Annotated in this window: 55 protein-coding genes (1 of these 55 running past the window's edge); 28 read left to right on the top strand and 27 right to left on the bottom strand. The window is 64.9% G+C overall.

All coding sequences use genetic code 11. The features are described from left to right. The 4 genes from LQV39_RS21805 to LQV39_RS21790 form a co-directional block, all read left to right on the top strand. A protein-coding gene (locus LQV39_RS21805; RefSeq protein WP_230029229.1) for a serine/threonine-protein kinase crosses the window boundary here: on the top strand, positions 1 to 128 show its 3' end. The gene continues 835 nt to the left of window position 1, outside the view; only the last 128 of its 963 coding nucleotides appear in the window; its start codon lies off the left edge, out of view; it ends in the stop codon at positions 126 to 128. A 7-nt stretch (positions 129 to 135) separates the two neighbouring features. After that, entirely contained in the window at positions 136 to 1,062 is a 927-nt protein-coding gene (locus LQV39_RS21800) for a PP2C family serine/threonine-protein phosphatase (protein ID WP_230029227.1), read from the top strand. Positions 1,063 to 1,075: 13 nt separating this feature from the next. Continuing rightward, a complete protein-coding gene (gene rph / locus LQV39_RS21795) occupies positions 1,076 to 1,810 on the top strand; it encodes a ribonuclease PH (RefSeq protein ID WP_230029225.1) in 735 nt (244 codons plus the stop codon). Between the two features lie 121 nt (positions 1,811 to 1,931). After that, positions 1,932 to 3,002, top strand: a complete 1,071-nt coding sequence (locus LQV39_RS21790; protein WP_230029223.1) for a glycoside hydrolase family 43 protein — start codon at positions 1,932 to 1,934, stop codon at positions 3,000 to 3,002. Here LQV39_RS21790 and LQV39_RS21785 read toward each other — a convergent pair. After that, positions 2,999 to 3,442: a nuclear transport factor 2 family protein gene (locus tag LQV39_RS21785; RefSeq protein WP_230029221.1), complete on the bottom strand. Its 444-nt coding sequence runs from the start codon at positions 3,440 to 3,442 to the stop codon at positions 2,999 to 3,001. The genes LQV39_RS21790 and LQV39_RS21785 overlap by 4 nt on opposite strands. Positions 3,443 to 3,652: 210 nt before the next feature. On the opposite strand from LQV39_RS21785, the gene LQV39_RS21780 reads away from it, so the two are divergent. From LQV39_RS21780 to hemW, 4 genes are read left to right on the top strand one after another with little or no spacing between them, the layout of a single operon-like run. Next, on the top strand, positions 3,653 to 4,402 hold the full coding sequence (locus tag LQV39_RS21780) for an alpha/beta fold hydrolase (protein ID WP_290368620.1): 750 nt from the start codon (positions 3,653 to 3,655) through the stop codon (positions 4,400 to 4,402). A gap of 6 nt (positions 4,403 to 4,408) precedes the next feature. Continuing rightward, entirely contained in the window at positions 4,409 to 5,956 is a 1,548-nt protein-coding gene (locus tag LQV39_RS21775; RefSeq protein ID WP_230029217.1) for an ATP-binding protein, read from the top strand. A 38-nt stretch (positions 5,957 to 5,994) separates the two neighbouring features. Then, complete coding sequence (gene rdgB, locus LQV39_RS21770) at positions 5,995 to 6,585, top strand: RdgB/HAM1 family non-canonical purine NTP pyrophosphatase (protein WP_230029216.1); 591 nt, start codon at positions 5,995 to 5,997, stop codon at positions 6,583 to 6,585. Further along, entirely contained in the window at positions 6,582 to 7,826 is a 1,245-nt protein-coding gene (gene hemW, locus LQV39_RS21765; protein WP_230029214.1) for a radical SAM family heme chaperone HemW, read from the top strand. Before rdgB ends, hemW begins: the two co-directional genes overlap by 4 nt. Here the strand turns inward: hemW and LQV39_RS21760 are convergent. The 5 genes from LQV39_RS21760 to LQV39_RS21740 form a co-directional block, all read right to left on the bottom strand. Continuing rightward, positions 7,762 to 9,369, bottom strand: coding sequence for a methyl-accepting chemotaxis protein (locus LQV39_RS21760; protein ID WP_290368619.1), 1,608 nt, complete (start codon positions 9,367 to 9,369; stop codon positions 7,762 to 7,764). The genes hemW and LQV39_RS21760 overlap by 65 nt on opposite strands. A gap of 131 nt (positions 9,370 to 9,500) precedes the next feature. Further along, on the bottom strand, positions 9,501 to 10,415 hold the full coding sequence (locus LQV39_RS21755; RefSeq protein ID WP_230029212.1) for a M28 family peptidase: 915 nt from the start codon (positions 10,413 to 10,415) through the stop codon (positions 9,501 to 9,503). A gap of 105 nt (positions 10,416 to 10,520) precedes the next feature. Further along, positions 10,521 to 11,948, bottom strand: a complete 1,428-nt coding sequence (locus tag LQV39_RS21750) for an efflux transporter outer membrane subunit (RefSeq protein ID WP_230029210.1) — start codon at positions 11,946 to 11,948, stop codon at positions 10,521 to 10,523. Further along, positions 11,945 to 15,106, bottom strand: a complete 3,162-nt coding sequence (locus LQV39_RS21745; RefSeq protein WP_230029203.1) for an efflux RND transporter permease subunit — start codon at positions 15,104 to 15,106, stop codon at positions 11,945 to 11,947. The genes LQV39_RS21750 and LQV39_RS21745 overlap by 4 nt, the downstream gene beginning before the upstream one ends. Before the next feature lie 18 nt (positions 15,107 to 15,124). Next, the gene (locus LQV39_RS21740; RefSeq protein WP_230029196.1) at positions 15,125 to 16,342 is read right to left on the bottom strand and encodes an efflux RND transporter periplasmic adaptor subunit; all 1,218 of its coding nucleotides are present in this window, start codon (positions 16,340 to 16,342) and stop codon (positions 15,125 to 15,127) included. Between the two features lie 257 nt (positions 16,343 to 16,599). On the opposite strand from LQV39_RS21740, the gene LQV39_RS21735 reads away from it, so the two are divergent. Both LQV39_RS21735 and LQV39_RS21730 read left to right on the top strand, forming a co-directional pair. After that, entirely contained in the window at positions 16,600 to 17,124 is a 525-nt protein-coding gene (locus LQV39_RS21735; protein ID WP_374199456.1) for a TetR family transcriptional regulator, read from the top strand. After that, positions 17,121 to 17,564, top strand: a complete 444-nt coding sequence (locus LQV39_RS21730) for a hypothetical protein (RefSeq protein ID WP_230029182.1) — start codon at positions 17,121 to 17,123, stop codon at positions 17,562 to 17,564. Before LQV39_RS21735 ends, LQV39_RS21730 begins: the two co-directional genes overlap by 4 nt. A gap of 58 nt (positions 17,565 to 17,622) precedes the next feature. Here the strand turns inward: LQV39_RS21730 and LQV39_RS21725 are convergent, their stop codons facing one another. Next, positions 17,623 to 18,519, bottom strand: a complete 897-nt coding sequence (locus LQV39_RS21725; RefSeq protein WP_230029175.1) for a LysR family transcriptional regulator — start codon at positions 18,517 to 18,519, stop codon at positions 17,623 to 17,625. Positions 18,520 to 18,583: 64 nt separating this feature from the next. Here LQV39_RS21725 and LQV39_RS21720 point away from each other — a divergent pair, with 64 nt between their 5' ends. Continuing rightward, positions 18,584 to 19,777 carry a YbfB/YjiJ family MFS transporter gene (locus LQV39_RS21720; RefSeq protein WP_230029168.1) on the top strand — a complete coding sequence of 398 codons (1,194 nt, stop codon included), beginning with the start codon at positions 18,584 to 18,586 and terminating at the stop codon, positions 19,775 to 19,777. A gap of 19 nt (positions 19,778 to 19,796) precedes the next feature. Further along, positions 19,797 to 20,393, top strand: coding sequence for a carboxymuconolactone decarboxylase family protein (locus LQV39_RS21715; protein ID WP_230029161.1), 597 nt, complete (start codon positions 19,797 to 19,799; stop codon positions 20,391 to 20,393). A gap of 177 nt (positions 20,394 to 20,570) precedes the next feature. Here the strand turns inward: LQV39_RS21715 and tal are convergent, their stop codons facing one another. Then, positions 20,571 to 21,500 (bottom strand): transaldolase, encoded by a 930-nt coding sequence (gene tal / locus LQV39_RS21710; RefSeq protein WP_230029148.1) that lies wholly within the window; start codon positions 21,498 to 21,500, stop codon positions 20,571 to 20,573. A 151-nt stretch (positions 21,501 to 21,651) separates the two neighbouring features. Beyond that, positions 21,652 to 22,149, bottom strand: a complete 498-nt coding sequence (locus LQV39_RS21705) for a GAF domain-containing protein (protein WP_230029141.1) — start codon at positions 22,147 to 22,149, stop codon at positions 21,652 to 21,654. A 113-nt stretch (positions 22,150 to 22,262) separates the two neighbouring features. On the opposite strand from LQV39_RS21705, the gene LQV39_RS21700 reads away from it, so the two are divergent. Together LQV39_RS21700 and LQV39_RS21695 are read left to right on the top strand one after the other, a co-directional pair. Next, on the top strand, positions 22,263 to 22,691 hold the full coding sequence (locus tag LQV39_RS21700; protein ID WP_230029135.1) for a hypothetical protein: 429 nt from the start codon (positions 22,263 to 22,265) through the stop codon (positions 22,689 to 22,691). Between the two features lie 88 nt (positions 22,692 to 22,779). Beyond that, positions 22,780 to 23,355, top strand: coding sequence for a porin family protein (locus LQV39_RS21695; RefSeq protein ID WP_230029130.1), 576 nt, complete (start codon positions 22,780 to 22,782; stop codon positions 23,353 to 23,355). Between the two features lie 9 nt (positions 23,356 to 23,364). On the opposite strand, the gene LQV39_RS21690 is transcribed toward LQV39_RS21695, so the two are convergent. From LQV39_RS21690 to zwf, 4 genes are read right to left on the bottom strand one after another with little or no spacing between them, the layout of a single operon-like run. Continuing rightward, complete coding sequence (locus LQV39_RS21690) at positions 23,365 to 24,066, bottom strand: YjjG family noncanonical pyrimidine nucleotidase (RefSeq protein WP_230029123.1); 702 nt, start codon at positions 24,064 to 24,066, stop codon at positions 23,365 to 23,367. 27 nt (positions 24,067 to 24,093) lie between these two features. Then, positions 24,094 to 24,717, bottom strand: a complete 624-nt coding sequence (locus tag LQV39_RS21685) for a glutathione S-transferase family protein (RefSeq protein ID WP_230029117.1) — start codon at positions 24,715 to 24,717, stop codon at positions 24,094 to 24,096. Positions 24,718 to 24,726: 9 nt separating this feature from the next. Then, entirely contained in the window at positions 24,727 to 25,581 is an 855-nt protein-coding gene (locus LQV39_RS21680; RefSeq protein ID WP_230029111.1) for an SIS domain-containing protein, read from the bottom strand. Positions 25,582 to 25,594: 13 nt separating this feature from the next. Beyond that, positions 25,595 to 27,064: a glucose-6-phosphate dehydrogenase gene (gene zwf, locus LQV39_RS21675; protein WP_230029104.1), complete on the bottom strand. Its 1,470-nt coding sequence runs from the start codon at positions 27,062 to 27,064 to the stop codon at positions 25,595 to 25,597. A gap of 286 nt (positions 27,065 to 27,350) precedes the next feature. Here zwf and LQV39_RS21670 point away from each other — a divergent pair, with 286 nt between their 5' ends. From LQV39_RS21670 to LQV39_RS21660, 3 genes are read left to right on the top strand one after another with little or no spacing between them, the layout of a single operon-like run. Next, positions 27,351 to 27,842 (top strand): type VI secretion system tube protein Hcp, encoded by a 492-nt coding sequence (locus tag LQV39_RS21670; RefSeq protein ID WP_230029097.1) that lies wholly within the window; start codon positions 27,351 to 27,353, stop codon positions 27,840 to 27,842. A gap of 11 nt (positions 27,843 to 27,853) precedes the next feature. Further along, positions 27,854 to 28,372, top strand: coding sequence for a penicillin-insensitive murein endopeptidase (locus tag LQV39_RS21665; RefSeq protein ID WP_230029091.1), 519 nt, complete (start codon positions 27,854 to 27,856; stop codon positions 28,370 to 28,372). Next, positions 28,369 to 28,752 carry a hypothetical protein gene (locus LQV39_RS21660; protein ID WP_230029084.1) on the top strand — a complete coding sequence of 128 codons (384 nt, stop codon included), beginning with the start codon at positions 28,369 to 28,371 and terminating at the stop codon, positions 28,750 to 28,752. The genes LQV39_RS21665 and LQV39_RS21660 overlap by 4 nt, the downstream gene beginning before the upstream one ends. Positions 28,753 to 29,354: 602 nt before the next feature. On the opposite strand, the gene LQV39_RS21655 is transcribed toward LQV39_RS21660, so the two are convergent. Together LQV39_RS21655 and pgi are read right to left on the bottom strand one after the other, a co-directional pair. Beyond that, positions 29,355 to 30,251 (bottom strand): SMP-30/gluconolactonase/LRE family protein, encoded by an 897-nt coding sequence (locus tag LQV39_RS21655; protein ID WP_230029078.1) that lies wholly within the window; start codon positions 30,249 to 30,251, stop codon positions 29,355 to 29,357. Between the two features lie 19 nt (positions 30,252 to 30,270). Beyond that, complete coding sequence (gene pgi, locus LQV39_RS21650; protein WP_230029073.1) at positions 30,271 to 31,911, bottom strand: glucose-6-phosphate isomerase; 1,641 nt, start codon at positions 31,909 to 31,911, stop codon at positions 30,271 to 30,273. A 253-nt stretch (positions 31,912 to 32,164) separates the two neighbouring features. On the opposite strand from pgi, the gene edd reads away from it, so the two are divergent. The 4 genes from edd (at position 32,165) to LQV39_RS21630 (ending at position 35,913) form a co-directional block, all read left to right on the top strand. Then, a complete protein-coding gene (gene edd, locus LQV39_RS21645) occupies positions 32,165 to 34,081 on the top strand; it encodes a phosphogluconate dehydratase (RefSeq protein WP_230029351.1) in 1,917 nt (638 codons plus the stop codon). Between the two features lie 28 nt (positions 34,082 to 34,109). Continuing rightward, the gene (eda, locus tag LQV39_RS21640; RefSeq protein WP_230029349.1) at positions 34,110 to 34,733 is read left to right on the top strand and encodes a bifunctional 4-hydroxy-2-oxoglutarate aldolase/2-dehydro-3-deoxy-phosphogluconate aldolase; all 624 of its coding nucleotides are present in this window, start codon (positions 34,110 to 34,112) and stop codon (positions 34,731 to 34,733) included. Positions 34,734 to 34,753: 20 nt separating this feature from the next. Next, positions 34,754 to 35,320 (top strand): Rhs element Vgr protein, encoded by a 567-nt coding sequence (locus LQV39_RS21635; protein WP_230029067.1) that lies wholly within the window; start codon positions 34,754 to 34,756, stop codon positions 35,318 to 35,320. Between the two features lie 98 nt (positions 35,321 to 35,418). Next, positions 35,419 to 35,913 (top strand): hypothetical protein, encoded by a 495-nt coding sequence (locus tag LQV39_RS21630; RefSeq protein WP_230029060.1) that lies wholly within the window; start codon positions 35,419 to 35,421, stop codon positions 35,911 to 35,913. Between the two features lie 21 nt (positions 35,914 to 35,934). On the opposite strand, the gene LQV39_RS21625 is transcribed toward LQV39_RS21630, so the two are convergent. Genes LQV39_RS21625 through LQV39_RS21615 form a run of 3 tightly spaced genes read right to left on the bottom strand, consistent with a single transcriptional unit; the run spans position 35,935 to position 37,217 of the window. Then, entirely contained in the window at positions 35,935 to 36,321 is a 387-nt protein-coding gene (locus LQV39_RS21625) for a VOC family protein (RefSeq protein WP_230029053.1), read from the bottom strand. Continuing rightward, positions 36,318 to 36,716, bottom strand: coding sequence for a GFA family protein (locus LQV39_RS21620; protein WP_230029047.1), 399 nt, complete (start codon positions 36,714 to 36,716; stop codon positions 36,318 to 36,320). Before LQV39_RS21620 ends, LQV39_RS21625 begins: the two co-directional genes overlap by 4 nt. Before the next feature lie 21 nt (positions 36,717 to 36,737). Next, complete coding sequence (locus tag LQV39_RS21615; protein ID WP_230029041.1) at positions 36,738 to 37,217, bottom strand: VOC family protein; 480 nt, start codon at positions 37,215 to 37,217, stop codon at positions 36,738 to 36,740. Positions 37,218 to 37,440: 223 nt separating this feature from the next. On the opposite strand from LQV39_RS21615, the gene LQV39_RS21610 reads away from it, so the two are divergent. The 4 genes from LQV39_RS21610 to LQV39_RS21595 all read left to right on the top strand — a co-directional run bounded on the left by LQV39_RS21610 (position 37,441) and on the right by LQV39_RS21595 (position 40,546). Beyond that, positions 37,441 to 38,091, top strand: a complete 651-nt coding sequence (locus LQV39_RS21610; RefSeq protein ID WP_230029035.1) for an autoinducer binding domain-containing protein — start codon at positions 37,441 to 37,443, stop codon at positions 38,089 to 38,091. A gap of 60 nt (positions 38,092 to 38,151) precedes the next feature. Further along, positions 38,152 to 38,829 carry a ribose-5-phosphate isomerase RpiA gene (gene rpiA, locus LQV39_RS21605; RefSeq protein ID WP_230029028.1) on the top strand — a complete coding sequence of 226 codons (678 nt, stop codon included), beginning with the start codon at positions 38,152 to 38,154 and terminating at the stop codon, positions 38,827 to 38,829. A 13-nt stretch (positions 38,830 to 38,842) separates the two neighbouring features. After that, entirely contained in the window at positions 38,843 to 39,184 is a 342-nt protein-coding gene (locus LQV39_RS21600) for a hypothetical protein (RefSeq protein WP_230029022.1), read from the top strand. Positions 39,185 to 39,358: 174 nt separating this feature from the next. Continuing rightward, positions 39,359 to 40,546 carry a glycosyltransferase family 9 protein gene (locus LQV39_RS21595; RefSeq protein WP_307727864.1) on the top strand — a complete coding sequence of 396 codons (1,188 nt, stop codon included), beginning with the start codon at positions 39,359 to 39,361 and terminating at the stop codon, positions 40,544 to 40,546. Positions 40,547 to 40,559: 13 nt separating this feature from the next. Here LQV39_RS21595 and LQV39_RS21590 read toward each other — a convergent pair whose 3' ends face one another. The 4 genes from LQV39_RS21590 to argA all read right to left on the bottom strand — a co-directional run bounded on the left by LQV39_RS21590 (position 40,560) and on the right by argA (position 45,587). Beyond that, positions 40,560 to 41,942 carry a T6SS immunity protein Tli4 family protein gene (locus LQV39_RS21590; protein ID WP_230029016.1) on the bottom strand — a complete coding sequence of 461 codons (1,383 nt, stop codon included), beginning with the start codon at positions 41,940 to 41,942 and terminating at the stop codon, positions 40,560 to 40,562. Beyond that, positions 41,935 to 43,632, bottom strand: a complete 1,698-nt coding sequence (locus tag LQV39_RS21585) for a triacylglycerol lipase (protein ID WP_230029010.1) — start codon at positions 43,630 to 43,632, stop codon at positions 41,935 to 41,937. Before LQV39_RS21585 ends, LQV39_RS21590 begins: the two co-directional genes overlap by 8 nt. A gap of 324 nt (positions 43,633 to 43,956) precedes the next feature. Then, positions 43,957 to 44,229, bottom strand: a complete 273-nt coding sequence (locus LQV39_RS21580) for an oxidative damage protection protein (protein ID WP_230029003.1) — start codon at positions 44,227 to 44,229, stop codon at positions 43,957 to 43,959. A gap of 35 nt (positions 44,230 to 44,264) precedes the next feature. Continuing rightward, on the bottom strand, positions 44,265 to 45,587 hold the full coding sequence (gene argA, locus LQV39_RS21575; protein WP_374199455.1) for an amino-acid N-acetyltransferase: 1,323 nt from the start codon (positions 45,585 to 45,587) through the stop codon (positions 44,265 to 44,267). Between the two features lie 46 nt (positions 45,588 to 45,633). On the opposite strand from argA, the gene hrpA reads away from it, so the two are divergent. Continuing rightward, a complete protein-coding gene (gene hrpA / locus LQV39_RS21570) occupies positions 45,634 to 49,794 on the top strand; it encodes an ATP-dependent RNA helicase HrpA (RefSeq protein ID WP_230028989.1) in 4,161 nt (1,386 codons plus the stop codon). Between the two features lie 2 nt (positions 49,795 to 49,796). Further along, complete coding sequence (locus LQV39_RS21565; protein ID WP_230028975.1) at positions 49,797 to 50,612, top strand: alpha/beta hydrolase; 816 nt, start codon at positions 49,797 to 49,799, stop codon at positions 50,610 to 50,612. Here the strand turns inward: LQV39_RS21565 and LQV39_RS21560 are convergent. Continuing rightward, positions 50,599 to 51,687 carry a tartrate dehydrogenase gene (locus LQV39_RS21560; RefSeq protein WP_230028968.1) on the bottom strand — a complete coding sequence of 363 codons (1,089 nt, stop codon included), beginning with the start codon at positions 51,685 to 51,687 and terminating at the stop codon, positions 50,599 to 50,601. The two genes, LQV39_RS21565 and LQV39_RS21560, sit on opposite strands and share 14 nt — an antisense overlap. A gap of 67 nt (positions 51,688 to 51,754) precedes the next feature. On the opposite strand from LQV39_RS21560, the gene LQV39_RS21555 reads away from it, so the two are divergent. Next, positions 51,755 to 52,645: a LysR substrate-binding domain-containing protein gene (locus LQV39_RS21555; protein ID WP_230028962.1), complete on the top strand. Its 891-nt coding sequence runs from the start codon at positions 51,755 to 51,757 to the stop codon at positions 52,643 to 52,645. Here the strand turns inward: LQV39_RS21555 and LQV39_RS21550 are convergent. The 4 genes from LQV39_RS21550 to LQV39_RS21535 all read right to left on the bottom strand — a co-directional run bounded on the left by LQV39_RS21550 (position 52,633) and on the right by LQV39_RS21535 (position 55,398). Further along, the gene (locus LQV39_RS21550) at positions 52,633 to 53,148 is read right to left on the bottom strand and encodes a DUF6622 family protein (protein ID WP_230028955.1); all 516 of its coding nucleotides are present in this window, start codon (positions 53,146 to 53,148) and stop codon (positions 52,633 to 52,635) included. The genes LQV39_RS21555 and LQV39_RS21550 overlap by 13 nt on opposite strands. A 138-nt stretch (positions 53,149 to 53,286) precedes the next feature. Further along, entirely contained in the window at positions 53,287 to 54,135 is an 849-nt protein-coding gene (locus LQV39_RS21545; RefSeq protein ID WP_230028949.1) for a helix-turn-helix domain-containing protein, read from the bottom strand. Positions 54,136 to 54,149: 14 nt separating this feature from the next. Further along, positions 54,150 to 55,016, bottom strand: a complete 867-nt coding sequence (locus LQV39_RS21540; protein ID WP_230028943.1) for an alpha/beta fold hydrolase — start codon at positions 55,014 to 55,016, stop codon at positions 54,150 to 54,152. A 10-nt stretch (positions 55,017 to 55,026) separates the two neighbouring features. Further along, positions 55,027 to 55,398: a nuclear transport factor 2 family protein gene (locus LQV39_RS21535; RefSeq protein WP_230028937.1), complete on the bottom strand. Its 372-nt coding sequence runs from the start codon at positions 55,396 to 55,398 to the stop codon at positions 55,027 to 55,029. Between the last annotated feature and the right edge of the window lie 227 nt (positions 55,399 to 55,625).

Here is a 55,625-nt window from a genome sequence, read left to right as displayed (position 1 = left end):
GGCCGCAGAGCGTATTCGCGGTGCAGAAGGTGCTGCAAGCGGGACCCCCCGCAGCGCCGGCGCCGGCTGAAGAATCCCCCGCATCCGGCTGGCGCAGCCTGGTCAGCCGCATCAATCCCTTCGCTTAGGAACGCCATGCAGTTTTCCGTCTACCAGCAAAGCCATATCGGCGGCCGCAAGGTCAACCAGGACCGCATGGGCTACAGCTACACGCGCGAAGCCCTGCTGCTGGTGCTCGCCGACGGCATGGGCGGCCACCAGCGCGGCGAGGTCGCGGCCAGCATCGCCCTGCAGACCATGTCGACCCTGTTCCGCAGCCAGGCCACGCCGTATGTAAAGAAGCCTGAGCGCTTCCTCGAGGACGCCTTCGAGCAGGCGCACGAAGCGATCCAGCGCTACGCCCGCGAGCACGGCATGCCGGACAACCCGCGCACCACCATCGTCGCCTGCCTGGTCCAGCACAACTGCGCGGTCTGGGCACACTGCGGCGACTCGCGCCTGTACTGGCTGCGGCGCGGCCAGATCCTGGCGCGCACGCGCGACCATTCGCACATCGAGCACCTGATCGCCAAGGGCCTGGCCGACCCCAGCGAACGCGGCACCCACCCCGACCGGAATAAACTCTATAGCTGCCTGGGCGCGTCGACGCCACCGAAGGTCGAGCTGTCGCGCCAGTCCAGCCTTGAGCCGGGCGACGTGCTGCTGCTCTGCTCCGACGGCTTGTGGGGCATCCTGCCGGATACCGAGATCGTGCACCAGCTCTCTACCCACACCATCGTGCAGGCGGTGCCGGACATGATCGGCATGGCCACCGCGATTGCCGGCCCGCGCGGCGACAACACCACGGCCCTCGCCATCCAGTGGCAGGGCGCGCACGACGCCCCATCCAGCGGCGACGAGGGCATGGTCTCGACCCTGATGCTGCCGGAGGGCGAAGTCACGACCCGCCTGGCCGAGGAGCCGGCAGCAAGCCCGGTGGACGACTTCGGCGACGAGGACATCGAAAAGGCGATCGCCGAGATCCGCGACGCGATCGAGAAATCATCCCAGCTACTCAAATAACAAAGGATCCATCATGACTTTCACCACGCGACCGAGCAACCGCGCCGTCGACCAGCTGCGCGCCATCCGCATTACCCGCCAGTACACCAGGCACGCCGAGGGCTCGGTGCTGATCGAATGCGGCGACACCAAGGTGATCTGCACCGCCAGCATCGAAGAGAAGGTGCCCGGCTTCCTGAAGGGCAAAGGGCAGGGCTGGATGACGGCCGAATACGGCATGCTGCCGCGCTCGACGCACACGCGCATGGACCGTGAGGCCGCGCGCGGCAAGCAGTCCGGCCGCACCCAGGAGATCCAGCGCCTGATCGGCCGCTCGCTGCGCGCCGCGTTCGACCTCGAGGCATTTGGCGAGCGCACCCTGCACCTGGACTGCGACGTGATCCAGGCCGACGGCGGCACCCGCACCGCCTCGATCACCGGCGCGATGGTCGCCGCCTACGACGCCTTCAATGCGCTGGTGGGCCGCGGCATGATCGCCTCGGTGCCGGTCAAGCAGTTCGTGGCGGCCGTCTCGGTGGGCGTCTACAAGGGCATGCCGGTGCTCGACCTCGACTACATCGAAGATTCGGACTGCGACACCGACATGAACGTGGTGATGACCGACCTCGGCCACTTTGTCGAAGTACAGGGCACGGCCGAAGGCGCGGCCTTCTCGCGCGCCGGCATGAACCGCCTGCTGGACCTGGCCGACAAAGGCATCCGCGAACTGGTGACCCTGCAGAAGCAGGCGCTGGGCCTGGCCGGCTAAGGGCGAGAACGGGCTGCGTTTACGCGGATCCACGAAACAGCCGGGGGCGCGCGGCGTTTTCGGCGCACCTGTCTTTTTCGTCGGCGATAATGGGTTTTTCGGAGACGCATTGAGAAGAGCGATGAAAAAAAATCCACGCCTCGTCACGCACGCCCTGGTCTCGCTGCTGATGGCAGCCGCCGGCACACTCGCCCATGCGGCCAACCCGATCGTCCCCGGCTGGTATGCCGACCCGGAAATCCGCATCTTCAAGGGCCAGTACTGGATCTACCCGACCTATTCGGACGATTTCGGCAAGCCGGCCCGCGCCAGCAAGTTAACGCCGCAGCAGGAAAAAATGCGCGCCCGGAAGGACCTGATCTGGGAGCCCTACCTGAAGCAGACCTTCCTCGACGTGTTTTCCTCGCCCGACCTGGTGCACTGGACGAAGCACGAGCGCGCGCTCGACGTCGAGAACGTGGCCTGGGCTGCCTACGCCGTGTGGGCGCCCTCGGCCATCGAGCACAAGGGCAAGTACTACCTGTTCTTCGGCGCCAACGACATCAAGAGCAACGGCCAGCCCGGCGGCATCGGCGTGGCCGTCAGCGACCGTCCTGAAGGACCGTTCAGGGATGCCCTCGGCAAGCCCCTGATCGGCGAGATCGTCAACGGCGCCCAGCCGATCGACCAGATGGTCTTCAAGGACGACGACGGCCAGCTCTACATGTATTACGGCGGCTGGAAGCACGCCAACGTGGTCAAGCTGGCGCCCGACCTGCTCAGCCTCGTGCCCTTCCCGGACGGCTCGACCTACAAGGAGATCACGCCCGACCCCGAGTACGTGGAAGGCTCCTTCATGGCCAAGCGCAAGGGCGTGTATTACCTGATGTGGTCGGAGGGAGGGTGGACCGGGCCGGACTACCGCGTGGCCTATGCCATGGGGTCGTCGCCGTTCGGGCCGTTCAAGCGGATAGGGACGATCCTGGCGCAGGACGGCAAGATCGCGCGCGGGGCAGGGCATCACTCGGTGGTGAACGTGCCGGGGACCGACGACTGGTATATCGCCTATCACCGCCGTCCTTTGCAGGACAAGAACGGGCATCACCGCGAGATGGCCATTGACCGCTTGTACTTCAACGAGGATGGGACGATACGGCCGGTCGTCATGACCAACGAAGGCGTGGCGCCGCGGCCGCTCGTCCCCAAGGTTTAATGGTGCAGCTGGCTGCTGGCCGCTGCCTGGCCGGGCTGGTCGAGGCGGAAGGCGCGCTCGCCGGCCGCCGTGTCGGCATGCGCTTCAAAGCGTGTGACCTTGCCGTCGCGTAGGGTAAAGACGTGGATGAAGGGTGTGTCGAAGCTGCGCCCGGTCTGCTTGGCATGCCAGGTGGCCTGCCCCTGCACCACGACCTTGTCGCCTTCCGCGATGAATTCCTGCGGTTCGAAACGTGTAGGCTGGGCAGTGGCATCCATCCTGGCGAAGAACTCGGCAATGCCCTGCTTGCCGTGGAAGGTGCCGGCAAAGGGAATGTGATCCGAGTCCGGGCTATACCATTCAGCCTGGTCGTCGCAGCGTTCGATCACGCCGCGGATGTCGCCGCTCAGGAATTGTTGATAGGCGTCTTGCACCACTTGCTTGTTTTGCTGGGCATCCATCGCAGCTCTCCCGTGACCCGGTCCCAATGACCGATGAATCAGCCTAGTACCACCCTTGAGGAAGTCAAGAACTGCCGTGCGCGCGCTCGCGTCCCTGCGTAGCCTTTACAGGTATAATGCCAAATGTTAAATTTTCTCCGGGAGAAATAAACGATGTCGCTCGTGAAAGCCCGCAACAACGTTAACGTCTCTGGCAGTGGCGGAGCGACCATGGTGTTCGCTCACGGATTCGGGTGCGACCAGACCATGTGGCGTTTCCTTGCCCCGGCCTATGAAGAACGCTTCCGTACGATTGCATTCGACCTGGTCGGCAGTGGCCGGTCGGACCTGACGGCGTACAGCCGCGAGAAATACAATACCCTGCACGGCTACGCCGACGACCTGCTGGAGATTATCGACGAGTTTGCTACCGGTCCGGTGGTCTTCGTCGGCCACTCGGTCAGCACGATGATCGGCCTGCTCGCCACGATCAAGGCGCCGGAAAAATTCAGCGCCCAGGTCATGGTCGGCCCATCGCCCTCCTACATCAACGATGGCGATTATGTCGGCGGCTTCAGCCGCGAGGATATCGACGAGTTGCTGGAAACGATGGAAGCGAACTACCTCGGCTGGTCGAGCAGCCTGGCGCCGGCGATCATGGGCGTTCCCGACCGGCCCGAGCTGCGCGAAGAGCTGACCAGCAGCTTCTGCCGCAACGATCCCGACATCGCCAAGCATTTTGCGCGCGTGACTTTCCTGTCCGATCACCGCGAGGACGTGGCGCACTCGCAGGTGCCTGCACTGATCCTGCAATGCAGCGACGACATGGTGGCGCCACGCTCGGTCGGCGAGTTCCTGCACCGCAAGCTGCCGGTCAGCACCCTGCACATCATCGAAAACGTCGGCCATTGCCCGCACATGAGCGCGCCCACCGCGAGTTCGCAGGCGATCGACCAGTTTCTTGCGCAAACCCTGCGCTGACATGTAGTGGACGACACATCGCCTTCCGGTGAGGCCCTGTTCGCGCGCGCCGCCTGCGGCTTGCTGCTGACTGCCGCCGACGGCTTGGTATTGAAGGTCAACAGGACTGCCTGTGTCTGGCTCGGCTACGAGGAAGAAGACCTCGTAGGCAAAGTGCTGGTGCGCGACCTGCTGCCGGTGGGCGCCCGCCTGTTTTTCAACACGCATTGCCAGCCCATCCTCCAGCTGCAAGGCTCGGTGGCCGAGATCCAGGTGGAGCTGCGCAACCGCCGCCAGGAGCGCTTGCCGATGCTGATCAACATCGTACGGGAGCAGGATGGCGACCGGATCGTCGATCATTGGGCCTTGTTCAAGGCATCCGACCGTCGCGCCTACGAGCGCGAACTGCTGGCCGCCCGCAAAGCCGCGGAAGCCGCCGAGGCCGAGCTGAAGAAGCTGAATGCGCAGTTGTCGGCGGCGGATCGCCGCAAGGACGAATTCCTGGCTACGCTCTCGCACGAACTGCGCAATCCGCTGGCGCCGATGCGCAGCGCGCTCGACGTCTTCAAGCTCAGGTTCGGCCAGGCCGCCGACGACCGCCTGCTGCTGGTCTTCGACCGCCAGCTGCGCCACCTCACGCGGCTGGTCGACGACCTGATGGAAGTCTCGCGTATCACGCAAGGACGCATGCAGTTGCGCCGTGCGCCGGTGGAGCTGTCCGCACTCGTGCGCAGCGCGGCCCTCGATATGGCCGAGACAATGCACGCGGCGCGGCACAGCCTGCACCTGTTCGTCTGCGAGGCGCCGGTAATGGTGGACGGCGACGCCACCAGGCTGGCCCAGGTCGTGATCAATTTACTCACCAATGCCGCGAAATATACGCCGGATGGCGGCCGCATCGAACTGCACCTGCATTGCGAGCCGGAGCTGGCCGAGATACGGGTCTGCGACAACGGCATCGGTATTCCCGCGCCGGCGCTCGCCACGGTGTTCGAGATGTTCTCGCAACTCGAGCCGGCGCTGGAGCGCGCCAAGGGCGGACTTGGCATCGGCCTCGCCCTGGTACGCGGGATTGTCGAACTGCACGGAGGCAGCATTCACGCCGACAGCGCCGGGCCCGGCAAGGGAAGCACGTTCACCGTGCGCCTGCCGCTGGCGGCAGGCTCGGTCTGCCCGGCCGAGGAGGCGCCCGTTCGAGCCGCCCCCGCCCGCGCCCGCATCGTGGTGGTCGACGACAACCAGGACGCCGCCGAGATGCTGGCGATGGCGCTGGACATGCTGGGCTGCGAAGTGACGGTCGCGCATACCGCGGCGCAGGCGCTGGAGCGCATCGCCAGTGCCGGCCCGTCGGTGGTCCTGCTCGACATCGGCCTGCCCGACATGAACGGTTACGAACTGGCGCGCCAGGTGCGCCAGTTGCCCAATGGCGCCGCCATGACCCTGATTGCCACCACCGGCTGGGGACAGCAGAAAGACCGTGAACGGGCTTTCAGCGCGGGTTTCGACCATCACCTGACCAAGCCGATCGATTTCGCCCAGCTCGAGCCCCTGTTGCCACGTGCCGCCGGCGCCTGAATTAAAATAGCGCCTTCCCCGCGCTATTCAACACGACCATGACCCAACGCCTCATCCTTGCCTCCAACAATGCGGGCAAGCTCAAGGAATTCGCCCAGCTGCTGGCCCCGATCGGTTTCGAACTGCATCCGCAGGGCGAATTCAATGTCCCGGAAGCCGAGGAGCCTTTCGGCACCTTCGTCGAGAACGCCCTGCAGAAGGCCCGCCACGCCGCGCGCCTGACCGGATTGCCGGCCCTGGCCGACGATTCCGGCGTGTGCGTGAACGCCCTCGGCGGCGCGCCCGGCGTGTATTCGGCGCGCTACGCCGGCGAGCCGAAATCCGACGCCCGCAACAACGCGAAGCTGATCGAGGACCTGGCGGCGCACGCCGACAAGTCGGCCTATTACTATTGCGTGCTGGTCTACGTGCGCCATGCCGACGATCCGCAGCCGGTCATCGCCGACGGCGTCTGGCGCGGCCAGATCGTCGACGCCCCGCGCGGCGAAAACGGCTTCGGCTACGATCCTTACTTCCTGATCCCGGACCTGGGCAAGACCACCGCCGAGCTGGCCCCAAGCGAGAAAAACGCCATCTCCCACCGCGGCCAGGCGATCCGCGCCCTGGTCGAGAAGCTGAAACTGAAATGATCCCGATCAAACCCGTCGGCAACGGCGCCCCGGCCAGCACCGAACCACGTTCGCCGGCTACCGCCGCATTGAAATACCTGCAGCCCGGTTCCCTCAACCTGGCCGCGCTGCCGCCGCTGTCGCTGTACATCCACTGGCCCTGGTGCGTGCGCAAGTGCCCCTACTGCGACTTCAATTCGCACGAATCGAAGGGCCCGATCCCGGAGCAGGAATACCTGGATGCGCTGCGCGCCGACCTCGAACAGTCGCTGCCGCTGATCTGGGGCCGCAAGATCCACACCGTGTTCATCGGCGGCGGCACGCCCAGCCTGATGTCGGCGGCCGCGCTGGACCGGCTGCTGTCCGACCTGCGCACTCTGCTGCCGCTGGAGATCAATGCCGAGATCACGATGGAAGCGAATCCTGGCACCTTCGAGGCCGAGAAGTTCAAGTCCTACCGGGCCAGCGGCATCACCCGCCTGTCGATCGGCATCCAGAGCTTCAACGGCCGGCACCTGCAGGCGCTGGGCCGCATCCACGACGAGAACGAAGCGCGCAAGGCAGTCGACATCGCGCAGGCCAACTTCGACACCTTCAACCTCGACCTGATGTACGCGCTGCCCGGCCAGACGCTGCTTGAAGCGCAGCAGGACATCGCCACCGCGCTGTCCTGGGCGCCGCCGCACCTGTCGCTGTACCACCTGACGATGGAGCCGAACACGGTGTTCGCCAAGTATCCGCCGCAGCTGCCGAGCGACGACGAGAGCGCCGACATCCAGGACATGATCGCGGAGACGATGAAGGGGGCGGGGTACGAACACTACGAGGTCTCGGCGTATGCGAAGCCGGGACACCAGGCGCGCCACAACCTGAATTACTGGCACTTCGGCGACTATCTCGGCATCGGCGCCGGCGCCCATTCGAAGCTGTCCTTCCCGCACCGCGTGCTGCGCCAGGCGCGCTACAAGCAGCCGGCCTCGTTCATCGAGGCCGCGCAAAAGGGCAATGCGGTGAGCGAGGAGCACGAGATCACGCGCGGCGAGATGGGCTTCGAGTTCATGCTCAACGCGCTGCGCCTGACCGGCGGTTTCGACCCGAACCTGTTCGGCGAGCGCACCGGCATGTCGATCACGGCCATCGAAAAAGCCCTCAACGAAGCCGAGGGCAAGGGCCTGATCTACCGCGACTTCAAGCTCATCAAGCCGACAGACTTAGGGCAGCGCTTCCTGAACGATTTGCAGGAGATGTTCCTGACTGAGTGATTCGGAAACGGCGCATCAGCTCTTCCAGCCGCGCCGACTGGTCCTGCATGCTGGACGCCGCCGCGGCGGCTTCCTCGACCAGCGCCGCGTTCTGCTGGGTGGCCTGGTCCATCTGCGTGATGGCGGCATTCACCTGGTTGATGCCGGCGCTCTGCTCGTGGCTGGCGGCGGTGATCTCGGCCATGATGTCGGTCACGCGCGCCACGCTGGCCACCACTTCCTCGATCGTCGCGCCGGCCTGCTGCACCAGCACCGTGCCAGCGTTCACCTGGGTCACCGAGTCGCCGATCAAACCCTTGATCTCGCGCGCCGCCGTGGCCGAGCGCTGCGCCAGGTTGCGCACTTCGGAGGCCACGACCGCGAAGCCGCGGCCCTGTTCGCCGGCGCGCGCCGCTTCCACGGCCGCGTTCAGGGCAAGGATATTGGTCTGGAAGGCGATGCCGTCGATGACGCCGATGATGTCGACGATCTTGCGCGAGGCGCCGTCGATGGCGCCCATGGTCTGCACCACCTGGCCGACGATCTCCCCGCCGCGTGCGGCAACTTGCGAAGCCGCCTGCGCCATCTGGTTGGCCTGGTTGGCATTGTCCGCGTTGTGGCGCACGGTCGAGGTCAGTTCTTCCATCGAGGCCGCGGTCTCTTCCAGCGAGCTGGCCTGCTGCTCGGTGCGGCTCGACAGGTCGAGGTTGCCGCTGGCGATTTCGGTGCTGCCGGCCGCGATGGTGCGCGTGCCTTCCTTGACTTCCGCCACCACCCTGGCCAGGCCGTCGTTCATTCCCTGCATGGCGCGCATCAGGTCGCCGATCTCGTCCTGGCGGCCGTTGTCGAAGGAGCCCGTCAGGTCGCCGCCGGCCACCGTCTCGGCCACCATCACGGCGCGCGACAGCGGACGGATGATGCTGCGCGTGATCGCCACCGCGCCGAAGGCACCCAGCGCGATCATCAGGCCGTTCAGCAGCAGGATGATTTTTTCCCGGTAGTCGGTGGCGGCGCGGCTCGTGTGCGCCATCTGGTCGATGGTCCGGCGCTGCATCGCCAGCAATTCCTTCAGCGCGGCCGAATAGGCTTGTGCGGCCGGGGCGAAGCCTTCGTTGAAGCGGCGCTCGGCGGTGTCGGCGTCGCCGGCCTTCTTCGCATCCATGACCTCGACCTTGGCCGCCTGGTATTTGGCGCGCAGCGACTGCACGGTCGCCAGCTGGGCCTTTTCTTCCGGCGAGTCGAGCAGGGGCTCGACCCTCTTGATGATCTCGGTGCTGGCGGTCACGCTGTCGGCGATGTCCTTGGCGAACACGGTGCTCAGGGTCGTGTCCGTGCTGCGCGCGATCAGCGAGGTGCGCACGATGGCGGAATAGGTGTTGACGTTCCAGTCCGACACCAGGCGCTCCTTGGCCAGCGGCACGGCCAGCATCTTTTCGGTGGCGTCGGCGTTGGCGCCGGCGGCCATCAGGGCGGAACCGGTGGCGACGGTGGCGAGTACCAGGATGAGTGCAAAGGCGATGGATAGACGGGTGCCGATGCGGGTATGGCGCAGAAAATATTTCACTTGTCCCCTCTTGTTTATTTTTTATTTAATCATGCGCTTTTGCGCGCTATGCGAGGAAAGTATGCAATATTTACTTGCGGTATGGAAAAACTATTTGCACAGACGGTGCGCACTGTCGTAAATATGCCGCGTCAGGTTTGCGCCCCCGCGGCGAGCCGGGTGAGGGTGCGCGCCAGGCCCCGCACCACGCGCGCGGTGCCCTCGGCATCGAGCTGGTCCGGAATTTCCTCGCCCATGTGATAGTAGGGATAGCGCATGAAGGCGGTGTCCGTGATCATGATGGCCGGATAGCCGAAGCGCCGGACGGCGGCGCGGTCCGAGAAGGTCACGCCCTGCACGTAGGCCGGCGCGGCCAGGCCATGGGCGGGAAAGTCGGAGACGGCGCGGAAGGCCGACAGCGCATCCTGCACCAGGCGCGATGCCTCCAGCGTGCCGACGAAGGCGATGAAGTTGCCCGAGTCCGTGCGTGCGGCATCCGGCTTGCGGCCGTGGCGCAGCGAATACCAGCCGACGGCAGCGAGCACCGGAGAGGCGCCGGCGTCCCCGGTGCTGCCCAGGTCCTCGCCCTTGAGTCCGGACGGCGTCTCGTCGACGAAGAAGACGAACTTCACTTCCGTGCCCTGGCTCGGGTGCAGGTCCTTCAAGAGGCGCGCCAGCTCCAGCACGGCCGCGGCGCCGCTGCCTTTGTCGCTTGCGGCGGCAGCCAGCGGCGCCGCGTCGTAGCGGGCGCCGACGATGAAGATGCGCGCCGGCTTCGCATGCGGCGCGAGATTCGCCACCGACACTTCGATATTGCGGACGCGCCTGGCGCCGGCCTGGTATTCCTGGCGCCGCACCGCATAGCCCTCGCCCTGCAGCACACCCTCGATGTAGCGCGCCGTGTCACCTTCACCAGAGGCGATGGCCGCCGCGTGGGCGCGCAGGCGCAAGGCCAGCGACGGCTCGGGCATCACGGCGGCGCCCGGCGTCATGGTGAACAGCGCCAGCAGCACCAGCAGGATGATGGCGACGAGGACTTTCCAATGTGCGCGTAGAAAGGTTCGCATGGCATGAAAGACGCCGCAAAAAAAGACCGGGGCCGGACTGCGATTTCATCATACCGAAATCGCAAGTCCGGCCCCGGCAGGGCGCTTTCAATTATGCGAAGTAACTCAGCGCGCGGCGGTCGTGTTCGCCGGCTCGCTCCAGCCGCCGCCCAGCACGCGGTACAGCGTCACCTGGTTCTGCAGGCGCGCCAGGTTCGCTTCGATCGCCTGCTGCTGGGCGGTGAACAGCGAACGCTGGGCATCCAGCAGGTCGAGGTAGCTGGCGGTGCCGTTACGGTAGCGCAGGTCCGACAGGTTGAAGCGGTCGGCTTCCGCGGCCGCCACGGCCTGCTGGGCGCGCAGCTGCTCGCTGAAGGTGGCCTGGCCGGCCAGCGCGTCCGACACTTCGCGGAAGGCGGACTGGATCGCCTTCTCGTAGCGGGCCACGGCGATGTCGCGGCCGGCTTTCGCGCTCTCGACGCCGGCGCGGCGGGCGCCGAAGTCGAACAGCGGCAGGATCGCCTGCGGCGCGAAGCTCCAGCCGAACGAGCCGCCTTTGAAGAGGCCGGACAGCTCCGAGCTGGCGCTGCCGGCGCTGCCGGTCAGCGAGATGCGCGGGAAGTAGTTCGCGCGCGCCGCGCCGATGTCGGCATTCGCCGCGATCAGCTGCTGCTCGGCGGAGCGGATGTCCGGACGCGAGATCAGCAGGTCGGACGGCATGCCGGCCGGCAGGTCGGGCAGGTTGGTCGCAGCCAGGGTGGCGCCCGGCGGCAGACTGTCCGGGATGGTCTGGCCGACCAGCAGGGTCAGCGCATTCGTGTCCTGCGCGATCAGGCGCTGCTGCTGGGCCAGCACGGTGCGGGCCTGCTCGACCAGCGACACGGCCTGCTGCAGGTCCAGCTTGGAGATCACGCCGTTCTCGAAGCGCAGCTGGGACAGGCGCAGCGATTCCTCGCGCGTCTTGAGGGTCTGCCGGGTCAGGTCCAGCAGCTCCTTGTCGGCCAGCAGGGCCAGGTAGGTATTGGCCACGGTGGCGACCAGGCTGATCTGCGCCGTCTTGCGCGCTTCCTCGGTTGCCAGGTACTGCGCCAGCGCGGCGTCGCTCAGGTTGCGCACGCGGCCGAACAGGTCGAGCTCGAAGGCCGTGACCGACACGCCGGCCTGGTAGACGCTGGTCAGGGGCGCATCGCCGGCCGTCGAGGCGCGGCTGGCGGTCAGGCCGGCATTGATGGCCGGGAAGCGCGCCGCGCGCTGGATCTGGAAGGCGGCCCTGGCCTGCTCGATGTTCAGGATCGACACGCGCAGGTCGCGGTTGTTTTCCAGCGCCAGCTGGATCAGCTTTTGCAGGCGGGCGTCGACGAAGAAGCGCTGCCAGGCGATGCTGGCCGGCGCTTCATTCGCGACCGGGTTGCCGCTGTGGACGGTGCCTTCCACCGTCGGGAAGGCGCCGGCCACCGGGGCGGCCGGGCGCTCGTACCTGGGCGCCAGGTTGACGCAGCCTGCCAGGGTCAGGGCCAGGACGAGGGGAGTCAGGACGTTTTTCATCTTTTTCATTTAATCTCTTCCTTCGCAATGCCGGCGCTGTCGGCATGGTGTTCGTAGATCTCCTGCTGGCGCTTGCTGCCCTTGAAGATGCTGCGGATGACCACGAAGAACACCGGCACGAAGAACACGCCGAGTGCGGTCGCGGTGATCATGCCGCCCATCACGCCGGTACCGATGGCGCGCTGCGAGGCCGCACCGGCGCCGCCCGCGATCACCAGCGGCAGCACGCCGAGGATGAAGGCCAGCGAGGTCATGATAATCGGTCGGAAGCGCAGGTGGGCAGCTTCGATGGCCGCTTCGATCGGCGACTTGCCTTGCGCCTGCAGGTCCTTCGCGAACTCGATGATCAGGATCGCGTTCTTCGCCGCCAGGCCGATCACGGTGATCAGGCCGACCTTGAAGTAGACGTCGTTCGGCATGCCGCGCATGGTTGCGGCCAGCAGCGAGCCGAGCACGCCCAGCGGCACCACCAGCAGCACCGAGACCGGGATCGACCAGCTTTCATACAGCGCGGCCAGGGCCAGGAACACCGCCAGCAGCGAGAAGCCGATCAGCACGAACACGGTGGAGCCGGACAGGATCTCCTCGCGCGACTGGCCGGTCCATTCGTAGGCGAAGCCCGCCGGCAGCTTGGCCGCCAGGTTCTGCATTTCCTGCAGCGCGTCGCCGGACGAATAGCCCGCCTTCGGTTCGCCGGTGATGCTCATCGCCGGGTAGCCGTTGTAGCGGCTGGTCTGCTGCGGACCGTTGATCCACTTCGTGCTCGCGAAGGCCGACAGCGGCACCGGCTGGCCCTTGTTGTTCATCGCGTTCAGGCGCAGCAGGTCTTCCGGCTGCATGCGGTCCTTGGCGTCGGCCTGCACCACCACGCGCTGCAGGCGGCCGGCGTTCGGGAAGTCGTTCACGTAGCTCGAACCCAGCGAGGTCGAGATCGCGCTGTTGATCGCATCGAAGGTCACGCCCAGGGCCTGCGCCTTGTCGCGGTCGATCTCGAGCTGCAGCTGCGGCGCGTCTTCCAGGCCTTCCGGGCGGATGCCGGTCAGGACCGGCGATTGCATCGCCATGCCCAGCAGCTGGTTACGCGCCTGCAGCAGGGCTGCGTGGCCAAGGCCGCCGCGGTCCTGCAGGCGGAAGGAGAAGCCGGCGCCGCGGCCCAGTTCCGGGATCGGCGGCGGGCTCACCACGAAGATGAAGGCGTCGCGCAGCCCCATCAGGTGGCCCGTGATGCGGCCGGCCAGGCTCTGTGCGTCCGAGCCCTTGGCCTTGCGTTCGTCCCAGGACTTCAGCGGGATGAAGGCGAGGCCCATGTTCTGGCCCTGGCCCGAGAACGAGAAGCCGGTCACGGACACCATGTTGGCGACTTCCGGCTGCTTCAGCACGTAGGCTTCGGCGGCCTTCAGCACGGCATCGGTGCGCTCGGCGGTGGCGCCCGGCGGCAGCTGGATGTTGGCGATGATGTAGCCCTGGTCTTCGTTCGGCAGGAAGGAGTTCGGCATCCTGGTGAACACCAGGCCGACGAGGCCCAGCAGCAGCACGAACACGACCAGCGCGCGGCCGGTGCGGCGCAGGATCTTGCCGACAAAACCTTCATAGCGCTTGGCGCCGGTCTTGAAGGTGCGGTTGAACCAGCCGAAGAAGCCGCGCTTCTCCATGTGGTGGCCGGCTTCGACGGGCTTCAGCAGGTGCGCGCACAGGGCGGGCGTGAACGACAGCGCCAGGAAGGCCGAGAAGGCGATCGAGGACACCATCACCGCCGAGAACTGGCGGTAGATGTTGCCGACCGCGCCGGCAAAGAAGGCCAGCGGCACGAACACCGAGATCAGCACCACGGTCACGCCGATGATCGCGCCCGAGATCTGGCCCATGGCCTTGCGGGTCGCAAGCAGCGGCGGCAGGCCTTCCTCGGACATGATGCGCTCGACGTTCTCCACCACCACGATGGCGTCGTCGACCACGATACCAATGACGAGGACCATGCCGAACATGGTCAGCACGTTGATCGAGAAGCCCAGCGCCAGCAGGGTCGCGAAGGAGCCGAGCAGGGCGACCGGCACCACGAGGGTCGGGATCAGGGTATAGCGGATGTTCTGGAGGAACACGTACATCACGATGAACACCAGGATCACGGCCTCGATCAGGGTCTCGATGACCTGGCTGATGGAGATCTGGATGAACTTGGTCGAATCGTAAGGAATCGCGTACTTCATCCCGTGCGGGAAGTACTTCGACAGCTCGTTCATGCGGGCCTTGATCAGGTTCGCGGTTTCGAGCGCATTACCGGTCGGCGACAGCTGCACGCCGATGCCGCTGGACGGCTTGCCGTTCAGGCGCGCCGACGTGGTGTAGGCCTGGCCGCCGATCTCGATGCGGGCCACGTCCTTCAGGCGCACGGTGGAGCCGTCCGGGTTCGCGCGCAGCACGATGTTGCCGAACTGTTCGACGGTCGACAGCTGGCCGCTCACCACCACGGTGGCCGAGATCTGCTGGCCCAGGTTCAGCGGCAGGTCGCCGATGGTGCCGGAGGCCACCTGGGCGTTCTGGGCACGGATCGCGTTGTTGACGTCGGCGGACGACAGCTTGAAGCCGACCAGCTTGGCCGGATCGATCCAGATGCGCATCGCCTTCTCGGTGCCGAACAGCTGGGCCTGGCCCACGCCCTTGATCCGCTGGATCTCGGGCAGCACGTTACGCGAGGCGTAGTCGCCCAGTGCGATCGGATCCCAGTTCGGGTCGTCCGACGACAGGATGGTGAACAGCAGGAAGTTTGCGCGCGCTTTATCCACGCGCACGCCCTGCTGGGTCACGGCCGCCGGCAGGCGCGGGGCCGCGCGCGACAGGCGGTTCTGGACGTCGACCTGGGCCAGGTCGGGATCGGTGCCGGTCTCGAAGGAGATCGTGATGGAACCGGAGCCGTTGGCCTGGCTGGTCGACTCCATGTAAACCATGCCGGGGGAACCGTTCATCTCGCGCTCGATCACGGAGATGACGGAATCCTCGAGGGTCTGGGCCGAAGCGCCGGGGTAGGCGACGCTGACCACGATCGAAGGCGGCGCCACGGTGGGATATTGCGCGATCGGCAGCTGCTTGATAGCGACGCTACCGAGCACCATGATGAACAGCGCGATCACCCAGGCGAAAATGGGGCGGTCAATAAAAAAACGAGCCATGGGAAAATCCTGTTTCTATTATTTAGCCGCGTTGGCCTGCGCACCTGCGGGAGCGGCGGCGGCCGGCGCTTGCGACGTCCACGGCACCGGCTGCACCGGGGTGCCCGGCGGCAGCATCTGCAGCTTCTGGAAGCCGTCGACCATCACTTTCTCGCCTTCCTTCAGGCCATCGGTGACGACCCAGTTGCTGCCTTCCTGGGATGCGATCTTGACGGTGCGCGGGGTCGGCTTGTTGTCCGCGCCGACCACCATCAGGGTGTCCCCGGCCTGGCCGCCGCGGGTTACGGCCTGCTGCGGCACCAGGATGCCCGACGGCAGTTCGGCCTGGGCCAGGCGCACGCGCACGTACTGGCCCGGCAGCAGGGCGCTGTCCGCGTTCGCCACCTGGGCGCGCAGGGTGACCTGGCCGCTGCTCGGGTCGACGGTCACGTCCGAGAACAGCAGCTTGCCTTTGCGGCCGAGTTCAGTGCCATCGTCGAGGATCACCGACACCGGGATCGCCGAATCGATGCCGCGGTTGCCGGCGCTCTTGCGCAGGCGCTGCAGCTCGGCGGCGGACTGGGTGATGTTCAGGTAGACGTTGTCGGTCTGCTGGATCAGCGCCATCTGGGTCGCCTCGGTGGCCGAGACCAGTGCGCCTTCGGTCACGAGAGCGCGGCCGATGCGGCCCGAGATCGGGGCGTACACGTTCGCGTAGCCGTAGTTGATCTGGGCGATGCGCAACTGGGCCCTGGCGGCGTTGACGTCGGCCTCGCCCTGCTTGGCGGCGGCGACCGCATTGGTGTACTCCTGCTTGCTGACGGCGTTGGCCTCGACCAGCGGCTTGTAGCGCTCGACGGTGGCGGCGGCCGAGGCCTGGGTGGCCTGGGCACGGCCGAGCGCGGCCTGGGCGCTGTTGACCTGTGCCTGGTAAGGCGCCGGATCGATCTGGAACAGGGACTGGCCCTGCTTGACGATGCTGCCTTCGGTGAACAGGCGCTTCAGGACGACGCCGCTGACGCGGGCGCGCACTTCGGCCACGCGGATCGCTTCGACGCGGGCGGGCAGTTCGGTCTGGAGGGCGACCTGCTGGAATTTGGTGGTGATGACGCCGACTTGCGGCGGCGGCATCTTGGCGGCAGCGGCGCCGGCAGCGGCGTCGTCCTTCTTGCCGCAGGCCGACAACAGGGCCAGGGCGGTCAGGGTGCAGGCGGCAATCCTGGTCAGGTTCAAGGTAGAGGAGGGGGCAGAGCGCATTAAGTGCTTCCTTCTTGTTGAAAAAAGGACAAAATCGCCCAGAGGCACTACTTTGGCACCGTGGAACGATCCGTCACTGTTTTTTGTGTAAACAGAGATATACTATCACGAGTGTATGTTTAATGTTTTCGATCCACCAATTTTGGAGATAGGCGATTATGGCCCGCAGAACCAAAGAAGAGGCCGCTGCCACGCGTGACAGCATTCTTGATGCCGCAGAAAAATTGTTTGTTGAACAGGGCGTGTCGAGGACGACTTTGCAGCATATCGCAACCGCCGCCGGGGTGACGCGCGGCGCAATCTATTGGCACTTCGACGACAAAGGCGCCCTGTTCAACGCGATGATGGAGCGCGCCACCTTGCCGCTGGAGGCCGAGCTGAAGGTGCTCGACGAAGCCGCGTCGGGCGACCCCCTGGCCGACCTGCGCGAGTACATGCTGGCGGTGCTGCGGCGCACGGTCGAGGATCCGGGGGCGCGCCGCGTGTTCGAGATCGCCACCCTGAAAGTCGAATTCGTCGACGAGATGGACGCGGTACGCTGCCGCCGCCAGCACAACCTGGGGCAATGGATGGCGCGCGCCGAACGCCAGATCAAGCTGGCCGCGGACCAGGGCCTGATCGGCAAGAACGTCGACGCGGCCAGGATCGCGCTGGCGATGTGGACCATGATCGACGGGATGATCCGCAACTGGATGTTCGCGCCGCAGAGTTTCGATCTGCTGCAGCTGGGGAAGTGCGTGATCGATCCGTACATGGAAGGCTTGCGGGCGGGGCGGGCATGAAGTTCCTGTTCGCGCTGCTCTGCGGCCTGGCCTGTTTTCCGGCCCCCGTACAGGCGCAGTCCCTGCCGTTCGCCGGGCGCTGGCTGCTGGACGATAACCCGAAGGCGCCGGCCGCCGCCTACACGGTCCTGACGATCGACGGCGAGAAGATGCGCTGGAGCGGACCGGGCAAGACGACGCCAGTCTGCGTGCAGGAGTTCGTACTAAAGCAGGAAAGGCCCGGCACGGTGTACGTGGACGGCCGCGGCACCAAATTCCTGGCCGGGGTCAAGGGCAGCATCCCGACTTATCTGCTTCAGCTGCGCAGCAGTACCTGCGGCCGCGCCGGCGAGGACACGCGCATCCGCTATCCGCTGGTGTATGACACCCGGCATATCGAAGTGATCGGCTACGTGAACGGCAAGCCGGTCAGCTCACGACGGTTTCATCGGAAGAAATGAGCAATGGAAGTCGTTCCCGGCACTGCCGGAAACGACTTCCCGCGAAAGCGGGAGGCGATTAAGCCAGCTCAGTATGGGCCCCCGCCTCCGCGGGGGCGACGGCGAGCATCTCGATCAATCCCTCCAGCGCCAGCGAAGCTTCGCCGCGCCACACCAGGTGCGTACAGTTGGCCGCGATCCGCTCGGGCAGCTTGTGCTGCCTGACCTTGTCCGTCGCATGCAGCGCGCCCAGCACGCTCTGCGGCACGACGGCAAACCCGGTGCCCGCCGCCACGCAGGTGATCATGCCCTGGTAGGAGCCGAATTCCAGCACCCGCTCGGCCACCACGTCCTCGCTGCCCAGCCAGTCGTCCAGGCGCCGGCGGTAGGAGCAGCCGTGGGCGAAGGCGATCATCGTCAGGCGTCCAAGATCCTTCGCCGTGCGCACAGGCGCGGCATTGCGCGGCGTGATCAGCACCAGCTCTTCGCGGAACACCGGCAGCGCCTGCAGTTCCGGCGCCGTGAAGGGTTCGGAGACGAAGGCCGCCTCGATCTCGAAATTGCGCACGCGGTTGAGGAGGGCCCCGGTCGTCCCGGTGACAAGTTCCACCACCACGCCCGGATGCGCATCGTGGTAGCGCGACAGGATGGGCGCGAGGCGGCTGCCGGCCGTGCTCTCCAGCGAACCAAGCCGGAACACGCCCTGCGGCCTGCCGGTGCGCAGTTCGTCGACGGCTTCGTCGGCCAGGCGCAGCAGGCGGGTCGCGTAGTTCAGCAGGGTCTTGCCCTCGCCGGTCAGGCTCAGCGAACGGCCGTCGCGCCGGAACAGGCGCACGCCGAGGTATTCTTCCAGCTGGCGGATGCGGGTGGTGACGTTGGAGGGCACGCGGTGCAGCTTTTCCGCAGCCCGGTTCACGCCGCCCTCGCTGACGACGGTACGGAAGATCAGCAGGGCTTCAAGGTCGATCGTTCTCATAAGGAGAATGATAGTCCACTTTTATTCATTGGTCAGCGCGCACAGAGTGCGCTTTAATGGCGATATGGACACCATCTTTTCAGCAAGCGTCCGCTCGGGACGCACCACTGCGGCGGTCTGCGCGGCTGCCATGATCTCGCTGGCCGTCGCCATGGGAATCGGCCGCTTCGCCTTCACGCCCCTGTTTCCGCTGATGGTGCGGGATGGCCTGATCGACAGCCACGCCGGCGCCATGCTGGCCGCCGCCAACTACCTGGGCTACCTGGCCGGGGCCCTGGTCGCGGCCCGCATCCGCATCAAGCCGGCGCTGCTGCTGGCGCTGGGCCTGGCCGGCACCGTGATCATCACCGCGGCGGTCGGCTGGACTGTGTCCGGCTTCTGGTGGGCAGTGCTGCGCTTCCTGGCCGGCGTGATGAGCGCCTGGACCCTGGTCGCGACCAGCGCCTGGGGACTGGGCTGGCTTGCGGCGCTCGGGCGGCCCGACCTGGCCGGCGTGCAGTTCTCCGGCGTCGGCATCGGCATCGCTGCTGCCGGCCTGTTCTGCCTGCTGCTGGGGACCACCTTGCCTTCGCCGCAGATGTGGATCGGGCTGGCGGCGCTGGGCGCGCTGGCGTCCGTGCTGCCGCTGGTGCTGAGCCGTAGTCTGCCTTCACCGCCTGCGCCTGCCGCTACTGCCGCTGCTGCTCCGGTCTCAGTTGCGGCGCCCTCCGGGACCGGCGGCCTGATCGTGTGCTACACCCTGTTCGGCTTCGGTTACATCCTGCCCGCGACTTATCTGCCGGCGCTGGCCCGCCAGCTGGTCGACGACCCGCATGTGTTCGGCCTCGCCTGGCCGGTGTTCGGCGCTGCGGCGGCGGTGTCCACCGTGCTGGTGTCCTGGCGCCTTGCCCGCGCCAACCGGTTGAGCGTGTGGGCCGCTGCCCATGTGCTGATGGCCATCGGCGTGCTGCTGCCGGCCGTGTGGACGTCCTTGACGAGCGTGACCCTGGCCGCGCTGCTGGTCGGCGGCACCTTCATGGTCATCACCATGGTCGGCATGCAGGAGGCGAGGGCGCGCGCCGAGGGCCAGGCCACGCGCGTGCTGGGACGGATGACGGCCGGCTTCGCGCTCGGCCAGCTGGCCGGTCCGCTGGTCAGCGCCGGCATCGCGCGCCTGACCTCCAGCGAGGCCGGGGCGCTGAAGCTGGCGCTGGCATTGTCGGCGCTGGGATTGCTGGCCAGCGCTGTCTATCTGTGGCGTTTGCGCCGTCCCGAATAATCGTCGACAAGGAGAAATCATGAGCACCGCACAGGGCTTCGGCCCGATGACCAACGAGCGCCTGCCGCTGCCCGCCCGCGAGGGCATGAGCGAGGCCCAGCAGCTTGCCGCCGACGCCATCATCAACGGCCCGCGCAAGGCCATCTTCGGCCCCTTCGTGCCGCTGCTGCAGGTGCCGGCGCTGATGGAACACATCGGCAAGACGGGCGAGACGCTGCGCTTCCACGGCAGCCTGAAGGACGCGATCCGCGAGCTCGCGATCTGCGTGGTGTCGCGCGAGACCGGCAACCAGTTCGAGTGGCAGACCCACGCGCCGCTGGCGATCAAGGCCGGCGTGAAGGAAGAGACAATTTATTCGCTGGGATCGGGACGCCGCCCACGCGAGCTGCCCGGCGACCAGGCCTGCGCCGTCGATTTTGCTTCCGAACTGATGCTGAGGAATGGCGTGAGCGATGCGACCTATGCCGAGGCGGTGGCGCACTTCGGCGAGCCGGGGACGGTGGAGCTGACCGCGCTGATCGGCTACTTCACGATGGTGTGCTGGGTGATGAATGTGGCGCGGACGCCGGGGCCGGCGGGTTCGAATACGCCTGGCATGACGGCGTTTCCTGGTTAAGCGTTAGCCCCAAAACGTCGTCCCCGCGCCTTAAAACGTCGTCCCCGCGAAGGCGGGGACCCAAGTTTGTAAGCGCTAACGTAACGCACGCAGAACTTGGGTCCCCGCCTGCGCGGGGACGACGGTGAAACTAAGGAACGACGGTGACTCTATTTATGACGCGCAGTCACAAATCGATCAGCGCAGCTCCTCGATCATCTTCTTCAGCTTGAGCGAATCCGCCACGAACGCGCGAATGCCCTCCGACAGCTTCTCGGTACCCATCGCATCCTCGTTCAGCATGAAGCGGAAGGTCTTTTCATCCATCGCGATTTTCTCGATGTCCGCCGAAGAATCGGCCACCAGCTTGCGCTCGATGGCGCCATCGGCGTCGGCCAGCTTCTGCAGCAGGTCCGGCGAGATGGTCAGCAGGTCGCAGCCGGCCAGTTCCAGGATCTGCGAGGTATTGCGGAAGCTCGCGCCCATCACCTCGGTCTTGTAGCCGAACTTGCGGTAGTACTGGTAGATGCGCTTGACCGACTGCACGCCCGGATCGTCGGCGCCCTGGTAGTCGGTGCCGGTCGATTTCTTGTACCAGTCGTAGATGCGGCCGACGAAAGGCGAGATCAGCTGCACGCCCGCTTCGGCGCAGGCGATGGCCTGGCACAGCGAGAACAGCAGGGTCAGGTTGCAGCGGATGCCTTCCTTTTCCAGGATCTCGGCGGCGCGGATGCCTTCCCAGGTCGAGGCGATCTTGATCAGCACGCGCTCGCGCTTGACGCCGGCGGCTTCGTACAGGGCGATCAGTTCGCGGCCCTTGGCGACGGTGGCTTCGGTATCGAAACTCAGCGCGGCATCGATCTCGGTCGAGACGCGGCCCGGCACGAACTTCAGGATCTCGACGCCGAAGGCGATCAGCAGGCGGTCGACGATCTCATCGACGCCGGCGCCCTTGGCATCGGCAACGGCCTTTTCGAGCAGCGGACGGTATTCCGGCTTCTGGACGGCTTTCAGGATCAGCGACGGGTTGGTGGTCGCGTCCTGCGGCGCGTAGGCCTTGATCGACTGGAAGTCGCCGGTGTCGGCGACGACAGTGGTGTACTGCTTGAGCTGTTCGAGTTGGTTCATAGCGCGTGGAAAGTGATGTGAGATACGAATGCCGTGATTGTACCGTACCGGCAGCGGGCGATTTATTCGAAAAAACGCATGCCGGCGCAAGGCCAGGTAGCGCGCGGGCGCCATCCCCGTAGGGTGGGCAGCCCCTGCCCACCATCCTGCATCAGCAGTCGGTAGCGTCCAGGAAAGCCGCAATCATCGCTTCCAGGCCGGCCTTGTCCTCATCCGAGAAACGGTCCAGCTTCGGGCTGTCGATATCGAACACGCCGACCAGCTTGCCATCCTTGATGACCGGGATCACGATCTCCGAAGCCGAGGCCGAATCGCAGGCGATGTGGCCCGGGAAGGCGTGCACGTCCGGCACCACGATGGTCTGCTGCTTCACGGCGGTGGTGCCGCAGACGCCGCGGCCGAAGGGGATGCGGGCGCAGGCCGGCTTGCCCTGGAAGGGGCCGACCAGCAGGTCCTGGCCTTCGCCCTTCTTGCTGGGCACGGTGAGGTAGAAGCCTGCCCAGTTGAGGTCGGCGAGGGTGTCGTAGACCAGGGCCGAGAACTGCGAGGCGTTGGCGGTGAGGTCGCGCTCGCCTTCGAGGACGCTGGCGACCTGGCGTACCAGCAGGTCGTAGTCGGGGCGGGTGCTGCGTTCGGGATTGATGTGCATGGCGGTGACGGCGTTTGGCGATGTCGAAACGCGTATTTTACGGCAGGGTGCGCCGTCGCGCTGGGAGGCCCCGGACCAGTTATAATTTTGCATTCGGCACCACTTTCTCAGCCATGAATCAATTTTCCAGGATCACCCATCCGGACGGACTCGTCGAGCTCTCCTCCGCCGCCGGCAGCTTCAGGTTCCGGCGCCTGCGTCCGGGCGTCCTGCTGGTCACGATCAGCGGCCAGGACAACGGCCAGTTCGGCCAGGCAGCCCTCGACGAGATGCGCATGGAAATCCTGCGCAGCCAGCCGCTCGAGTTGCTGGTGGACGCAGAAAAGACCACGCTGGTGGCGACCGAGGTCAGCAAGGAGTGGACCCAGTTCTTTTCGAACTGCCGCACCCAGCTCAAGCGTGTGTCCGTGCTGACCGGTTCGCGCTACATGAACCTGGTCGTATCGATCTCCCAGCACCTGTCCAAGACGGGCAATCTCATTACCGTCACCTCCGACCGCGCCGCCTTCGACGCCGCGGTGGAGCGCGCCCGGCAAGCCTGACCCTGCGCGGCATCACTCCGTCTCGCCGAACCTGATTGTTCCCGCCACGTCTAAGCGGAACATCAGGTTCAACCAGAGAGGAGTTCCCATGAAGAAATTCGTTCTTGCACTCATCGTGGGCGCGGCCGCGTTCGGCACCGCGCATGCGCAGTCGACCCAGGCCCCACGCGGCTATGTCGGCATCGGCGCCGCCTTCGCCGACCACAAATACTCGCTGGGCGGCATCGGCAACGTCGACCATGACGATTACAAGGCGTCCGTCAAAGTCTTCGGCGGCGTCGATCTCGACCCGCTGTGGGGCGTCGAGGCCGGCTATACCGACTTCCGCAGTTCCGATTTCAGCTACACCATCGCCGGCGTCCCGGGGCGCGGCAGCAGCAAGGGTTATGGCGTCTATCTGGCCGGCAAGGGCCACTGGCCGATCCACCCGCAGGCCGAGGTCTTCGGCAAACTGGGCATCGCCTACAGCCATCGCAAGCTCGACAGCAATCCCTTCGTCGGCGTCGACGACGACAACGATACCGGCATCTACGCAGGCGTCGGCCTGCAATGGAACATCAATCCGCAGTGGGCCCTGATCGGGGAGTACGAGCGCTACGGCAAGAGCAAGGATTTCGGCGCCAAGCCGGACGTCTGGACCCTGGCGGCGAGGTTCAACTTTTAAACAGCCCGATCAGGCCGCGGCCAGCTTCTTCAAGGCGGGAAGGATCTCGTGCAGGCTGCCCACTTCGCAAGTGGGCACTGCCTCCGATTCGTTCGCCAGCTGCGCCGGATTGAACCAGCAGCTGTCGATGCCGAAGCGGTTGGCGCCGAGGATGTCGGCATCCAGCCGGTCGCCGACGATCACGGTTTCGTGGTGGGCGAAAGCCCGCGCCATCTTCGCCGCGTAGTCGAAGAAGCGGCTGTCCGGCTTGGCGTAGCCGCAGGCTTCCGAGGTCGAGACGAAGGAGATGTGGTCTTTCAAGCCCGAGCTGGCGATGCGGCGGGTCTGGATGTGCTCGACGCCATTGGTGATGATGCCGACTTCGCCGATCGCGCACAGGGCTTCGCAGACCTGCCTGGCGCCGTCGATCAGCACCACGGTGTCGGACAGGGATTCGAGATAGAGGTGGCTGGCGCTTGCTGCGTCGAGCTCGAGGCCGTTCTGCGCGAAGGTGCGGCGGAAGCGTTCAACTTTCAGGAAGTCCTTCGAGACCGCGCCCAGCTCGAACTCGCGCCAGAGGGCGATGTTGATTGCCTGGTATTGCGGGAACAGGGTGTCGATGCCCTCGCGCAGGCCGAGCGCTTCCAGCGTGCGCACGAAGGACAGCTGTTCGGAGGCCTTGAAGTCGAGGAGGGTATCGTCGAGGTCGAAGAGGAAGAGAGTGTGTTTCATCCGCACTAGTTTAGCCCAGCACGCGCTTCACGTGGTCAACGGGGCCATCACCGTCTTGCGGAAGGCCGGGCGTTCGGCCAGGCGCTCGAACCAGCGCTGCAGATGGGGCAGAGATTCGCGCGCGATCGGCAGGGCGAACCAGCGCCAGGCCGCGCACCCGGCCGCGATGTCGCCCACCGTGAAAGCGCCGCCGCCGACGTAATCGCGTCCGGCAAGGTGATCGTCGAGGATGCGCATGGTGCCGAGGGCGGCGAGGCGCTGCTGCTCGATCCGCGCCGGATCGCGCTCGTTCGCGGGCGTGCGCATGAAGGCGCGGAACAGGGGCAGCAGGGCCGGCCACAGGGTGGAATTGGTCCAGTCCATCCAGCGTTCGGCGTCGGCGCGCGCGCGTGCTTCACGTGGCAGCAAGCCATCCTGCGCATAGCGGCCAGCGAGATAGCGGACGATGGTATTGGATTCCCAGACCACGTAGCCATCGTCGTCGATAGTGGGCACCAGGCCGTTCGGATTCAGCTCACGGAAGGCGGGCGTGCCGACGACGCCGAAGTGACGGCCGGCGTCGATGCGATGGTAGTCGAGCGCCAGTTCTTCGCAGGTCCACAGCACTTTCTGGACGTTGATGGAATCGGCGTTGCCCCAGACCGTGATCATCCGCGCAGCTTAACCAATGAAGGAATCGAACTGCATGTCGAATTCCTGCAGCGCCTTCTGCGCATTCTGCATCTTCTTGCGGAACTCCGGACCGCGCTGCAGGGCCAGGCCGACCGCCAGCACGTCGATCACGACCAGGTAGGCCAGGCGCGCCGAGATCGGCGTGTAGGGATCGGTCGCGAACACGAGGTCGATCGGGATCAGGAGGCTGGCCATGTCCGCCAGCGGCGTGCCGGACGGCGCCAGCACGATCACCTCGGCGCCGCCGCGGCGCGCGAGTTTTGCGGAGCGTACCAGCGAGGGGTTGTTGCCGCGCTGGGAGATGACGACCACCACGTCGCCCTCATGCAGCAGGGCTGCGGCAATCGCGTGGATCGCCGGGTCGGTGTAGGCGATGGTCGGGACGCCGGAGCGGAAGAACTTGTGCTGGGCATCGGCGGCCACAAAACCCGAGGTGCCCTGGCCGTAGAACTCGATCTTGTTGGCGCGCGACAGGATGTCCAGCGCCTTCTGGATCAGCTCCGGCTTCAGGTTGTTGCGCAGGTCGAGCAGGGTGTTGATGGACCGGCTGCAGATCTTGTTGACGAGGTCGGCGGCGAGGTCGTCCTGGGCCGGCTGTTCGCTGGCGCCGGGTAAGGCCAGCGCCAGGCCTTGCGCCAGTTTCAGCTTGAACTCGTGCCAGCCGTCGTAGCCGAGGGTGCGGCAGAAGCGCACCACGGTCGGTTCCGAGACCTGGGCGGCGCGCGCCAGCGCGGTGATGTTCTGGCTGACGGTGCCGTTGGGCGAGGCCAGCACGGCGAGCGCCACCTTGCGCTCGGACTTCGACAGCGAATCGAGCTGGGTGCGGATGGAATCGAGCAGCACGGTGATCGGGTCCTTAATCTTCCGGCAGCGCTTCTTCGCGCCACTGCAGGGCGTCGCGGCCGATCAGGGCGCTGGACGCGGCCGGGCCCCAGGTGCCGGAGGAATAGGGCACCGGCGAGGTGTCGTCCTGCTCCCAGTAATCGAGGATGGGCTCGACCCATTCCCAGGCGGCTTCCAGTTCGTCGCCGCGCATGAACAGGGTCAGCTGGCCGCGCAGCACGTCCATCAGCAAGCGTTCGTAGGCTTCCATGCGCGGCGCCTTGAACTGCTCGCGGAAGTCGAGTTCGAGCTCGGCCTGCTTCAGGCGCATGCCGTCGCCCGGCGTCTTCGACATCAGGTTCAGCGACAGGCCTTCGTCCGGCTGCAGGCGGATCACCAGCGAGTTCGGCTGGAAGCTCGAAGTCGGCTGGTTGAAGATCGAGTGCGGGATCGGCTTGAAGCGCACGACGATCTCGGCCAGACGGTCGGCCATGCGCTTGCCGGTGCGCAGGTAGAAGGGCACGCCGGCCCAGCGCCAGGTATCGATCTCGGCCTTCATGGCGACGAAGGTCTCGGTCTTCGACTGCTTGGGCGCGCCCGGCTCGTCGCGGTAGCCCGGCACCGGCTGGCCGTCGACGTAGCCGGACCGGTACTGGCCGCGCACGATGTTCTGCGCCAGCGTGGTCGGCGTAAAGCGCTTCAGCGAGCGCAGCACCTGCAGCTTCGAATCGCGCACGGCGTCCGGCGCGATCGAGGTCGGCGGTTCCATGGCGACGATACACAGCAGCTGCAGCAAGTGATTCTGCAGCATGTCGCGCAGCGCGCCGGAATTGTCGTAGTAGCCCAGGCGGTTGCCGACGCCGATCTTCTCGGCGATGGTGATCTGCACGTCCGAGATCCACTCGCGGCGCCACAGCGGCTCGAACAGCACGTTACCGAAGCGCAGGGCCAGCAGGTTCTGCACGGTCTCCTTGCCGAGGTAGTGGTCGATCCGGTAGATCTGCGATTCCGCGAAGACCTTGCCGACCTCCGCATTGATCTGCTTGGCCGATTCGAGGTCGCGTCCCAATGGCTTTTCCAGCACCACGCGCGAGTTGGCGGTCGCCAGGCCGCTGGCGGCCAGGTTGTCGCAGATCCGGGCGAACAGCGAAGGCGGCGTCGCCAGGTAATAGACGCGGGTCAACGACTCGTCCTTGCGCAGGGCGTCGGCCAGGGCTGCGTAGCTCTGCAGGTTCACAGCATCGACGGCCACCCAGGTGATCCGTTCCAGGAATTTCTTCCACGCGGCTTCGTCGACGGTTTCCTTGACGTTCGGCTTCGAATTCGTCTCGATCATTTGCAGGAAGTCTTCCTGCGTCATGTCTTCGCGACCCACGCAGATGATGCGGGCGGTGGCCGGGAGGTCATTGGCGACGTCACGCGCGTACATCGCGGGCAAGAGTTTGCGCATCGCGAGGTCGCCGCTGCCGCCGAAGAAAACGAGATCGAAATCGGAAAGAGCCATGGGTGTCTGATCGTGAAGAGGTGGGTGTAATCTTGATTGTAAATTTACTACACAATTATTGGTTGCGCAAGTAAATTTACTACGTCCGAAGGCGTTTTGGTGGCATATGGTGCCACATTCATTGGGGGAGAGGCGCAGGATGGCTGATGCGTATCGGGTAGGTGATAGCTAAAAAGAACGCGTGCTATACCAATCAACACTAGCTGTTTATTTAGGTTGTGGCAAGCCAACGTCTCCGAAGGATAGTTGGACGACAATTTCCGCTTTATTAATCGTGGAGATAACGATGGCTATCGACGTCTACTTGCAAATTGATGGCATTAAGGGCGAATCCGCTGACGCTGCCCACCAAGGCTGGATCGAAGTCAGCTCAGCGCACTGGGGCGTCAGCCAACCTCGAAGCGCGACTGCATCTACAGCAGGTGGACATACGGCGGAGCGGTGCGAACATCGCACTCTTACGCTCTCCAAGTTGGCCGACCTCGCTTCGCCGGTCCTCATGCAAACCTGTTCGATGGGGAAGACCATTCCGAAGGCAAAGCTGGAGTTCATGCGCGCCGATGGTGACGGCAAGCCAGTCAAGTATTACGAGGTCGAGTTGGAAAACGTCATCATTGCGAACATGGATCAGACCATTGGCGATGGCAGCTTCCTGCATGACGACATTGGCCTACGGTTTTCGAAAGTTAAGTGGAAATATACGCAGCAGAAGATCGGTGGAGGCGCAGGTGGGAATACCGCCGGCGGCTGGGATCTGGCCTGTAACAAGTGCGCCTGAGGAGAACTGCCATGTCTAATGTGGGAGTTCCTATTCAACCCAGGGATCGGCGTGGCTATTTCATGCTGCCTCAGGCGCCGGAGGATGCTGGATACTACGTCTACGGCAACGTAGGAGGTGTTCCTGGAACGGGACACCTTGCGCAGTATGCTCATCCCAACTTGCTGTCCTTGATTTTCCATATCGAGCGCGAATGGCAGGCCATTGACGATCGCAAGTTCGGCATCGGGAATATCAGTCTCGCCGAGGGGCGAAAATACGAACACGATAGCCACCAGAAGGGCATCGAGATGGACATACGCCCAGTCCGAAAGGACAAGCTCACCGGCCAGGCCGCGCGCGTCTCGCGGTTCGATGCTACTTATGATCGTGACGCTACGATCAGGCTGCTTGGTCTGTTTTTAGGGCATCCGATGGTCAGCAAGGTCTTCTTCAACGACGACAAGGTGCAGCAGGCGCTGGGTGGCCGCGTGCGATCCATGCGCGGGCACGATGATCACATTCATATCGAGATTTGGGAGCGGCCATGAAAGTGCGTTTGCTGGCCATCGCTACCTTGTGCTTGCTGATTTCACTCGCACAGGCCGCCGAAAAGAAAGAGGAGGGCCGTTATGGCGCCACACCGTTGAAAGGTGATTACTACGTGTATGGCGGGACTTTGGGGGAAATGACTCCGCCAACCCAGAAAGATTGGAAAATATCTTTCATGTTCACCGGGCAGCTTGCAAAGGACCTGTTCAATCAGATCGGCCCGGACGTAAAGAAGGAAGCTGCCTGCAGTTCCGCCGCCGATTACCGCGAAAGGCGTAGAGGCGATCTTGGCTGTATTTATACTAAGGAAGACGGCTATTCATGCACTTTCGGGCTGAACGTGATTAGCGGGAAGGGGACTTACGGGTCGATCTGTTGAATCAAGAGCCTAAATTTTCTTAACGGCTGAAGCTGAAAGTGGCTATCCGGACGTTGGATCATAGAACATGACGAATGACCCATCGACGGCGTCATGCTCGCGAGGTTTGAATCCACACTTCACGAAGAAATCTCGCCGGAAAGCCGAGTAGCACATCAAAACACAAGGCTCGCCGATTTCTGCGAGTACTTCATGTACGAACAACCTTGATGTTCCCGACCTGCGAAAATTAGGCTTTACAAATAGATATGAAAGAACAGCGTCTTTCGGCCACACTGATCGACGATAGATCGCGAATCCATAAGGGCGGCGAACGAAGATCGGCCTCTCGAAAGACAGGATCCTGTCGTACGATGGAGGCTGATGTTCGCCGAACTCGTCGTAATGTTCAACCACGAATGTCGTAATCTCATGGTCGGTCATTTTGCAGAAGTCAAATTCGACCATGGATCATCTTCGCTATGTTTCTAGTAGCACGATGGGGGACCTTACTCTTGATCCGATGGGTCGCGACAAGAGACTTCGAACATCCGACCACCTGCACCCCATGCAGGTATGCTACCAAGGCCGGTCCGATTGAACGAGCGGCCCGACCAGATTGCTCAGCCGCGGTATTCCGGCATCTCCAACCCAGCCACATCCACCCGGAAGGCCAGCACCTTCCCACTATTCGGCAGCGCCGCCAGCTCCTCCTGCGGACGCCCGCCGCAAGCACTGGTCACATACAAAGTCCGCAAATCCGGCCCGCCAAAGCACACCGCAGTCGGGCACTTCACCGGCAAATCGACCTGCTGCAGCAATTCCCCGGTCGGCGACAATTTCAGGATCCGCCCGCCCTCATACATCGCAATCCAGTAATTGCCTTCGCTGTCGATCGCCGCGCCGTCCGGGCGGCCGCCGTAGGTGCCGCTGGTCTTGTCGGCTTCGAAGGTGACGAGATTGCGGCCGTTGGATTGGGTACCGGTGGCCAAATCGTAGTCGTAGACGTCGATGCGGTGGCTGGTGGTGTCGGCGTGGAACATGGTCTTGCCGTCCAGGGTCCAGGCCAGGCCGTTCGAGTTGGTCATGCCGCCGGCCCAGGCCTGGCGCAGCTTGCCCTGCTCGAGCACGTACATTTCGGCCTTGGGCTGGTCGCGCGGTTCGTAGATGGTGCCGACCCAGAAGCGGCCGGCCGGGTCGACGCGGCCGTCGTTGAAGCGCATGCGCTTGGTGTCGTAGGGCGCCGGGACGATGTCCTCGGCTTCGCCGGTGCTGGTGTTCAGGTAGACGAAGCCGTTACGGGTCGCCACCACCAGGTTGTTGTCGACGTCGATCGCCAGCGCGGAGGGCTCGCTGTCCATCTTCCAGGACGAGTACTTGCCGCTGGCCGGGTGCAGGCGGTGCACCATGAAGTCGGGGATGTCGACCCAGTACAGAGCGGATTCGACCGCATGCCAGATCGGGCATTCGCCGGTCTTCATCGGTTCGTCATGCACCACCACGAATTGTTCGGTTTTCATTATCGATCCTCCCCGGGATTCAGACGGCGGCCTTGGCGCGCGCGATCAGGCCATTGGTCGAGCTGTCGTGCTGGGCCGGTTGTGCCTCGCCATTGAGCTCCGCCTCGATCTTCTTGGCCAGCACCTTGCCCAGCTCGACACCCCACTGGTCGTAGCTGTTGACGTCCCACAGCGCGCCCTGCACGAAGACCTTGTGCTCGTACAGCGCGATCAGGGCGCCCAGCGTGGCCGGGGTCAGGTATTCCATCAGGATCGTGTTGCTGGGGCGGTTGCCGGGGAAGGTCTTGTGCGGCACCAGGCGCTCGATCTCATCAAGCGGCTGGCCGGCCAGGTCCTGGCGCACTTCGTCCGCGGTCTTGCCCTTCATGAAGGCTTCCGATTGCGCGAAGCAGTTGGCCAGCAGGGCCGCGTGGTGGTTGTGGAACTCGTGGGCCGGGCGCAGGGCGGCGATGAAGTCGATCGGCGTCACGTCGGTGCCCTGGTGCAGCAGCTGGAAGTAGGCGTGCTGGCCGTTGGTGCCGACGTCGCCCCAGATCACCGGGCCGGTGTCGTAGTCGGTGATGGTGTCGCCGGCGCGCGTGACGCGCTTGCCGTTGCTTTCCATGTCGAGCTGCTGCAGGTAGGCCGGGAAGCGGTTCAGGTCCTGGTGGTAGGGTGCGATCGAGACCGAGGCGCAATCCAGGAACTCGCGGTTCCAGAAGCCGACCAGGCCCAGGATCATCGGCAGGTTCTGCTCGATCGGGGCGGTGCGGAAGTGCTCGTCCATCGCGTGCGCGCCGGCCAGCAGGTCGCTGAAGTAGCCGAAGCCGACGGACAGCGCGACCGGCAGGCCGATCGCCGACCACACCGAATAGCGGCCGCCGACCCAGTCCCAGAACGGGAACATGTTGGCCGGATCGATGCCGAAGGTCTTGATGGCTTCGACGTTGGTCGAGACCGCGACGAAGTGCTTCGCCAGGGCCTCTTCCGGCGCCTGCTGCAGGAACCAGGCGCGCGCGGTGTTCGCGTTCATCATGGTCTCGGCCGTGGTGAAGGTCTTCGAGGCGATGATGAAGAGGGTGGTCTCCGGGTTCACGCGCGACAGCGCGGCGTCCATGTCGTGGCCGTCGACGTTGGAGACGAAATGCATGGCCAGGCGCGGATGGGCGAACTGGCGCAGCGCCAGGCAGACCATCTTCGGGCCGAGGTCGGAGCCGCCGATGCCGATGTTGACGACGTCGGTGATCGGCTTGCCGGTGTGGCCGAGCCAGGCGCCGCTGCGCACGCTGTCGCTGAAGGTCTTGATGCGGTCCAGCACGGCGTGCACGTCGCCGGTGATGTTCTGGCCATCGAGCTCGAAGGCCCTGGTCCGCGGGGCGCGCAGGGCGGTGTGCAGGACGGCGCGGTTTTCGGTCAGGTTGATCTTCTCGCCGGCAAACATCGCATCGCGCAGGCGCTCCACGCCGCGCTCGCGCGCCAGCTCGGCCAGCAGTTCAAGCGTGCGCCCGTCCAGACGGTTTTTTGAATAGTCTAGGAACAGCCCGGCCGCTTCAGTGGACAGGCGCTCGAAGCGCTGCGGATCCTGTGCGAACAGCTCGCGCATCTGCCATTCTCTGGCCTGGGAAGCGTGATTGCGGAGGGACTGGTAGCTGGTGGTGCTGGTGAGGATAGGTTGGCGCATAGGTAGTGGTGACGACGGACGGTATGATGTCATTTTGTGCAGGTTATCGAATCATACAGGAAGCGGGCGTAAAATCACTACAAATTGTGTTGCGCAGCTGCGTGGGCATGGGACGCCCACCCTACGTAGGGCGGGCACCAAGTTCCCGCGGTCAACATTCGAATATCCCGATGCATCATGCGAAAACGGGGCGCCCGCATGCGCCCCTTCGCATTTTGTAGTAAAATTTCAGAAATCCAATTCATAAGGAACGATCATGGTGCATCCCGTAGTAGAGAAGGTGACCCAACGCATCATCCAGCGCAGCCGGCCCTCGCGCCAGGCTTATCTGGCGCACCTTGATGCAGCGCGTGTGAAAGGCGTACAGCGCGGCACGCTGGCCTGCACCAACCTGGCCCACGGCTTCGCCGCGTTCCCGGCCAACGACAAGCTCAAGCTGCGCGAACAGAAGCAGCCCTCGGTCGCCATCGTCTCCTCGTACAACGACATGCTGTCGGCGCATCAGCCGTTCGAGTATTTCCCCAAGGTGATCAAGGACGCCGTGCGCGAAGTCGGCGCCGTGGCCCAGTTCGCCGGCGGCGTGCCCGCCATGTGCGACGGCGTCACGCAAGGCCAGCCGGGCATGGAACTGTCGCTGTTCTCGCGCGACACCATCGCCATGTCGACCGCCATCGCGCTGTCGCACAACATGTTCGACGCCTCGCTCTATCTCGGCATCTGCGACAAGATCGTGCCGGGCCTGCTGATCGGCGCGCTGCACTTCGGCCACATCCCGGGCATCTTCGTGCCGGGTGGCCCGATGACCACCGGTATCTCCAACAAGGAAAAGGCCGCGGTGCGCCAGCGCTACGCGAAAGGCCTGGCCACGCGTGAAGAGCTGCTCGAGGGCGAGGCCCAGGCCTACCACGGCGCCGGCACCTGCACCTTCTACGGCACCGCCAACAGCAACCAGATGCTGATGGAGATGATGGGCCTGCACCTGCCGGGCGCCGCCTTCATCACCCCGGGCACGCCGCTGCGCGACGCACTGACGAAGGCCGCTTCCCAGCAGGCCGTCAGGATCTCGCAGCAGGGCGGCGAGTACATGCCGATCGGCCATATCGTCGACGAGAAGAGCATCGTCAACGCCATCGCCGCGCTGCACGCCACCGGCGGCTCGACCAACCACACCATGCACCTGATCGCGATCGCGCGCGCAGCCGGCATCGTGGTCGACTGGAACGACTTCGACGAGCTGTCGAAAGTGGTGCCGCTGCTGGCCCGCGTCTACCCGAATGGCGACGCCGACGTGAACCACTTCCAGGCAGCCGGCGGTCCGACCTTCGTGATCCGCGAACTGCTGGACGCCGGCCTGGCCCACGAGGACGTCAACACCATCCTCGGCCGCGGCCTGCGCGCCCACTGCAAGGAGCCTTTCCTGGACGGCGACAAGGTCGTGTGGAAGGACCTGCCGGAACAGAGCGGCGACGAGAACGTGCTGCGCAAGCACACCAACCCGTTCAGCGACAACGGCGGCCTGATCCTGGTGCAGGGCAACCTGGGCCGCGCCGTGATGAAGATCTCGGCGGTCAAGAAGGAACACCACATCGTCGAAGCGCCTGCCAAGACCTTCGATTCGCAGGAAGACTTCATGCATGCGTACAAAGCCGGTCAGCTGAACACCGACTTCGTCGCCGTGATCCGCTTCCAGGGCCCGCGCGCCAACGGCATGCCGGAACTGCACGCACTGACCCCGGCGCTGGCCAACCTGCAGGACGCCGGCTACCACGTGGCGATGGTCACCGATGGCCGCATGTCGGGCGCGTCCGGCAAGGTGCCGGCGGCGATCCACGTGTCGCCGGAAATCCTGGCCGGTGGCCCCCTGGGCCTGGTGCGCGATGGTGATATCATCCGCGTCGATGCGACCGCCGGTGCGCTGGAAGCGCTGGTGCCGGCCGACGTCTGGGCCTCGCGCAAGATGGCGACCGCCGACCTGAGCCGGAGCCACATCGGCATGGGCCGCGAGCTGTTCGATGGTTTCCGCAAATCCGTTACCGCAGCCGAGGAGGGCGCCGCCCACTTCCCGCTGCCGTCGCCGATCGAGACCACTGTCCCCCTGCACGAAGGCACCGACACGGGTGAAATCATGCCGGGTTCCGACGAAGACTTCCTGTTCCGTAAATCCAAATAAGCTGAGAGAGCAAACGATGAGTACTGATATGAGCCTGCTCGACATCATGAAATCGGCCGTCGTGATCCCGGTCATCGCGATCGACGATCCGGACCACGCCGTCCCCCTTGCCAAGGCGCTGGTCGCCGGCGGCATCCGCGTGCTCGAGGTCACTCTGCGCACGAAGCACGGCCTGGAGGCGATCCGCGCGATGGCCCAGGTCGAAGGCGCCATCGTCGGCGTCGGCACCCTGACCCAGCCGGAAGAATTCGCCGCCTCGCGCGATGCCGGCGCGGTGTTCGGCGTCTCCCCGGGCCTGACCCCGGCCCTGATCGAAGCCGCGAAAAAGAGCGGCCTGCCGCTGCTGCCGGGCTGCATGACCCCATCCGAAGTGATGGTGGCGCGCGAAGCCGGCTTCAAGCAGCTGAAGCTGTTCCCGGCCGTGCCGGCGGGCGGCGTCGGCATGCTGAAGGCGATCGGCGGCCCGCTGCCGGACGTGACCTTCTGCCCGACCGGCGGCATCTCGATCGAGACCGCGCCGCAATTCCTGGCGCTGAAGAACGTGGCTTGCGTGGGCGGTTCCTGGCTGACCCCGGCGGACGCGATGAAGGCCGGCGACTGGGATCTGATCACCGAGCTGGCCAAATCGGCTTCTTCGCTGCGCGCCGCTTAAAGGTCGAGCTCTAATTCGGCATGGCACGCGGCCTGACCGCGGGCGAAATCAGGATGGCGTCGCTGCTCTTCGGCGGCGCCATCGATTACACGCGCGTGCGGGTCCACAACCGCCGCTACCTGTCGCTGCTGCAGCCGAAGAACTGCGCAATGACGCCCAACGGCAGCATCTACTTCCACCACTCCTGTTTCCTGCCCGACTACAGCGAGGGCAATCCCACCGTCATCCACTGGTTCATGCACGAGATGGTGCACGTGTGGCAGCACCAGCTGGGCTACCCGGTGCGCCTGCGCGGCGCGATCCGGCTCGGCCTGTCCTACCACTACGAGCTGCGCGAAGACGCAACCCTTGCCGACTACAACATGGAAGCCCAGGGCGACCTGCTGGCCGATTACTTCGCACTGAAATTCATGCAGCACCCGCGCGTGGTGCGCCAGCGCAGGCATGCGCATCAGCTGGGATTGTATGAGCGGGTGCTGGCGGGGTTTCTGGCGGATCCGACGGACCAGAGCAACCTGCCGCGGGGAGGGGCTCGCACCTTGGGCACGTCGTTCCCGCGAAGGCGGGAATCCAAGTTCGACGAGTAGCCTCTAGCCAAAGCATCTCCCAGCTTGCGCCGAATCAACCCCCAGCCCAGCCCGCCAACGTAGGCTCATGTGCGTACGCCCGTCCCCATGAGTCCATCATGCGATTCCCATTCCTTGCCGCCACCCTGTGCGTGCTGGTGTTCACCCTGCCGGCAGCGAAAGCCATCGCCCGCATCGGCGCCGCCGAAGTCCGCGAAGGCCCGCGCGGCGGTCCCTGCTTCACGATCAGCCCGCGCGAAGAGCGCGAAGGCACGCCCGATTTCCACTCCGTCACCGTCTCGGACGGCCAGCACCTGCTGTGGAAAATGACCATGCCGCCCGAACGCACCTTTCCCCTCAGCTTTTCGATGTGCGTGCCCTACGGCGGCCAGGTCGCATCCTTGCCGCGCACGCAGGCGGCGGCGCTGGAAGCCGGCAGGATCTACTACCTGCGCATCGACGCCCGCCCCGGCAAGACGCGCGGCACGGCACAGGCCTACGAGGCGCGCTTCTGCCTGGCGAAGCAGCGCGACGGCAGCGCCGTCGTGCACCAGATCTGGGATGGGGAACGGCCGGGCAAGCGCTTGTTCGGCTGCCTGCCGCCGGGCGAATAAGAATGTTGTTGGATTCCGCCCCTACCGAAACGCGAACAGGTTGACGAGCAGCCCGTTCGGGTCGGCAACCATGAAGCGCCGCATGCCGAAACTTTCATCGCGCAGTGCGTGCGCGATCCGAAAGCCGCGCTCGAGCACGCTTGCGTAGGTGGCATCGATATCGCCGACCTGCACGGAAATGATGACGCCTTGCGCCGCCTGCTGAAATGCCGCCGGTGTGAATTCATGGCCGCGGCGCACGATGCCGATTTGCAGTTGCGGGTTGGCCGGCGACGCCATCTGGATGTACCAGCCCGGATGCTCGAAACCGACGACAAAACCGAGCAGGCGCGCGTAAAAATCCCGCGTCTCTTCCATTTTGTCCGTGCAGATGTTCGGCAGCAGTCTCGCGACGGCGATGTCGTTCATGGAGGTCCCTCCGTGCGTCCGGTGGCCGGGCGGTCGCCCTCGTAGTGCCTGCTGAGCGGGAAGGGCGGCAGCCAGGATTCGCGGCGTACGGTCCACAGTTCATAGCTCGGCCTGAACTGGTCAGGGCTGTCCAGCGCGCCCAGGCTGATCTCGACTTCATCGCCGCTTTTCGAGAAGACCGAGGAGCCGCAGCGCGGGCAGAAATAGCGCGTGCCGTAGTGATGGGCCTCGCCTTCGACTTTCACCGCGTCTTCGGGATAGATCGCCGAGGCATGGAACAAGGCGCCGTGGTGCTTGCGGCAATCCATGCAGTGACAGAGGCCGACGCGGTAGGGGCGGCCGGTGGCCGTGACGCGCAGGTCGCCGCACAGGCAGCCGCCGGTATGTTGGTCCATGCCCGGTCCCTCCATGGGATCTCAGCCGCGCACAGCCGCTTCGATTTTGGCGACATCGATTTTACGCATGTCCATCATTGCCGTGAACGCGCGCTTGGCAGCCGCCGGATCGGATCCCGCAACGGCTTCGGACAGCACGCGCGGCGTGATCTGCCACGACAGGCCCCATTTGTCCTGGCACCAGCCGCAGGCATTTTCCTGGCCGCCGTTGCCGAAGATGGCATTCCACAGGCGGTCGGTTTCTTCCTGGTCCTCGGTCGCGATCTGGAAAGAGAAGGCGATGCTGTGGCTGGGGCCGGGACCGCCGTTCAGGCCGATGCATGGGATGCCTGCCACCGTGAAATCGACGGTCAGCACGTCGCCTTCCTTGCCGGCCGGGTAGTCGCCCGGTGCGCGGTGGACGGCCCTGACTTCGCTGTCGGGGAAGGTCTCCGCGTAGAACTTTGCGGCGTCGAGTGCATCGCCGTTGAACCACAGGCAGATCGTGTTTTTGCTGGTCATTTTTGTCTCCTCAGGATGGTGAAAAATGCTGGCAGGGTGAGCAGGCTCTTGTGTTATTGTTGTCAACTATTAATGGCACGCCAGTCTAGCAGTGTTCTGTCCGCTGGGGCACTGTAAGTTCTTTCAGGCGCGATCGCTGGAGGGTAGGGCTTTGCAGCAGTTTGACGTAGACGGACATCAAGAGTGGCTGCATGGCTTTGCGGAAGCGAAGACCGAGGCAGCGTTGCTGGAACTTCTGGCGCAGGCCGCTAACGAGCTCGGCTTCGACTACTGTGCGCTCGGCATGCGTTTGCCGCTGCCGTTCTCGAATCCGCGCACGGTCATGTTCAACAATTACCCGCAAGCCTGGCAGCAGCGCTACCAGTCCGAGCAGTATCTGCGCACCGATCCCACCGTCGCCCATGGCATGACCTCGGCCCGGCCCATGCTGTGGTCGGAAGCCCTGTTCGCGTCCAGCCGCCCGTTGTGGGAGGACGCGCGCGCCCACGGCCTGCAGATCGGCTGGGCCCAGCCGACGCACGACCTGAAGGGCGTCGCCAGCCTGCTGACCTTTGCCCGCTCCGGCGAAGTCATCGGCCGTAGCGAATTCCAGAAAAATACCCAGAAGATGCACTGGCTGGCCCAGGCGGCGCATGCGGCGCTGGCCAATATCCTGGCTGCAAAGCCGGATGGCGTCGGTACGATCAAGCTGACGGAGCGCGAAATCGAGGTGCTGCGCTGGGCCGCGGACGGCAAGACGGCCTCGGAATCGGCGGAGATTCTGTCGATTTCGGAGCGCACCGTGATCTTCCACATCGATAACGCGCTGCGCAAGCTGGGTGCGGCCAACAAGACCGCGGGTGTACTGAAGGCGGCGATGCTGCGCTTGATTTGACGGACTGCGCACGCGCATCCGTTAAAATGGCGGCATTTTTCACCTTCCAACATCATCATCATGACTCAGGACGAACTCAAGCAGGCCGTGGCCCGCGCCGCCATTGACTATGTGGTCGACGGCGAAATCATCGGCGTCGGCACCGGCTCGACCGCCAACTTCTTCATCGACGAGCTCGCCAAGATCAAGGACCGCATCAAGGGCGCGGTCGCGTCCTCGGAAGCGACCGCGGCGCGCCTGCGCAGCCACGGCATCGAAGTGCGTGACCTGAACGACGTCGAGTCGATTTCCGTCTATGTCGACGGCGCCGACGAGATCGACGCTTCCGGCGCCATGATCAAGGGCGGCGGCGCTGCGCTCACCCGCGAGAAGATCGTCGCGTCGGTGTCGAAGAGCTTCGTGTGCATCGCCGACGGCTCCAAGCTGGTGCAGACCCTGGGTAAATTCCCGCTGCCGGTCGAAGTCGTGCCGATGGCCCGTGCGGCCGTGACGCGCAAGCTGGCGGCCCTCGGCGGCCAGCCGCGCCTGCGCACCAAGCCGGGCAGCGATGAAGCCTTCGTGACGGATAACGGCGGCCACATCATCGACGTGGCCGGCCTGTCGATTACCGATCCGGTGGCGCTGGAAACGGAAATCAACCAGATCGTCGGCGTAATCGCCGTCGGCCTGTTCGCCCAGCGCGGCGCCAACGTCTGCCTGCTGGGCATGGCGGAAGGCGTCAAGACCCTGACTTTCTGATCCGGAGAGCGGCATGCAGCGTCTGCCCGTCACGATGTTCCTTGCCGCACTTCTCAGCGGCTGCGCGATGTTCCACCAGCCGCTGCCGCCCGCGCCTATGCCTGCCTCAGCGCCGGTCGCGGTCAAGCCTGCCGGGCCGGTGGACGCGAACGGCACGCCAATCCAGACGTTGCCGTTCCGGCTCGGCGTATCGTCGGCTACCGTCGAGAAGCTGGCGAAGCAGCAAGCCTGCACGGGCGGGCAGGGCGCCGGCCTGGTCACCGAACAGGGGCCGGTCGAGGTCTACCGCATGCAGTGCGATAACGGCAAGGTGTTCATGGCGCGCTGCGAGATGCGCCAGTGCCGGCAGATGTAAAACTTCCCCTCCTTCTCCCTTCACCAAGCTGTTCCAGGCGTGCGCCGCAGTTTTTTGCGGTGCAGCATCCTAGCGTCTTGACATAACTTTACGAAGTCTTACAGTTCGTTTGCATTTCGAGCTGCGCATTGCCCATAGAATTTTCACATCGTCTTCTGTTTGGAACGGAGCAATATGAAATTATCGGGTGGACAATCCCTCAGGCTCGATGCGATCCATTTCGATGCGCCGGCCATGCCCGCGCCGCTGGTCGCGCCGGCGCTGCTGCGGCAGGCCGACAAGATCCTCTTCATCGCCCACCTGGCCCTCGGCGACTTTACCTATTTGCAGGGCTGCTTCCAGGCGTTCAAGCGGGCCTATCCGCATCTGAAGATTCACCTGTGGGTCGACGAGCGCCGCCGCACCAGCCGCGCCAGCGAGTGGGCGCACCTGAAGAAGTATGCGCTGTACGACTGGCTGGCCGAGTGCCCGGCCATCGACAAAGTCTACGACGAGACCTGGAGCCCGCAGCTCTACCGCGAATCGCTGGAACAGGCGCGGCGCGAGCACTATCCGGTCGTGGTCTCGCTGGCTGTGCTGGAGCGCCACAAATACGCCAGCCTGGCGCGCAGCATCAGCCCGCACGGCTTTGTGGTCGGGCAGAAGAAGCGCGTGCGGCCCTGGGACCTGCCGAAGCGCCTCATCTACCGCAAGCTGGACGCCGCGATCCCGGCCTACACGCCGGCATCGCATCCGGACCAGCACATCAGCGACATCTACGCCGGCTGGTTCACCCAGCTGTTCGGCATGGAGATTCCGCGTGCGGCGCGCTTCCCGGTGCTGCGCATCGCCGACCGCTGGATCGCGTATGCGCACAAGCAGTTTGCCGACTGGGGCTTCATGGGCGTCGACGGCAGGCCGTCCCGGGTCGTGTTCGTCAACGCCTTTTCGAAATCGGTGGAACGCAGCTGGCCGCTCGAGCGCGTGATCGGACTGATCCGCACCATGCGCTGCCGGCCGGAATGGGGCGACGTCGGCTTCGTCGTCAACGTGGTGCCCGAGGAACTGGCGCGTGCCCGCGCGCTGTTCGCCGATGCCGGGCTGGAGCAGACCCATTTGTTCAGCGCCGAAGAAAACTTCTTCCAGCTGCCGGCGGTGCTGAGCTTGTGCGAGCTGATCATTTCGGTGGAGACGGCCGTGATGCACCTGGCGAATGCCGTGCACGTGCCGGTGATCGCCCTGATGCGGCAGAACAATCCGGAATGGGCGCCGATCGACCGCGCCAACAGCACCGTGATCACGGCGCCCGCGCATGGCGACTGGGTCGACAAGATCGGCGTGCAGGATGTGATGCGCGTGCTGGCGGCCTTCGGCAGGTTGTAGACGAAACGGCGGCCTAGGCTGCGCCCGCGTCGGCTGGCGGCACCGCCGGCAGGAGCCGTGTCCGGCTGCGGCGGTCGACCAGCGTCCAGCTGGTCGGCTGCTCGAGTCGGTAGCTGGCCTGGACGCCGCGCAGCTTGTTCCACAGCGTTTGCGGCCGCGATAACAGGGCTTGCGGCATGCGCTGGCCCGCCGTCAGGAACTGGCGCTGGCCGCCCGCGACCCTGGCGCCGTTGCCGCCGTCCTGGCATTGCCACCAGCCTGTGCCGGGGCAGATGTCGCCTGCCGCGCTCGTGTCGCCGGGTTTGGGGCCTGGCGGCGGCTCGCGTTTCGGCGGCGCACCGGTCGGGCGTATGCGGATGCTGGACGAGATCTTGTCCCAGAGCTGGAGCAGGCCGTCTTCGCCGAGGAAGCTTGTCACCGGCCGGGCGCCGGCATTCACAGGGTGGCCGGTCGACATTTCCAGTTGCATGAAGGGGATGTAGACATTGTCCTCAGTGCCGTTCACTTCCCAGTTGAACCCGAAGGTGTGCACGAAGTTCAGCTCGGTCCATCGCTCCGCCACTTCGCCGCCTTCGATGCCGTTGATGCTGCGCTTGCCTTTTCTGAGCTTGTCCATCAGCGGCTTTTGCCACAGTGGCATTTCTGCGTCGACTGCCGTATCGCGCGCCAGGCGGTCTTCTCTGTCGGGTTTCGTGCCTGCGCGTGTGGTGAGGGCCAGGGAGAGGTCAGGGTGGTCCTGGAAGCCGGCAAAGATCGTTACCCCTTCGGTGTCGTCGGCTGACAAGGGCTCCACGAACATGCCGGGACCAAAGCAGAAGCCTGCAGCAGCGGGCGACTCTCCCGCCGGCACGAAGCGAAGCTTGTCCAGAAGCGTGCGCAGATTGCCAGTCTTGTCGGCATCATAGCCGTCCGGCGTGGTGAAATTGAAGCTGACGCCGTTCAGGTGGAGATAGGCTTCCATTCTGACGTTGACCCAAACCACGGGTTTCCCATCCTCTATTCCTTTCGTGAACTCGCGTCCGAATCTGAAAATTTTTCCTTCAAATCCGCTATTGCTGTACTTCTCCACCGCTTCCAGGTTTTTTCCGCCGCGCTGGTTCGGCTCCGCTTCGATTGCGGTTTGCCGCGCCAGGATTCTTGCATCGAAAGCCTGCTGGCTTTCTGTCTGTGTCGAAATCCAGAATCCGTTGACGTAGACACCGTGGTAGGAAACGTCCATGGAAGCAGGCAAGTCGATCAGGAACCTGCCCACGCAGGCTGTCTTCATTTGTTCCGTCAGCTTTGTTACTGAATGCCGGTCTATCATTGAATTTCCCAAGCCATAAATAAGGTAAAGCACGTACAGTGCCGCCAGGACACGGATAAACGGAAGCGTCCTGTTGCGCGCCTTATCCATTCTTGCCTAGTTCCTGAACAACTTTGACGATGCAATAGCAGGTCAACAGGATCGTGTCGCGGTGCTTGTAACTCTCCTGATGACGATAGCCTTGAGTGGCGAACAGCTGTTTGATCTTGCCATTAGGAGCAGCCCCGGACTGTTGCGATACCGTGTCATCGCCTGCGGATTCTTGTGGCTCAACGGAAAATGACAGGGTGATCCGGTCTTCAATCTTTACCTGCCGGGCGCCATTAGATTCCTGCGCAACATTTTTTGCCGCCTTGATATTTGCAGCCGTTATCGGAATCTTCGTGCCAGCCGTGGCCTCTTGCGCCACCCATCGAATCTGGCCATAGGCCGGATGCCCCTTGTCGTTTCCGTAATAGGCAAAGCTTGTGGGATGGTAGTAATCGCCCAGCCAATCATGAAATATTTCGGCGGTATTGATTGCTTCGCGAATTTTCTTGACGACGCCGCCTTTGGCATCCCGATACAGGTTTGCGGGATTGGCCAGGTCCGGGTTGATCAGCCTGTACCACGAACTCATGTCGCGATACAGGTCGTAGGGATTCGGTTGGGATTCGTTTGGCAGATGCAGGCAATCGATGGCCGTCTCGCGGCGCTCGCCATGGGCAGGCGCATGAACGACGCTGGCATGCAGCCAGGGCCGCGGATAGCGCTGGTTGGGCAACAGTTCAAGGGCGCCCGGTGCGACCGACATGACGGGCGTCGTATCCTCGGGCCGCCTGCCTGCAATGTCCGCGAATTTGCCGGCCTTGAAGTTATCGAGCTTGCCGTTGACCGGGCTGTCGCATTCGGTGCCGCAGGCCAGGCGGCGGTAGGCCAGGGGCGTGCCCAGCGCCGGCATCACGCCGTGGATCACCCCTAGAATCTTGTCGGGAATCCGTTTCGCGCAGGCACGCGCAACGAGGCCGCCCATCGAATGCGTGACGAGAATGACTTTCTCGCATTCATGATTCCGTTTCTTCCACCAGTCGATGATTTTTCCGATTCGCTCTTCGAGACGATTGGCCGATTCACCGCAAGACCGAAGCCAGTTGTAACCGCAGGCATAGATTGGATATTGGTACTCGGCATATTTCTCCAACTCGGTTTCCGTCAAGGGCGCCACCGAGCGCACGCCCCAGCGCTTGAGCGTATCGCCTTCCATTGCCTGCATGACTTCTTTCCAGCGGCTACGGATGTGCCGTTTATTCAGGGCGTCGAACTGGAAGGTCATTTCCAGATGGCTCTGCAGTTCGAACAGCAAAGTGCCATAGGAGCCATTGAAGATTTCTCCCCAGCCGCGTTCGCGCATGACGCTGCGTTCCAGATAGCACGAGCCAATATCCAGGTCGCCGCTATCGTCGACTTCGACATACTCCGGATGAAGAATCAGCTGGCGCATTTTCGGGCTTCGCTTTTTCCAATCGGATGCATAAAGCAGGACGGCGCTATCGCTGTTCGGCGGCCGCCATGCCGGTTCGCCGGGCTTGAGCGGATAGCCTCGTGGCAAGGAGATATCACGCCTGACCCGCAGATTCGTTCCCATAGTTCCCGGAATAAATATGACCGGAACAACTTTGTTAGAACCTTTGTACACCAGGCCGCGCGTCTTCAAACTGGTCGGCGTCAGAACCGTGCGTACATGCAGGCTCCCGTCTTCATTGATTACGGGATCTTTTAATCTTCGCAATGGATCAGTCATGTTTGCCTTTCGCGATAAACGTGCATGTGCAGGCATGACAGACGCTCGGCGCTCCTGTTCGGTTCCGGTCTTTACAAGACGCACTTTAGATCGTGGGCAAAGGATGACTTGCGCAATGTGCAGTGCACAAATTCCTTGCGTTGCGTATCGGTTCTATTCGAAATATTACGAAGAAAAACTATTCGCAGATCTATTCGATGAGATATCGAAACTTAAAAGAATGAAAGAGATTCGCCGATTGGCGGCAGGGAAGGCAGGAAGGTGGAGACCGCAGGAAATATGGGCAGCGCAGAACACGCTGCCCGAAGCACAGCTAAAAAATACTCAAGCGGTCGGCGGCACGTAACCGGCAGCCTCATCGGCGCCTTCACCGAAGAAATGGCGCTCCATCTGGGTCGCCAGGTACTTGCGTGCGCGGGCGTCGGCCATGTTCAGGCGGTTTTCGTTGATCAGCATGGTCTGGTGCTTCAGCCAGCCCTGCCAGGCTTCCTTCGACACGCCTTCGTAGATGCGCTTGCCCAGTTCGCCCGGGTAGGGCGGGAAGTCCAGGCCTTCGGCTTCCTTGTCGAGTTTGATGCAGTGGACGGTGCGCGCCATTTTATTGCTCCTGGTTCGAAATCGGAAAACCTCGATTATAAGGTCTTGATGAAAATCTGCGACCGGCGCTGCCAGTTATACATGTGGGCGCGGTCCTTCGGCAGGTCGTCGACGGTGGCCGGGACGAAGCCGCGCTTCTTGAACCAGTGCGCGGTGCGGGTGGTCAGCACGAACAGTTTCGTGAGGCCGGCGGCGCGCGCGCGGTTCTCGATGTTCTTCAGGATGCGTTCGCCGTCGCCCTGGGTCTGGGCGTCCGGGCTCACGGTCAGGCAGGCCATCTCGCCCATCTTCTCGCCCGGGAAGGGATAGAGCGCGGCGCAGCCGAAGATCACGCCATCGTGGTCGATGACGGAGAAGTGGTCGATTTCGCGTTCGATCAGCTCGCGCGGACGCTTGACCAAGGTGCCGTCGGCTTCCAGCGGTTCGATGAGCTTGATAATTCCGCCCACGTCCTCAATTGTGGCCTGGCGCAGGCTTTCCAGGTTCTCGTGGCTGATCATGGTGCCCACGCCATCGTGGGTGAACAGTTCGAGCAGGGCCGAGCCGTCCATTTCGTAAGGGACGATGTGGGAGCGGTCGACGCCGCTGTTGCAGGCCTTGATCGCATGCTGCAGGTAGAACGAGGCGTCGGAGGGCAGGAAGCCCGCCTGCAGCACGGCTTCGGCCTGGTGCGAGGACAGTTCGCGGATCTCGGCGCCGGCGGCATCCTTCATCATCGGCGTTTCGGTGATGAAGATGAGCTTTTCGGCATGCAGGGCGATGGCGGCCTGCGCGGCCACGTCTTCCATGGTCAGGTTGAACACCTCGCCGGTCGGCGAGAAGCCCAGCGGCGACAGCAGCACGATATTGTCTTCGGTCTGCAGGATCGGGTGGATCTTCTCGGCCGCGATCTTGCGGGTGACGCCGGTCAGTTCGAAGTCGACGCCGTCGATCACGCCGAGCGGACGCGCGGTGACGAAATTGCCGGAGACGACGCTGATGTGGGCATTCGACATCGGCGTATTCGGCAAACCCTGGCTGAAGGCCGCTTCGATGTCCAGGCGCAGTTCGCCGGCCGCTTCCTTCGCGCACTCCATCGCGGCGCCGTCGGTGATGCGCACGCCGTTGTGGAAGCGTCCCTCGACGTTGCGCAGGCCGAGCTGCTCGGCGACCTGGGGCCGCGAGCCGTGCACCAGCACGACGCGGATGCCGAGGCCGACCAGCAGGGACAGGTCCTGGGCCAGCACCGGCAGGGCGCCGGAGGCGACGAGTTCACCGGGGAAGGCGACGACGAAAGTCTTGCCGCCGAATGCATGAATATACGGCGCGACCGAGCGCAGCCACTGGACGAATTGGGTAGGGTTTTCCATTTGCCGCATTATAATTGGCTGCGCGACTTGCGCACCAAATACCTTGTAAAAATCAATGTCTGAACAGAGTAACAAGCCTTCGCCGAGCCCGGCGCGCGCAGCGTCTCCCGACCGCAATCCGAACCAGCCACGCAAGGAGGCGGGCGGCAAGCCACGCGCGCCTGCGCGCGAGGGTGCGCTGGCGAACGCGCTCGCGCAGGCGAAGGTGCGTGCGCCGGCCGCCGCGCCGCAGAATGGAAAGCCGGCGCAGGAACGCAAGTCCGGCGACGGCAATCGCAATGAGAAGCCGCGCGGCGAACGCAAGCCGCCCATGCGCACCCCGCTGCCGGCGATTACCTTCCCCGAAGACCTGCCGGTCTCCGGCCGCCGCAAGGAAATCGCCGAAGCGCTGATGAAGCACCAGGTGATCATCGTCTCCGGCGAAACCGGTTCCGGCAAGACGACCCAGCTGCCGAAGATCTGCCTGGAGCTGGGCCGCGGCGAGAAGGGCATGATCGGCCACACCCAGCCGCGCCGTATCGCGGCATCCTCCACCGCCAAGCGCATCGCCTTCGAGCTGGGCACGCCGCTGGGCGAGCATGTCGGCTACAAGGTTCGCTTCAACGACACACTGCAGCCGGGCGCCTGGGTCAAGCTGATGACCGACGGTATCCTGCTGGCCGAGACCCAGACCGACCCGCTGCTGAAGGCCTACGACACCATCATCATCGACGAGGCCCACGAACGCAGCCTGAACATCGACTTCCTGCTCGGCTACCTGAAGGAGATCCTGCCGCGCCGTCCGGACCTCAAGATCATCATCACCTCGGCGACCATCGACGCCGACCGCTTCGCGCGCCACTTCGGCACCCCCGAGAAACCGGTACCGGTAATCGAAGTCTCGGGCCGTTTGTACAAGGTCGAGGTGCGTTACCGCCCGGTCGACCGCGACCCGGTCTCAAGCCCCGCTGGCGCGTCCGATGCGGGCAAGCCGGTCTCGAAGGCCCAGGCCGCGCGCGACAAGCGCGACCTGATCGACGCTGTCGTGGACGGCGTCGATGAACTGTGCCGCCTGGGGCAGGGCGACGTGCTGGTCTTCCTGCCCGGCGAGCGCGAGATCCGCGACTGCGCCGAAGCCCTGCGCAAGCAGCATCCGCCGCACGTCGAGATCCTGCCGCTGTTCGCCCGCCTGTCGGTGGAGGAGCAGGACCGCGTTTTCAAGACCACCAATGCGCGCCGCATCGTGCTGGCGACGAACGTGGCCGAGACCTCGCTGACCGTGCCCGGCATCCGCTACGTGGTCGATTCCGGCCTGGCGCGCGTAAAACGCTACAGCTACCGCAACAAGGTCGAGCAGCTGCAGGTGGAAAGCATCGCGCAGTCGGCCGCCAACCAGCGCGCCGGCCGCTGCGGCCGCGTGGCCGACGGCGTCTGCATCCGCCTGTACGAAGAAGACGACTTCCTGCAGCGTCCGAAATTCACGGACCCGGAGATCCTGCGTTCCTCGCTGGCCTCCGTCATCCTGCGCATGAAGTCCCTGCACCTGACCGACGTCGAGACTTTCCCCTTCGTCGAGCCGCCGCAGGGCCGCGCGATCGCAGACGGCTACCAGCTGCTGCAGGAACTGGGCGCGGTCGACGATGCCAACGAGCTCACAAGCATGGGGCGCAAGCTGGCCAAGCTGCCGCTCGACCCGCGCGTGGGCCGCATGATCCTGGCCGCCGTCGACAACAACTGCCTGACCGAGATGCTGATCATCGCGTCCGCACTGTCGGTGCAGGACCCGCGCGACCGGCCGATGGAATACCAGCAGCAGGCCGACGAGAAGCACAAGAAATTCGCCGACGAGAAGAGCGAGTTCCTCAGCTATATCAAGATCTGGCGCTGGTTCGAGCAGGCCATCGAGCACAAGAAGACCAACCGCCAGCTGCAGGAAAACTGCCGCGAGAACTTCCTCTCGCAGCTGCGCCTGCGCGAGTGGCGCGACGTCCACTCGCAGCTGCTCACCATCGTCAGGGAGCAGGGCTGGCGCCTCAGCGAGGCCGCGGCCACCTACGAGCAGCTGCACATGGCGCTGCTGACTGGCCTATTGGGGAATATCGGCTACAAGATGGAAGACGACGCTGCCTACCTCGGCGCGCGCGGCATCAAGTTCAACATCTGGCCCGGTTCCTCGCTCGGCAAGAAGGCCGGCAAGTGGGTGATGGCGGCGGAACTGGTCGAGACCACGCGCCTGTACGCGCGCACGCTGGCGCAGATCCAGCCGGAGTGGGTCGAGAAGATCGGCGGGCACCTGCTGAAGAAATCCTGGGGCGAGCCGCGCTGGGAAAAGAGAAGCGCCCAGGTGACGGCCAGCGAACGCGCGACCCTGTACGGCATCGTCGTCTACAGCCAGCGCCGCATCAACTACGCCAACATCAACCCGCAAGAGGCGCGCGAGATCCTGATCCGCGACGCGCTGGTGGCGGGCGACTACGAGACCCGCGCGCCTTTCTTCGCGCATAACCACAAATTGATCCGCGAGATCGAGAACCTCGAGCACAAGTCGCGGCGCCTGGACGTGCTGGTGGACGACCAGCTGATCGCGGCCTTCTACGACAAGGAGATCCCGGGCGACATCGTGAACGGCGCCGGTTTCGAGAAGTGGTACAAGGACGCCTCGCGCGACAACCCGAAGCTGCTCTTCCTGAACAAAGAGGAGCTGATGCGCCACGAGGCGGCCGGCGTCACCACCGAGCTGTTCCCGAAGACGATGAACGTGACCGGCATCGAAATGGCCTTGAGCTATCACTTCGAGCCGGGCAGCCCGCGCGACGGCGTCACCTTGAGCGTGCCGCTGTTCGCGCTGAACCAGATCCCCTCGGCGCGTCCGGGCTGGCTGGTGCCGGGCATGCTGAAGGAGAAGGTGCAGCTGCTGCTGAAGTCCCTGCCGCAAAAGCTGCGCCGCCACTGCGTGCCGCTGCCGGACTACGCGGCCGGCTTCTTCGAGCGCAACCAGGACCCGGTGCGTTTCGGCCGCGGCGACCTGATCGACGCGCTGATTGCGGACATCCACCAGCACACCAGCGCGCGCGTGCTGACCACCGACTTCAAGCTGGAGACCCTGCCGGCCCACCTGTCCATGAATTTCAAGGTGGTCGACGAGCATGGCCGCCAGCTCGAGATGGGGCGCAACCTGGCGAGCCTGCAGGCGGAGCTGGGCGGGCAGGCGCGCCAGAGCTTCCAGCGCATGGCGGAAACGACGCCGGCGGCAGTGGCCAGCGGGCAGGCGCGGGCGCAGGCGGCGTTTGGCAAGCCTGCGGCGCCGGCTTCTTCTGCGGCAGCCGCACCTTCTGCGAAGAAGGGCGCCGAAGCGCCGGCCGCAGCGCCGGCCAACCACGGCGTCAGCCAGCACACCAATATCACCAGCTGGACCTTTGGCGAGCTGCCGGAACTGCTGGAGATCAACCAGGGCAAGCTGACCCTGATCGGCTTCCCGGCCCTGGTCGACAAGATCACCCATTGCGACCTCGAAGTCTTCGACGATCCCAACGTGGCCGCGCGCACCCATCGCATCGGCCTGCGCCGCCTGTTCGCGCTGCAGTTCAAGGACCAGCTGAAGTTCGCCGAGAAGAACATCCCCGGCCTGCAGCAGATGGGCATGCAGTTCATGTCGGTTGGCTCGCCCGAGGACCTGCGCGAGCAGATCGTCAACAAGGCCATCGACATCGCCTGCCTGCAGGACCCGCTGCCGATCGATGCGGCCTCCTTCAACAAGCGCAAGGACGAGGGCAAGGGCCGCATCGGCCTCCTGATCAACGAGATCGCGCGCCTGGTGGGGCAGGTGCTGGCCGAGTTCCACGGCATGCCCAAGCGCCTGCAGAACCTGCCGCAGGCGGTGGCCGCCGACATGCAGGGGCAGTTGAAGGAACTGGTGCACAAGCGCTTCATCGCCGAGACGGAATACAGCCAGCTGTCGCACTTCCCGCGCTACCTGAAGGCGATGAACGTGCGTCTCGAAAAGCTGCGCACGAATACGGCGCGCGACGCCCAGCTGATGGCGGAGTGGCAGACGGCGGCCAGCCAGTTCCAGCGCACCATCAAGAACCAGCCGCTGAAGAACCTCGATCCGCGCATGACGGATTTCAGGTGGATGCTCGAGGAGCTGCGCGTGTCGCTGTTTGCGCAGGAATTGCGGACGCCGATGCCGGTGTCGTCCAAACGTCTACAAAAAGTATGGGAGTCGATGCTGCGATGAAGATGGCTACTTTGGTCCTGTGTGCGGCGGCTTGCCTGCCTGTTGCAAGCGAGGCAGCGCCGGCGACGGCATCCGCCTCGGTATCCGCCGCCGCCCCGCTGTCCATCGGCGACACCTGGACCATCGCCTCCACCGCGCTCGGCGAGACCCGGCGCATCAACGTCTACGTCCCGGCCGGCATCCCCGCCGGCACGCCGCTGCCGGTGATGTACATGCCGGACGGCGGCATGCTGGAAGACTTCCTGCACGTGGCCGGCCTGCTGCAGGTCGGCGCCGGCAACGGCACCGTGCGGCCCTTCCTCCTGGTCGGCATCGAAAACACCCAGCGCCGGCGCGACCTCACCGGCCCGACCGAGGTCGCGAAGGACCGCACGATCGCGCCGAACGTCGGCGGTTCGCAGGCCTACCGCAATTTCATCCGCAACGAGCTGATGCCGGAAGTGGAGAAGCGCTACCGCGTCACGCGCGAGCGCGCGATCGTCGGCGAATCGCTGGCCGGCCTGTTCGTGGTCGAGACCCTGGCGCTGGAGCCGGACCTGTTCGACACCTATATCGCCATCGACCCCAGCCTGTGGTGGAACGACCGCCAGTTGGCGAAGCGCCTGGCTGCGCAGCCGCCCAGTATCGCGGGCAGGAAAACGCTGCACATCGCTTTCAGCGCCGATGGCCTGCCGGACGTCGACCCGGCGCTGAAGGCCAGTCTCGGCAAGGCGCCGGGCCTGGACTTCAGCTACGAAGCGTGGCCGGGCGAGACCCATGCCACCATCTACCACCCGGCCGCATTGAAGGCCTTCCGGGCCGTGCTCAAGCCTCGCTGAGCAGGTAGCGCCCGATCGCCTCGCCGACCTCGGTGGTGCTGGCCGTGCCCTGCATGTCCGGCGTGCGCGGTCCTTCGACCAGGCACCATTCGATGGCGCGCAGGATGGCGTCGTGGGCCGCCGTGTAGCGGGCGTCGCCCCGGCCGAGGAAGTCCAGCATCATCGCGCCGGACCAGATCATGGCGATCGGGTTGGCGATGTTCCGGCCGTAGATGTCGGGCGCGGAGCCGTGCACCGGTTCGAACAGCGAGGGGAAGCGGCGCTCCGGATCCAGGTTGGCCGAAGGCGCGATGCCGATCGTGCCGGTGCAGGCCGGGCCGAGGTCGGACAGGATGTCGCCGAACAGGTTGGAGGCGACCACCACGTCGAAGCGTTCCGGCGACAGCACGAAGCGCGCCGCCAGGATATCGACGTGGTACTTGTCCCACGCGACTTCCGGATAGGACTCGCCCATTGCGGCCAGGCGCTCGTCCCAGTAGGGCATCGAGATCGCGATGCCGTTCGACTTGGTGGCGGCGGTCAGGTGCTTCTTCGGGCGTTTTTGCGCGAGCTCGAAGGCGTACTTGAGGATGCGGTCGGTGCCGTGGCGGCTGAAGATCGCTTCCTGCAGCACGATTTCGCGCTCGGTGCCTTCGAACATGCGGCCGCCCACCGAGGAATATTCGCCCTCGGTGTTTTCACGCACCACGTAGAAGTCGATGTCGCCCGGCTTCTTGTTCGCGAGCGGGCAGGGCACGCCCGGCATCAGGCGCACCGGACGCAGGTTCACGTACTGGTCGAACTCGCGGCGGAACTTGAGCAGCGAACCCCACAGCGAAATATGGTCCGGCACCGTGGCCGGCCAGCCGGCGGCGCCGAAGTAGATGGCCTCGAAGCCGTCGAGCTGCTGCTTCCAGTCGTCCGGCATCATCTGGCCGTGCTGCGCGTAGTAGTCGCAGCTGGCCCAGGTGAAGGTGGTGAGTTCGAGTGGGATGCCGAAACGGCGCGCCGCGGCTTCCAGCGCGCGCAGGCCTTCCGGCATGACTTCCTTGCCGATGCCGTCCCCGGCGATCACGGCGATCTTGTGTGTTTTCATGTGGTCATGATAATGAAAAACGCGGCGTATATAATCGTGTCAAATGTGGTTTCGGGGAACACGAATCGTGAATAATCTGCTCGAGAATGAGGACCTCAAGGTCTTCGTCACCGTGGTGCGCAAGGGGAGCTTTGCCGGCGCGGCGTCCGAACTCGGGATGTCGGCCGCCTATGTCAGCAAGCGCATCGGCGTGCTCGAAGGCCTGCTCGGCGTGCGCCTGTTCCAGCGGACCACGCGGCGGGTCGTGATCACCGAAGACGGCGAACGGGTCTTCGCGCGCGCGCAGATCATCCTTGAAAACCTGGACGAGCTGGTCGACGAAGTGTCGGAACGCCGCCGCGAGCCGGGCGGGCGCGTGCGCATCTGCAGCAGCTTCGGCTTCGGCCGCAATATCGTCGCCCCGGCGATCGCGAAACTGGTGGCCGCCTATCCCGCGCTGCAGATCCGCTTCGAGGTGTTCGACCGCCTGGTCGATCCGGTCGCCGAAGGCTTCGACCTCGACGTGCGGGTCGGCGACGAGATCGCGCCCAACCTGATCGCGCGGCGCCTGATGGACAACCACCGCATCCTGTGCGCGGCCCCGGATTACCTGGCGCGCCATGGCGTGCCGAGGACCTTGCAGGATCTTGCGGGACACCAGTGCCTCGCCATCAAGGAGCGCGACCGTCCCTTCGGCGTGTGGCGCCTGCGTGGCCGCCATGGCGAGGAGACGGTGAAGGTATCCGGGCCGCTGTCCACCAACCACGGCGAGATCGCGTTGCGCTGGGCCGTCGAAGGAGCGGGCATCGTGCTGCGTTCGCTGTGGGACGTGCAGCCCCACCTGGACGCCGGTCGCCTGCTGCAGGTGCTGCCCGAGTACACGCAGGAGGCCAACGTCTGGGCCGTGTACCCGCAGCGCCTGGAGGGATCGGGCAAGCTGCGGGCCTGCGTGGAATTTCTGGAGCGTCAGCTGGCCTGAACGGCACGGACGTACGATCCGCCCTTGAGCGACGCCACATCGCGCGCCAGGCGGCCGAGGAAGCAGCCGTTGAAGACGCCGAACAGGGCGCACACGGCGGCCGCGAACAGCGCGTCCTGGCGCGCATGCGGCAGCACCGCCAGCAGCACCGAGGCCGCGTACTTGGTCACGAAGATCGCCATCATCATCGCCAGCGGCACCCAGCTGCCGCGCACGATCACGCTGCCGGGCGTGGCGGCGCGCGCGGTGCGGCTACGGCCCAACTTCCATACCAGCAGCGCGGCCGCGGCCGCGGCAATTGCCCAGGCGGCGAGCGGCATGGCGTTCGAGCCGAACTTCGTGACCACATCCTGCAGCGACAGCGCCAGCATGATGGCCGGGACGATGAACAGGCTGCGGACTGGCATCTCGCGGTCGCGCAGGGCGGCCGTGCCGCGCCAGACCAGCACGGCGAGGATGGCCCAGACGTAGACGGGGGTATGGATCAGGATTTGCTGCAGCATGGCGGTCTCCGTTAAGTGAATGACAGTGACGCCACTTTGCCCGAGGCCGGGATGGGAAGAGAGGGTATGCGACGAAGCGCGGCCGGGCGGCGCGAAATGCAGCCCGGTGGCGCGAGTTGCAGCCTCCTCGGCTGGCGTTCAGCCGCCGGCACGCTCGCGGAACCAGTCCGCGCTCGCCGCATCGGCCGGGAAGAAGGATTCCAGCCGCAGCTCGTGCACCGTCACGTCGTGCGGCGTGCCGAGGGTGGTGATGGTGGTGAACAGGTTCAGGCGCACGCCTTCATGTGCGATCTGCAGCGGCAGGAAGGGCAGGGCGCGCCGCTCCAGGTTCGGTACGTGGCCGGCGGACGGCATGCCGGGCAGGGCGGACAGCTCGGCCAGCAGCGCGGTGGCCTCGTTGCCGGGGCCGTCGGCCATGGCTTCGCGCTGTATCCACAGCAGGCTGTCGGCGCACACGGCTTCCCAATTCAGGAGGCGCGGGCGCAGGCCGTCGGGGCTCAGCATCAGGCGCAGCACGTTGATCGAACCGTCGCGCGGGATTGCGGCATCGAGCGGCATCCCGAGCAGCCACTTCATCATGCCGGCGGCCGGTTCGTTGAACATCACCAGGTTCCACAGGCGGTCGACCACCAGCGCGGGGAAGGGCGCCTGCTGGCGCAGCATGAATTCGAGGGCCTGCATCACGCTGGCCAGTTCCGGGTCGGACAGCTTGCGCTCCTGGTAGGCCGGCGCGAAGCCGGCCGCCAGCAGCATCGCGTTGCGCTGGCGGAGCGGGACGTCGAGGGCGATGCCGAGCTTCAGGATCAGGTCGCGGCTGGGTTGCGAGCGGCCGCTCTCCAGGAAGCTCAGGTGGCGCTGCGAGACCCCGCTGTCGGTCGACAGCCGCAGCTGGCTGACGCCGCGCCGCGTGCGCCAGTAGCGCAGCGCGGACGCGAAGTCATTGAAGTAGCGGGCGCCGCTGCCGGCGCGGCCGTCGATGTCGTCCATGCGCTCGCTCCTGTTCAGTCGCGGCCAATGTAACCGGGCTCGTTAATGAACTCAAGCAGATCCGCATTCACTTGCTCAACATGGGTCACGAACATGCCATGCGCCGCGCCCTCGATCACGCGCAGGCGCACGTCCGGGATCAGGGCCGCGCTGCGGCGCGCGGTGAGATCCAGCGGGGCCGAGACGTCGCGGTCGCCGGCCACGATCAGCACCGGCACGCCGATCGCGCGCAGTTCGTCGGCCATGTCGGCGCCCTGGACCGCGACGTGGCAATCGTGCAGGGCCTGCAGCGAGGTATCGAGCGCCATCGCGGCCAGCCACGCCCTGGTGGTCGCATTCGCGCCGGGCACGAAAGGCTCGATGTTCTCCTCGATCCAGAGCGGGTAATCGCGCAGCAGCTGCAGGCTGCGGAACTGCTCGAGAAGGCTTGGGTCGACGCCGCCGGGATTGGACGGCGTCAGCGTCACGCCCGGCGTCATCGGCCCGAGCAGGGCGACGCGTTCGACGCGGGCGCTGCCGAAGCGGCTCAGGTAGCGGACGATCTCGTTGCAGCCCATCGAGTGGCCGACCAGCGTCACCTCGCTCAGGTCGAGCGCATCGATGACCGCGGCGATGTCGCCGGCCAGGGTGTCGAAATCGTAGCCGCCGCCCGGATCGCTGGAGCGGCCGTGGCCGCGGCGGTCGAAGGCGATGCAGCGCAGTCCGCGCTGCTGCAGGGCCATCATCTGGTAGCCCCAGGAGCTTGATGCCATGGACCAGCCGCCGACGAACAGCACGGTCCGGGCCTGCGCCCGACTGCCGGGCCAGTCGCGGTAGAACAGGTGGACGCCGTCCGCGGTGGCGATGGTGTTGGGGCCGGCGATATGGGCATGTGCGCGCATGGTCGTCTCCTCAGGCGGCGTCGAGGAAGCCGGTGACCTTGAGCAGGCGCCCGTGAGCATCGACGTAGGCGACGTCGCTGCCCTTCGCGACCGGCGCGCCGGGGCCTTCGGGCGCAAGCGTCCACGCGAAGCGCACGACGTCGTTGTGCCCGTCCGGGGTGCCGTGCAGGAAGAAGCGGTGGCCGGGGAACTGGCGCTGGGCGGCGGCGATCATGCTGTCGATGCCTTCGATGCCGCTGCCCCGCATCATCGGGTCGGCATAGGTGGCGCCGGCCGCGAACAGCTGGGCGATGCGGGCGCGCCGGGTGATGTCGTCGCGTTCGTTCCAGACGGCGAGGTAGCGGTCGGCGATGATGGTGGCGTGGCTGGCTGGGTGGTTCATACTGGTCTCCTGAGTGGGTGAGTCGATGGAGACCATTGTGCTGGCCGGTGATCGGCGCGGCGATTACGTCCCAGGTAATCGCCGTCCCGCGCTCACCGGCCGCGGGTGACGTCACCCGATATTGCTACCGCGGATCTTGCTGATATCCTTGTCGTCGCCCAGATTGCCGGCGCGCGGGTCGGTGCTGATGCCAGCGCTGCTGCTGCCGGCGCTGCCCGAGCCCAGAT

This window comes from Massilia sp. Bi118 (assembly GCF_918697865.1).
GTDB lineage: Bacteria > Pseudomonadota > Gammaproteobacteria > Burkholderiales > Burkholderiaceae_D > Telluria.
Note: the sequence above shows the minus strand (reverse complement) of the source record. Positions and strands in the feature narration are given on the sequence as shown.

Coding starts and splice junctions, on each gene's coding strand:
- LQV39_RS21665 (WP_230029091.1), top strand. CDS start 27,854: ATGTCTAATGTGGGAGTTCCTATTCAACCCAGGGATCGGCGTGGCTAT.
- LQV39_RS21660 (WP_230029084.1), top strand. CDS start 28,369: ATGAAAGTGCGTTTGCTGGCCATCGCTACCTTGTGCTTGCTGATTTCA.
- LQV39_RS21755 (WP_230029212.1), bottom strand. CDS start 10,415: ATGCGAACCTTTCTACGCGCACATTGGAAAGTCCTCGTCGCCATCATC.
- LQV39_RS21685 (WP_230029117.1), bottom strand. CDS start 24,717: ATGATCACGGTCTGGGGCAACGCCGATTCCATCAACGTCCAGAAAGTG.
- LQV39_RS21690 (WP_230029123.1), bottom strand. CDS start 24,066: ATGAAACACACTCTCTTCCTCTTCGACCTCGACGATACCCTCCTCGAC.
- LQV39_RS21695 (WP_230029130.1), top strand. CDS start 22,780: ATGAAGAAATTCGTTCTTGCACTCATCGTGGGCGCGGCCGCGTTCGGC.
- LQV39_RS21635 (WP_230029067.1), top strand. CDS start 34,754: ATGGCACGCGGCCTGACCGCGGGCGAAATCAGGATGGCGTCGCTGCTC.
- LQV39_RS21750 (WP_230029210.1), bottom strand. CDS start 11,948: ATGAAAAAGATGAAAAACGTCCTGACTCCCCTCGTCCTGGCCCTGACC.
- LQV39_RS21720 (WP_230029168.1), top strand. CDS start 18,584: ATGGACACCATCTTTTCAGCAAGCGTCCGCTCGGGACGCACCACTGCG.
- LQV39_RS21600 (WP_230029022.1), top strand. CDS start 38,843: ATGCAGCGTCTGCCCGTCACGATGTTCCTTGCCGCACTTCTCAGCGGC.
- pgi (WP_230029073.1), bottom strand. CDS start 31,911: ATGCGCCAACCTATCCTCACCAGCACCACCAGCTACCAGTCCCTCCGC.
- LQV39_RS21585 (WP_230029010.1), bottom strand. CDS start 43,632: ATGACTGATCCATTGCGAAGATTAAAAGATCCCGTAATCAATGAAGAC.
- argA (WP_374199455.1), bottom strand. CDS start 45,587: ATGCGGCAAATGGAAAACCCTACCCAATTCGTCCAGTGGCTGCGCTCG.
- eda (WP_230029349.1), top strand. CDS start 34,110: ATGAGCCTGCTCGACATCATGAAATCGGCCGTCGTGATCCCGGTCATC.
- LQV39_RS21580 (WP_230029003.1), bottom strand. CDS start 44,229: ATGGCGCGCACCGTCCACTGCATCAAACTCGACAAGGAAGCCGAAGGC.
- rdgB (WP_230029216.1), top strand. CDS start 5,995: ATGACCCAACGCCTCATCCTTGCCTCCAACAATGCGGGCAAGCTCAAG.
- LQV39_RS21780 (WP_290368620.1), top strand. CDS start 3,653: ATGGTGTTCGCTCACGGATTCGGGTGCGACCAGACCATGTGGCGTTTC.
- LQV39_RS21700 (WP_230029135.1), top strand. CDS start 22,263: ATGAATCAATTTTCCAGGATCACCCATCCGGACGGACTCGTCGAGCTC.
- LQV39_RS21595 (WP_307727864.1), top strand. CDS start 39,359: ATGAAATTATCGGGTGGACAATCCCTCAGGCTCGATGCGATCCATTTC.
- zwf (WP_230029104.1), bottom strand. CDS start 27,064: ATGGCTCTTTCCGATTTCGATCTCGTTTTCTTCGGCGGCAGCGGCGAC.
- LQV39_RS21655 (WP_230029078.1), bottom strand. CDS start 30,251: ATGAAAACCGAACAATTCGTGGTGGTGCATGACGAACCGATGAAGACC.
- rph (WP_230029225.1), top strand. CDS start 1,076: ATGACTTTCACCACGCGACCGAGCAACCGCGCCGTCGACCAGCTGCGC.
- LQV39_RS21590 (WP_230029016.1), bottom strand. CDS start 41,942: ATGGATAAGGCGCGCAACAGGACGCTTCCGTTTATCCGTGTCCTGGCG.
- LQV39_RS21725 (WP_230029175.1), bottom strand. CDS start 18,519: ATGAGAACGATCGACCTTGAAGCCCTGCTGATCTTCCGTACCGTCGTC.
- LQV39_RS21740 (WP_230029196.1), bottom strand. CDS start 16,342: ATGCGCTCTGCCCCCTCCTCTACCTTGAACCTGACCAGGATTGCCGCC.
- LQV39_RS21730 (WP_230029182.1), top strand. CDS start 17,121: ATGAAGTTCCTGTTCGCGCTGCTCTGCGGCCTGGCCTGTTTTCCGGCC.
- LQV39_RS21540 (WP_230028943.1), bottom strand. CDS start 55,016: ATGCGCGCACATGCCCATATCGCCGGCCCCAACACCATCGCCACCGCG.
- hrpA (WP_230028989.1), top strand. CDS start 45,634: ATGTCTGAACAGAGTAACAAGCCTTCGCCGAGCCCGGCGCGCGCAGCG.
- LQV39_RS21535 (WP_230028937.1), bottom strand. CDS start 55,398: ATGAACCACCCAGCCAGCCACGCCACCATCATCGCCGACCGCTACCTC.
- LQV39_RS21550 (WP_230028955.1), bottom strand. CDS start 53,148: ATGCTGCAGCAAATCCTGATCCATACCCCCGTCTACGTCTGGGCCATC.
- LQV39_RS21560 (WP_230028968.1), bottom strand. CDS start 51,687: ATGAAAACACACAAGATCGCCGTGATCGCCGGGGACGGCATCGGCAAG.
- LQV39_RS21670 (WP_230029097.1), top strand. CDS start 27,351: ATGGCTATCGACGTCTACTTGCAAATTGATGGCATTAAGGGCGAATCC.
- LQV39_RS21715 (WP_230029161.1), top strand. CDS start 19,797: ATGAGCACCGCACAGGGCTTCGGCCCGATGACCAACGAGCGCCTGCCG.
- LQV39_RS21800 (WP_230029227.1), top strand. CDS start 136: ATGCAGTTTTCCGTCTACCAGCAAAGCCATATCGGCGGCCGCAAGGTC.
- rpiA (WP_230029028.1), top strand. CDS start 38,152: ATGACTCAGGACGAACTCAAGCAGGCCGTGGCCCGCGCCGCCATTGAC.
- tal (WP_230029148.1), bottom strand. CDS start 21,500: ATGAACCAACTCGAACAGCTCAAGCAGTACACCACTGTCGTCGCCGAC.
- LQV39_RS21630 (WP_230029060.1), top strand. CDS start 35,419: ATGCGATTCCCATTCCTTGCCGCCACCCTGTGCGTGCTGGTGTTCACC.
- LQV39_RS21545 (WP_230028949.1), bottom strand. CDS start 54,135: ATGGACGACATCGACGGCCGCGCCGGCAGCGGCGCCCGCTACTTCAAT.
- LQV39_RS21745 (WP_230029203.1), bottom strand. CDS start 15,106: ATGGCTCGTTTTTTTATTGACCGCCCCATTTTCGCCTGGGTGATCGCG.
- LQV39_RS21785 (WP_230029221.1), bottom strand. CDS start 3,442: ATGGATGCCCAGCAAAACAAGCAAGTGGTGCAAGACGCCTATCAACAA.
- LQV39_RS21625 (WP_230029053.1), bottom strand. CDS start 36,321: ATGAACGACATCGCCGTCGCGAGACTGCTGCCGAACATCTGCACGGAC.
- LQV39_RS21615 (WP_230029041.1), bottom strand. CDS start 37,217: ATGACCAGCAAAAACACGATCTGCCTGTGGTTCAACGGCGATGCACTC.
- LQV39_RS21565 (WP_230028975.1), top strand. CDS start 49,797: ATGGCTACTTTGGTCCTGTGTGCGGCGGCTTGCCTGCCTGTTGCAAGC.
- hemW (WP_230029214.1), top strand. CDS start 6,582: ATGATCCCGATCAAACCCGTCGGCAACGGCGCCCCGGCCAGCACCGAA.
- LQV39_RS21790 (WP_230029223.1), top strand. CDS start 1,932: ATGAAAAAAAATCCACGCCTCGTCACGCACGCCCTGGTCTCGCTGCTG.
- LQV39_RS21705 (WP_230029141.1), bottom strand. CDS start 22,149: ATGCACATCAATCCCGAACGCAGCACCCGCCCCGACTACGACCTGCTG.
- LQV39_RS21620 (WP_230029047.1), bottom strand. CDS start 36,716: ATGGACCAACATACCGGCGGCTGCCTGTGCGGCGACCTGCGCGTCACG.